The 57397-nt window shown below is 63.3% G+C and carries 55 protein-coding genes, 1 tRNA gene and 2 pseudogenes (2 of these 58 only partly in view); 14 read left to right on the top strand and 44 right to left on the bottom strand.

Annotated elements, in window-relative coordinates; genetic code table 11:
- The 11 genes and pseudogenes from asnB to EV191_RS03570 all read right to left on the bottom strand — a co-directional run.
- Positions 1-1332, bottom strand: the 5' portion of a protein-coding gene (gene asnB / locus EV191_RS03530) for an asparagine synthase (glutamine-hydrolyzing) (RefSeq protein WP_132875327.1). 495 nt of this gene lie to the left of the window's left edge; only the first 1332 of its 1827 coding nucleotides appear in the window; its start codon is at positions 1330-1332; its stop codon lies off the left edge, out of view.
- Positions 1333-1359: 27 nt separating this feature from the next.
- Complete coding sequence (locus EV191_RS03535; RefSeq protein WP_132875328.1) at positions 1360-2190, bottom strand: ABC transporter permease; 831 nt, start codon at positions 2188-2190, stop codon at positions 1360-1362.
- Positions 2187-3206, bottom strand: a complete 1020-nt coding sequence (locus EV191_RS03540; protein WP_132875329.1) for an ATP-binding cassette domain-containing protein — start codon at positions 3204-3206, stop codon at positions 2187-2189. The genes EV191_RS03535 and EV191_RS03540 overlap by 4 nt, the downstream gene beginning before the upstream one ends.
- A complete protein-coding gene (locus tag EV191_RS03545) occupies positions 3206-4417 on the bottom strand; it encodes a nucleotide disphospho-sugar-binding domain-containing protein (protein WP_132875330.1) in 1212 nt (403 codons plus the stop codon). Before EV191_RS03545 ends, EV191_RS03540 begins: the two co-directional genes overlap by 1 nt.
- A gap of 17 nt (positions 4418-4434) precedes the next feature.
- A complete protein-coding gene (locus EV191_RS03550; RefSeq protein WP_132875331.1) occupies positions 4435-6054 on the bottom strand; it encodes an FAD-dependent monooxygenase in 1620 nt (539 codons plus the stop codon).
- Positions 6055-6108: 54 nt separating this feature from the next.
- Positions 6109-6957 (bottom strand): hypothetical protein, encoded by an 849-nt coding sequence (locus EV191_RS03555; RefSeq protein WP_132875332.1) that lies wholly within the window; start codon positions 6955-6957, stop codon positions 6109-6111.
- Positions 6958-7001: 44 nt separating this feature from the next.
- A complete protein-coding gene (locus EV191_RS03560; protein WP_165912803.1) occupies positions 7002-7775 on the bottom strand; it encodes a methyltransferase in 774 nt (257 codons plus the stop codon).
- Positions 7776-7988: pseudogene (locus tag EV191_RS30940) on the bottom strand (methyltransferase family protein); the annotation flags it as partial. It abuts the gene before it with no gap.
- Positions 7989-8099: 111 nt separating this feature from the next.
- The gene (locus EV191_RS03565; protein WP_165912804.1) at positions 8100-8864 is read right to left on the bottom strand and encodes a methyltransferase; all 765 of its coding nucleotides are present in this window, start codon (positions 8862-8864) and stop codon (positions 8100-8102) included.
- Positions 8865-9077 (bottom strand): annotated as a pseudogene (locus EV191_RS30945) (methyltransferase family protein); the annotation flags it as partial.
- Positions 9078-9221: 144 nt separating this feature from the next.
- Positions 9222-10373 carry a glycosyltransferase gene (locus EV191_RS03570; RefSeq protein WP_132875335.1) on the bottom strand — a complete coding sequence of 384 codons (1152 nt, stop codon included), beginning with the start codon at positions 10371-10373 and terminating at the stop codon, positions 9222-9224.
- A gap of 264 nt (positions 10374-10637) precedes the next feature.
- Here EV191_RS03570 and EV191_RS03575 point away from each other — a divergent pair, with 264 nt between their 5' ends.
- Complete coding sequence (locus EV191_RS03575; protein ID WP_132876123.1) at positions 10638-11324, top strand: SDR family NAD(P)-dependent oxidoreductase; 687 nt, start codon at positions 10638-10640, stop codon at positions 11322-11324.
- 27 nt (positions 11325-11351) lie between these two features.
- Here EV191_RS03575 and EV191_RS03580 read toward each other — a convergent pair whose 3' ends face one another.
- Positions 11352-12959, bottom strand: a complete 1608-nt coding sequence (locus tag EV191_RS03580) for an FAD-dependent monooxygenase (RefSeq protein ID WP_132875336.1) — start codon at positions 12957-12959, stop codon at positions 11352-11354.
- Between the two features lie 246 nt (positions 12960-13205).
- Here EV191_RS03580 and EV191_RS03585 point away from each other — a divergent pair, with 246 nt between their 5' ends.
- On the top strand, positions 13206-14399 hold the full coding sequence (locus tag EV191_RS03585) for a DegT/DnrJ/EryC1/StrS family aminotransferase (RefSeq protein ID WP_132875337.1): 1194 nt from the start codon (positions 13206-13208) through the stop codon (positions 14397-14399).
- Positions 14392-15333 carry an aldo/keto reductase gene (locus EV191_RS03590; protein WP_132875338.1) on the top strand — a complete coding sequence of 314 codons (942 nt, stop codon included), beginning with the start codon at positions 14392-14394 and terminating at the stop codon, positions 15331-15333. The genes EV191_RS03585 and EV191_RS03590 overlap by 8 nt, the downstream gene beginning before the upstream one ends.
- Positions 15334-15340: 7 nt before the next feature.
- Here EV191_RS03590 and EV191_RS03595 read toward each other — a convergent pair whose 3' ends face one another.
- From EV191_RS03595 to EV191_RS03605, 3 genes are all read right to left on the bottom strand, one after another.
- Positions 15341-16921: a multicopper oxidase family protein gene (locus EV191_RS03595; RefSeq protein WP_132875339.1), complete on the bottom strand. Its 1581-nt coding sequence runs from the start codon at positions 16919-16921 to the stop codon at positions 15341-15343.
- Positions 16918-17415: a hypothetical protein gene (locus EV191_RS03600; protein WP_132875340.1), complete on the bottom strand. Its 498-nt coding sequence runs from the start codon at positions 17413-17415 to the stop codon at positions 16918-16920. The genes EV191_RS03595 and EV191_RS03600 overlap by 4 nt, the downstream gene beginning before the upstream one ends.
- 105 nt (positions 17416-17520) lie before the next feature.
- Complete coding sequence (locus EV191_RS03605) at positions 17521-19656, bottom strand: MMPL family transporter (RefSeq protein WP_165912805.1); 2136 nt, start codon at positions 19654-19656, stop codon at positions 17521-17523.
- A gap of 223 nt (positions 19657-19879) precedes the next feature.
- Between EV191_RS03605 and EV191_RS03610 the strand changes: the two genes are divergently transcribed.
- Entirely contained in the window at positions 19880-21100 is a 1221-nt protein-coding gene (locus tag EV191_RS03610; protein ID WP_165912806.1) for a sensor histidine kinase, read from the top strand.
- Between the two features lie 15 nt (positions 21101-21115).
- Positions 21116-21772: a response regulator gene (locus EV191_RS03615; RefSeq protein WP_132875343.1), complete on the top strand. Its 657-nt coding sequence runs from the start codon at positions 21116-21118 to the stop codon at positions 21770-21772.
- 27 nt (positions 21773-21799) lie between these two features.
- Here EV191_RS03615 and EV191_RS03620 read toward each other — a convergent pair whose 3' ends face one another.
- The 19 genes from EV191_RS03620 to EV191_RS03710 all read right to left on the bottom strand — a co-directional run bounded on the left by EV191_RS03620 (position 21800) and on the right by EV191_RS03710 (position 36246).
- The gene (locus EV191_RS03620) at positions 21800-23179 is read right to left on the bottom strand and encodes an acetyl-CoA carboxylase biotin carboxylase subunit (protein ID WP_243658730.1); all 1380 of its coding nucleotides are present in this window, start codon (positions 23177-23179) and stop codon (positions 21800-21802) included.
- Between the two features lie 5 nt (positions 23180-23184).
- Positions 23185-23721 carry an acetyl-CoA carboxylase biotin carboxyl carrier protein gene (locus EV191_RS03625; protein WP_243658731.1) on the bottom strand — a complete coding sequence of 179 codons (537 nt, stop codon included), beginning with the start codon at positions 23719-23721 and terminating at the stop codon, positions 23185-23187.
- A 21-nt stretch (positions 23722-23742) separates the two neighbouring features.
- Positions 23743-25416 carry an acetyl-CoA carboxylase carboxyl transferase subunit alpha gene (gene accA / locus EV191_RS03630; protein WP_132875344.1) on the bottom strand — a complete coding sequence of 558 codons (1674 nt, stop codon included), beginning with the start codon at positions 25414-25416 and terminating at the stop codon, positions 23743-23745.
- Positions 25417-25549: 133 nt separating this feature from the next.
- Positions 25550-25852, bottom strand: a complete 303-nt coding sequence (locus tag EV191_RS03635; RefSeq protein WP_132875345.1) for an antibiotic biosynthesis monooxygenase family protein — start codon at positions 25850-25852, stop codon at positions 25550-25552.
- A complete protein-coding gene (locus EV191_RS03640) occupies positions 25849-26202 on the bottom strand; it encodes an antibiotic biosynthesis monooxygenase family protein (RefSeq protein WP_132875346.1) in 354 nt (117 codons plus the stop codon). Before EV191_RS03640 ends, EV191_RS03635 begins: the two co-directional genes overlap by 4 nt.
- Positions 26202-26954, bottom strand: a complete 753-nt coding sequence (locus tag EV191_RS03645) for an SDR family NAD(P)-dependent oxidoreductase (RefSeq protein ID WP_132875347.1) — start codon at positions 26952-26954, stop codon at positions 26202-26204. The genes EV191_RS03640 and EV191_RS03645 overlap by 1 nt, the downstream gene beginning before the upstream one ends.
- 30 nt (positions 26955-26984) lie before the next feature.
- Positions 26985-27437, bottom strand: a complete 453-nt coding sequence (locus tag EV191_RS03650; RefSeq protein ID WP_243658732.1) for an anthrone oxygenase family protein — start codon at positions 27435-27437, stop codon at positions 26985-26987.
- 35 nt (positions 27438-27472) lie between these two features.
- Positions 27473-27934, bottom strand: a complete 462-nt coding sequence (locus EV191_RS03655) for an SRPBCC family protein (RefSeq protein ID WP_132875349.1) — start codon at positions 27932-27934, stop codon at positions 27473-27475.
- 2 nt (positions 27935-27936) lie between these two features.
- The gene (locus EV191_RS03660) at positions 27937-28197 is read right to left on the bottom strand and encodes an acyl carrier protein (protein WP_132875350.1); all 261 of its coding nucleotides are present in this window, start codon (positions 28195-28197) and stop codon (positions 27937-27939) included.
- A gap of 37 nt (positions 28198-28234) precedes the next feature.
- On the bottom strand, positions 28235-29476 hold the full coding sequence (locus EV191_RS03665) for a ketosynthase chain-length factor (RefSeq protein WP_279388403.1): 1242 nt from the start codon (positions 29474-29476) through the stop codon (positions 28235-28237).
- Between the two features lie 96 nt (positions 29477-29572).
- Positions 29573-30829 carry a beta-ketoacyl-[acyl-carrier-protein] synthase family protein gene (locus EV191_RS03670; RefSeq protein WP_132875351.1) on the bottom strand — a complete coding sequence of 419 codons (1257 nt, stop codon included), beginning with the start codon at positions 30827-30829 and terminating at the stop codon, positions 29573-29575.
- Complete coding sequence (locus tag EV191_RS03675) at positions 30826-31245, bottom strand: cupin domain-containing protein (RefSeq protein ID WP_132875352.1); 420 nt, start codon at positions 31243-31245, stop codon at positions 30826-30828. The genes EV191_RS03670 and EV191_RS03675 overlap by 4 nt, the downstream gene beginning before the upstream one ends.
- 5 nt (positions 31246-31250) lie before the next feature.
- Entirely contained in the window at positions 31251-31586 is a 336-nt protein-coding gene (locus EV191_RS03680) for a TcmI family type II polyketide cyclase (RefSeq protein WP_132875353.1), read from the bottom strand.
- A 20-nt stretch (positions 31587-31606) separates the two neighbouring features.
- Entirely contained in the window at positions 31607-32593 is a 987-nt protein-coding gene (locus EV191_RS03685; protein ID WP_341539592.1) for an NAD(P)-dependent oxidoreductase, read from the bottom strand.
- Positions 32594-32630: 37 nt separating this feature from the next.
- Positions 32631-33086: an anthrone oxygenase family protein gene (locus EV191_RS03690; RefSeq protein WP_132875355.1), complete on the bottom strand. Its 456-nt coding sequence runs from the start codon at positions 33084-33086 to the stop codon at positions 32631-32633.
- Positions 33087-33100: 14 nt separating this feature from the next.
- Positions 33101-33478: a SchA/CurD-like domain-containing protein gene (locus EV191_RS03695; protein WP_132875356.1), complete on the bottom strand. Its 378-nt coding sequence runs from the start codon at positions 33476-33478 to the stop codon at positions 33101-33103.
- Positions 33478-34215: an SDR family NAD(P)-dependent oxidoreductase gene (locus tag EV191_RS03700; protein ID WP_132875357.1), complete on the bottom strand. Its 738-nt coding sequence runs from the start codon at positions 34213-34215 to the stop codon at positions 33478-33480. The genes EV191_RS03695 and EV191_RS03700 overlap by 1 nt, the downstream gene beginning before the upstream one ends.
- 119 nt (positions 34216-34334) lie before the next feature.
- Entirely contained in the window at positions 34335-35828 is a 1494-nt protein-coding gene (locus EV191_RS03705; protein WP_132875358.1) for a peptide MFS transporter, read from the bottom strand.
- Positions 35829-35868: 40 nt separating this feature from the next.
- Positions 35869-36246 (bottom strand): SchA/CurD-like domain-containing protein, encoded by a 378-nt coding sequence (locus EV191_RS03710; RefSeq protein WP_132875359.1) that lies wholly within the window; start codon positions 36244-36246, stop codon positions 35869-35871.
- A gap of 287 nt (positions 36247-36533) precedes the next feature.
- On the opposite strand from EV191_RS03710, the gene EV191_RS03715 reads away from it, so the two are divergent.
- Positions 36534-37394 (top strand): LLM class flavin-dependent oxidoreductase, encoded by an 861-nt coding sequence (locus EV191_RS03715; RefSeq protein WP_132875360.1) that lies wholly within the window; start codon positions 36534-36536, stop codon positions 37392-37394.
- A gap of 331 nt (positions 37395-37725) precedes the next feature.
- Here EV191_RS03715 and EV191_RS03720 read toward each other — a convergent pair whose 3' ends face one another.
- Positions 37726-38733 carry a methyltransferase gene (locus EV191_RS03720; RefSeq protein ID WP_132875361.1) on the bottom strand — a complete coding sequence of 336 codons (1008 nt, stop codon included), beginning with the start codon at positions 38731-38733 and terminating at the stop codon, positions 37726-37728.
- 509 nt (positions 38734-39242) lie between these two features.
- Here EV191_RS03720 and EV191_RS03725 point away from each other — a divergent pair.
- The gene (locus EV191_RS03725) at positions 39243-41138 is read left to right on the top strand and encodes an AfsR/SARP family transcriptional regulator (RefSeq protein WP_165912808.1); all 1896 of its coding nucleotides are present in this window, start codon (positions 39243-39245) and stop codon (positions 41136-41138) included.
- 44 nt (positions 41139-41182) lie between these two features.
- Here the strand turns inward: EV191_RS03725 and EV191_RS03730 are convergent, their stop codons facing one another.
- Together EV191_RS03730 and EV191_RS03735 are read right to left on the bottom strand one after the other, a co-directional pair.
- Positions 41183-41998 (bottom strand): bifunctional allantoicase/(S)-ureidoglycine aminohydrolase, encoded by an 816-nt coding sequence (locus tag EV191_RS03730; RefSeq protein WP_132875363.1) that lies wholly within the window; start codon positions 41996-41998, stop codon positions 41183-41185.
- Positions 41999-42018: 20 nt separating this feature from the next.
- Positions 42019-43284, bottom strand: a complete 1266-nt coding sequence (locus tag EV191_RS03735) for a DUF6986 family protein (RefSeq protein ID WP_132875364.1) — start codon at positions 43282-43284, stop codon at positions 42019-42021.
- A gap of 57 nt (positions 43285-43341) precedes the next feature.
- On the opposite strand from EV191_RS03735, the gene EV191_RS03740 reads away from it, so the two are divergent.
- Entirely contained in the window at positions 43342-44124 is a 783-nt protein-coding gene (locus EV191_RS03740; protein ID WP_132875365.1) for an IclR family transcriptional regulator, read from the top strand.
- Here the strand turns inward: EV191_RS03740 and aceB are convergent.
- Positions 44093-45670 (bottom strand): malate synthase A, encoded by a 1578-nt coding sequence (aceB, locus tag EV191_RS03745; RefSeq protein ID WP_243658802.1) that lies wholly within the window; start codon positions 45668-45670, stop codon positions 44093-44095. The genes EV191_RS03740 and aceB overlap by 32 nt on opposite strands.
- A 254-nt stretch (positions 45671-45924) precedes the next feature.
- Between aceB and EV191_RS03750 the strand changes: the two genes are divergently transcribed.
- From EV191_RS03750 to EV191_RS03765, 4 genes are all read left to right on the top strand, one after another.
- On the top strand, positions 45925-47409 hold the full coding sequence (locus EV191_RS03750; protein WP_132875367.1) for an NCS1 family nucleobase:cation symporter-1: 1485 nt from the start codon (positions 45925-45927) through the stop codon (positions 47407-47409).
- A 63-nt stretch (positions 47410-47472) separates the two neighbouring features.
- A complete protein-coding gene (locus tag EV191_RS03755) occupies positions 47473-48207 on the top strand; it encodes an aspartate/glutamate racemase family protein (protein ID WP_132875368.1) in 735 nt (244 codons plus the stop codon).
- Between the two features lie 128 nt (positions 48208-48335).
- Complete coding sequence (allB, locus tag EV191_RS03760) at positions 48336-49655, top strand: allantoinase AllB (protein ID WP_424565433.1); 1320 nt, start codon at positions 48336-48338, stop codon at positions 49653-49655.
- A 144-nt stretch (positions 49656-49799) separates the two neighbouring features.
- Complete coding sequence (locus EV191_RS03765; protein WP_132875370.1) at positions 49800-50279, top strand: hypothetical protein; 480 nt, start codon at positions 49800-49802, stop codon at positions 50277-50279.
- Between the two features lie 11 nt (positions 50280-50290).
- On the opposite strand, the gene EV191_RS03770 is transcribed toward EV191_RS03765, so the two are convergent.
- Positions 50291-50968 (bottom strand): response regulator transcription factor, encoded by a 678-nt coding sequence (locus EV191_RS03770; protein WP_132875371.1) that lies wholly within the window; start codon positions 50966-50968, stop codon positions 50291-50293.
- Complete coding sequence (locus tag EV191_RS03775; RefSeq protein WP_132875372.1) at positions 50969-52153, bottom strand: sensor histidine kinase; 1185 nt, start codon at positions 52151-52153, stop codon at positions 50969-50971.
- 185 nt (positions 52154-52338) lie between these two features.
- Here EV191_RS03775 and EV191_RS03780 point away from each other — a divergent pair, with 185 nt between their 5' ends.
- A complete protein-coding gene (locus EV191_RS03780; RefSeq protein ID WP_243658734.1) occupies positions 52339-53823 on the top strand; it encodes an alpha/beta hydrolase in 1485 nt (494 codons plus the stop codon).
- Between the two features lie 25 nt (positions 53824-53848).
- On the opposite strand, the gene EV191_RS03785 is transcribed toward EV191_RS03780, so the two are convergent.
- From EV191_RS03785 to EV191_RS03800, 4 genes are all read right to left on the bottom strand, one after another.
- A complete protein-coding gene (locus EV191_RS03785; protein ID WP_132875373.1) occupies positions 53849-54463 on the bottom strand; it encodes a cysteine hydrolase family protein in 615 nt (204 codons plus the stop codon).
- Positions 54464-54484: 21 nt separating this feature from the next.
- Positions 54485-54979 (bottom strand): DinB family protein, encoded by a 495-nt coding sequence (locus tag EV191_RS03790; protein WP_132875374.1) that lies wholly within the window; start codon positions 54977-54979, stop codon positions 54485-54487.
- 184 nt (positions 54980-55163) lie between these two features.
- A complete protein-coding gene (locus tag EV191_RS03795) occupies positions 55164-55739 on the bottom strand; it encodes a dihydrofolate reductase family protein (RefSeq protein ID WP_132875375.1) in 576 nt (191 codons plus the stop codon).
- Between the two features lie 332 nt (positions 55740-56071).
- A tRNA-Thr gene (locus EV191_RS03800) sits at positions 56072-56148 on the bottom strand.
- A gap of 118 nt (positions 56149-56266) precedes the next feature.
- Here EV191_RS03800 and EV191_RS03805 point away from each other — a divergent pair.
- Positions 56267-57397, top strand: the 5' portion of a protein-coding gene (locus EV191_RS03805; RefSeq protein WP_132875376.1) for a hypothetical protein. The gene runs 489 nt beyond the window's last position; only the first 1131 of its 1620 coding nucleotides appear in the window; it begins with the start codon at positions 56267-56269; its stop codon lies beyond the right edge, outside the window.

A 57397-nucleotide genomic window follows, 5' to 3' on the forward strand; every position in this document is an offset into this window, starting at 1 on the left:
CCCGTCGGGGATCGGCGTCTCCTGCTCGGTCTGTCGGCGTAAATCCGCCCCGAAGGAAACCAGGTCGAGCTTCGCCAGCAGGGTACGGTCAAGCAAGCCTCCGCCGAGGTATGGATGACCGGCATGCTTGGCATGAAAATCCATCCAGGGCAACGCCACCGGGTCACGCACCGAACTGTAGACATTCCCGCCGAAAATCGCATCGGCGATCTCCCCAGACAGCGCCACCTTGGTGTACCTGGCACCCGCCTGGCAGAGCAGGTAGAGCGCCGTGTTCATATCCCCGAGCATCGAAGGAGCGTCCTTCGCCCGGATCGTTGCGGCCCTTGCGACCGGGTCGAGTAGGTCGTCCGTGGACACGAGGATTTCCTCATGGTCGGCGCCAACGTGTTCGGCCATCTCCCGCGCAAAGGGCGCGTCTCTGGTGGCACGAACCGCATCTGGCGCGAACTGCGCCGACTCATCCTGAAAGGTAACCGTATAGGTCTTCGGCGCCTCACCGGTCTCCGCCGCGAGGCCAACCACCGCACTCGAGTCGAGCCCACCGGAGAGTAGGAAACCAACCGGTTCACGAGCATTCATGCTGCGGCGGACACTCGCGCCCAGCAGGCCCCGGGTGGTCTCGACCGTGCTCGCCAGATCCTCGACGTGCACCTTCGCGGAGTACTGCCAGTAGCGCTGCTCGTTTCGGCTCGTTTCCCTGCACAGCAAGGTATGCGCCGGACGGACTTTCCGCAGTCCAGCGAAGAAACCTCGATCCGGACTACCGGCGTAGGCGAGCAGCTCGGAAAGACCTTCGGCGTCGAGAACCGCCTCAGCCTTCGGATGCGCGAGGATCGCCTTTGGCTCCGAACCGAACAACAACCCATCGGCAAGCGGATAGTAGTACAGCGGCTTCATACCGACGCGATCACGGATAAGCAGCAACTGCTGATCGCGCTCATCCCAGATCGCGAGGCCGAACGAACCGTCCAGCCGGTTAGCAGCGGCACGACCCCATTCCAGGTACGCCGCGAGTGCGACCTCGTCATCCAGCTCGGTCCGGAACTTGTAACCGCGGCCAGCAAGCTCTGCCCGACACTCGCGCGCATTGCCGAGCGCTCCGGTAAATCCGATCGCGGCGATCAGGTCCCCGCCGTGCTCAACGGAAACTGGCCGCCGCGCGCCTCCGGAAGCACCCAGTGAACGCTGCCCGATCCCGCAGTGCTCGGACAACCACACACCCTCGGCGTCCGGGCCCCGGCAAGCCAGCGTTCCGGTCATCGCCCGGAGCACCGGAGCACAGTCTCGGATGTCCCGACGAAAGTCGACCCACCCAGCGATTCCGGACATCGGATGCCTCCTTGGTTTGCCTGGTGCTCAACTGGTACGGCGACGGTAGGCGCGCATCGCGCCCCAGCTCGACACGATCAGCACGGCGAGAATCCACAGCAACGAAGCCGCGATCGGATAGCGCATCGGCAGTGCCGGATCGGCGCCAACGGGATTCGGGTTACCGAGTAGCTCCCTGATCGCGACGTTGAACGAGCTGACCGGGTTCCACGAAGCGATCGCGCGCATTCCCGTGGACATGCCAGTAAGTGGCACGAACGCGTTCGACAGCCAGACGAGCGGGAAGACCACACCAATCCCCGCCGAAACCGCACCCTGGGTATTGCCGACCAGCAGACCAACAAGCATGCCGCACCAACTCAGCACGAACGAGCAGAGCAGCAGGAGCAGGAACCCGCCGATCGCCGGAAGTGGCGATGAACTGATCCGCCAGCCGACCGCGAGTCCAATAAGGATCATCAGCCCGATGGTGAACGCGTTGCGGGCGACGTCCGAGACGGCCCTGCCGACCAGCGGCGCGGACGGCGCCATCGGCAGCGACCGGAACCGGTCAACCATGCCACGGCCAAGCTCGTCCGCGAGGCCCGCACCGGTTGTCATACCCGCGAACGCGATGGTCTGCAAGAAGATGCCGACCATAACGTACTGGGTGTAGTCCGCCCCGCCAGGCAACGGGATCGCTTCTCCGAACACGTAGGCGAACAGCACAACGAACAGCAATGGCTGCAGCATGGTGAAGAACAGTTGTGCCGGTAGTCGGCGGGCATGCAGCATGTACCGCCGTGCGAGCAGCACGTAATCGCGCACCATCCAGGCGAGGCGCGCGCCTACCGAGTTGGTCACCTCCGCCGTCGTCATACCTGCTCACCCCCACGCGAGTCAGTTCCCGCCGACGCCGCCAATGCCTCCCCGTCGCCGGACTCGTCCACCGTCGCATCGGTCCGGTGGCCGGTGAGTGCGAAGAAAACATCGTCCAAGGTGGCACGCCGCAGACCGAGTTCGTGTACCACGATGTCGTATTCCACGAGTTGCCGAGTGACCTCGGCGAGCAATGTCCGGCCATCACTGACCGGGACGACGACCGAACGAAGCTGCGGATCAACGGTTGCGGTAGTACCCGCGATCCGTTCAAGGAGCGCCTCGATCGCCGGCAGGCTGTCATTGTCCGCCGCGACCACCTGCAGCCGCTCCCCGATTACGTCTGCCTTCAGTTCGTCACTGGTCCCGGTCGCGATCGCCCTGCCACCGTCGATCACGACGATCTGGTCGGCCAACCGATCGGCCTCCTCAAGGTACTGGGTAGTCAGCAACACCGTCGTACCTTGCCCCACCAGCTCATCGATCGTCTCCCAGAGCGTGTACCGGCTGCGCGGGTCCAACCCGGTGGTTGGTTCGTCCAGTGCGATCAGCTTTGGCCGGGCGATCAGGCACACCGCCAGGTCGAGCCGACGGCGCATACCGCCCGAGTAGGTCCTGGTCAACCGGTTGACGAAGCCTCCGAGGTCAAACCGGTCGATCAGCTCGTCGGCGCGGCGTACCGCGGCACGCTTGCGGTAACGGTGCAGTTGCGCGAAAAGCTCGAGGTTCTCCCGACCAGTCAGGTGTGCGTCAACGGCCGCGTACTGTCCGGAAAGGCCAAGTAGCTGACGAACCTGACCACTCTGCCGGACGATGTCGTAGCCACCAACCGTTGCCGTGCCCGCATCGGGGGCGACGAGAGTGCCAAGTACGCGGACGGCCGTCGTCTTGCCCGCGCCATTCGGGCCGAGCAGGCCACTCACCGTTCCCTCTTCGACGTGTAGGTCCAGGCCAGTCAAGGCCGATACCCGCCCGAACCGCTTGACGAGTCCCGCCGCTTCGATGAACGCGGTCATTACTGACACACTTTCGAGCCGACGGTTTCCGTGGGCGAACCGGACGCGAGCCGTGTCAGCTCGGCGACGGCGTCAGCAGGAGGAGGAGTCTCCGCCATCTCCGCCGCGATCCGGCGTGCCGCCGCTCGGTAGGACGGGTCGTGTAGCAAGGCGTCCACCGCCGAGCCGAGTGAACTGGGGCCGGCCTCGGCAAGCGGTACAAAAGTTCCCGCTCCACTGGCAGCCATACTGCGCGCCGCGAACAGCTGATCCGGGATCTGCGGGATGATCATCTGTGGAACCCCGCAGCTCAACGCGGTCGCCACACTCCCGGCTCCCCCTTGGTGAACCAGCGCGGAACAGTTCGGCAGCACAAGGTTCAGCGGCGCGCCAACGGCCACCGCAACCTTGTCTGGCAGCTCGCCAAGCCGCTCTCGTTGCGCCGGTGTAACCAGCACGACCAGTTCGACATCGGGTACCGCGGAAAGCGCCTTCGCAATGTCCGGTAACGCAAACATCTCGTCGCCGATCTGCGAAACGATGGTCCCCCACGTGAGGCACACCCGCTTGCGCCCACCTTCCGGTGGTTCGGTCAACGTGGCCGGCGCGGCACTGGAACCGTTGTATGGCAAGAAACGCACCGGCCAGCGGGAGCAGTCCGACTCCAACTGCATACTTGGCGGGTAGGCGTCCATGGTGATCGCGCCCGCGCCGTCGATCTCCGGCAGGCCGTACCGGCCGAATAGATACTCCGGCAGCACCTGCTGCTCGGCGTCCCTGCCGTAGTAGAAGTAGTCGGTGCCCCAGATATGCCGGACGGCGGGCACGTCGATCGCGCTTGCCGCCAGCAGGCCCGCATAGGCGGTGGGCTCATAGATAACGAGATCCGGCCGCCAGCTGCGGGCAAGCTCGATCAACTCGTCAGCCATCGACCACGCGACTTCTGAGAACAGCCGATAGGGCATCGTGCGCAGCGCCTGCCGCTGCTCGTCGGTGGCATCCGGGTCCGCGTGCACCTTCACCAGCGGTGCCATCAGTCGCTGAAATATCTCCGTCAGGTCGGCTTCCTGGCCAACAGCCCTAGCTGGCAACCCGGATTCGAGCATCGTCGGTAGCAACTGGGGCTGGCTGGCCATGCACACTTCGTGTCCGGCGGCTCGTGTTGCCCAGGCAAGGGGAACCAGTGGAAAGTAATGGGATGCCCATCCCCACGCGGTGAACAGCACACGCATGTGTCATCCGTCCTTTCTCAACTGTTGGCCAATGTGGTCGGTTTCCCCATGCGCCGGGAAAGGATCCGCTCGAGTGCGGTCCGCAACTCGTTCTCTCGGTCGTCCGCCGCGGATTTCGAGCGCCACGCGATGATGCCGTCCGGCCGCAACAGCACGACACCGTCGTTGGTTACGCCGTATTGCTCGTTCCAGACACCGTGCACGTCAACCAGATCCGCGGACGCTTCCCGCGGTCCGACGGTCCAGGCCGCAAGGTCGATACCCAGCTCGGCGGCGACCGCCTCACCTGCCTTGACCCATTCCGTACCATCGGGACCGGTAAGCAGCACGAAGCCACGTCCGTAAAGGTCGAGCAGCGATTTCTGCGCACCCTTCGTTTCGACCACAACATGGGGACCTCGACTTCCCGGCAGACCGGTCGGCGTGTTCGGGTCGGCATAGCCCGCGGTGTCTCCGGGCTCCGTCAGCACCGCAGGCGATTGGTACTTGTACCCGAGCATCACCGTGTTCTCCGGTAGTCGCTCGGTATCCGCGGATTGACGCCGCTCGCGAGCTCGCAGCGCCGACTGGCGGACGGTCAGCGCGCCGGTCGGCTGCCGCTCAGCCGTATAGCTGTCCAACAGTCCGGTGCCAGCCTGCCCGTTCAGGACCATCGCCAGCTTCCACGCGAGATTCTGCGCATCCTGGGTTCCCGTGCTTGCACCGAACGCGCCCGACGGAGGCATCAGATGCGCCGAGTCTCCGGCGAGAAAGATCCGGCCGCGTTGATAGGTGTCGGCGATCCGGGCGCCAACCTCCCACTGATCGGTATAGGTGATCTCAACGGCGAGTGACTCATCACCGGCGACCGCTCGGATCACCTCAACCCACTGTTCTTCGGTGAACTCGACCTCGCCACCCACCTCGGCGTCGTGTCGGAAGCCGACCATCCACATATCGTCCTCGACCCAGGTGAGAACCGAGTTTCGCGTGCCAGGGCCGACCGTGATCGCGATCGAGATGTTCCGACCAGCGAGCACTTCGGACAGATCGGCGCGAAACAGCGCGCTTAGTGCCGTATTGCTCTCCGCTACCTCGGTGGCGCCGATCCCCAGCAGCTCCCTTATCTGACCGCGATGACCGTCCGCACCAACCAGATACCGCGCGCGCACTCGATACTCCGCGCCGCTCGCCCGGTCGAGCACGGTAGCCGAAACCCCATCATCATCCTGCGCACAGTCCAGCATCCGGTGGCCGTAGCGCACCTCCGCGCCACGTTCCCGCGCGAGTTCGCACAGCTTGGGTTCCAGTTTGTCCTGCCCGATGCTCAGCCAGGTGGTCGGGCTCAGCCGGTCGAGTTCGGTGAAGGACTCGAGTTCCATCCGGCGGATCTCCTCACCTGCCAGCGAGGTGAGTTGGACGATCAGCTCATCGCCGTGGATCTCCGGGGTGCCCTCGCGCAGGGTCTCCTCAACATCCCACGGCCGGAAAAGCTCCATGCTCCGCGGGTTCAGTCCGCGCGCCCTCGGGTGAGTTCCCGCGGCCGGGTGCGACTCGACGACAAGGGTGGGAATGCCGTACGAGGCAAGGAAGAACGCGGTCGTCAAACCGACCACACTGCCGCCTACGATCAGTACCGGTCGTACATCAGTCCGCATCAGCAGACTCCCCTCAACTAGTCGCGAAGTGTGGTGGGCACCGCCTGCGCGCGCTCAGGTCAAAGTCACGCAGCGGCGCGCGTGCTGTAATGCGTTACAGATACCGGTATGTGGATTCGTGGTGTAGGAGCACAATCCGTACCGGCCAGGGGAAAGGTCGAGCCGCAAGATGGCCTGCTCGCCGGGTGAAAGCGGGAGCATCCCGGCTCCCCCGCCCACAAAGACCTCCTTGTCCAGTGGTGGTCCACCCCGGTAGGAATGAATTGCTTTCGATATATCCTCTTCCGTTGCTCCGCTGGCCATCCGACCGAACACGGCCTCCTGCAAGTGATCAGTCGCATTACGGAACAGGAAGACTCCGGTCGACGGGAGCGGCTCCTCGACATCGAAATGAACCAGCTGCTGGTCATCCGCGATCAGCGTGACGATCGAGTCGACCGGGCTTGCCGACGAGCTTGGCGTACCGCCGCCCGCGACGACTTCGAGAACACGCACCGAGTCGGCAAAGTCCGGTTCGTGTACCCGGTCGTAGTCAAGGAAATAGTAAGTTCCTGGTTCAAGATCAAGGGTGAGTTCCGGTGCCGCGTGCTCGGCCGAGCAGTAGACTCCACCGAGAAAGCGCCCATCCCGCCGTACGATCCGCGCTGCCGCACTCTTGGTCTCCGGATCCCACGAGAAAGACCGCGCTAGCGCGGCAAGAAAGTCTGGTGTCGACACACCATTGTTGATGGCGATCACGGCGAGCTTGTGCCCCTCGGCATCGGGCGTCCGCACCCGAAACGTCACCGTACCCGCTGGCCGCTGTTGGGGGCCCGGAATGTCGAAGCCAGCAGTAGTGATCGTCATATCCAGCACCGTCTGCTCGGGTGCAGAATTCGCGGGATCGCCAACCGATTCGGTCATACCCACACCTCCTGTTGATCGATCGCAAGATCGGATCGCCGGCCTCAGCTCGCCTGGACAAGTTCGAACAGGGTGATCTGGAGCCAGGAGTCGGTGGCTGTTTCGATGCGTTTGACGTCGAACCCAGCCTTGCCGAACAGTTCCCGGAACTCACCTTCATCGCGCACCTTGCCATCAGTAAGTACGAGCAAGCCAAGGCTGGTCACATCCATGAAGTACGTCGGTTCTGCTGATCGGAGCCAATCGAGCACGACGACCGGGGTGTCAGGGCCCGCTGCCTGGCGGATGTTCGACAGGATCCGTACGCAATGCTCATCATCCCAGTCGCACAGGACACTCTTGAGCAGATACATATCCCCGCCGGTTGGGACGTTTTCCAGGAACGATCCGGGAACCAGCTCAACCCGATCAGTCAGACCACGATCAGCCACATAACCCCGAGCACGCTCAATCACCTCAGGCAGATCGAAAAGGACACCCGTAGCCTCCGGGTTCTTCTCCAACACCCGAGACACCAACACCCCATGACTACCACCAACATCCACAAACCGCTTCGGCCCCATCAGATCCATCCGATCCAACGCCACATCAGCGGCAAACTCCGACTGCTCACCCATCGTCTGGCCGAACATCCTGGAGATATCCTCGTGCTGCCGGTAGTACTCCCAGAGGTCACTACCAAGTACCGACTCGGTGTGGTTGTGCCCGCTACGCACCACGTTGTCCAGCTGTTCCCATGGACGGAACATTCCTGGGTCGGTATAGGTGAGCACGAAGTTGGCGAGGGAGCGTGGACCCGGACGCAACAACACCGTCATCGGCGTCTCCACAAAACACCCCGCCTCATCCACCCCCACCACACCAATCGTCACCGCAGAACGCAAAAACCGCGACAACGCATCAACATCAGCACCCAACCGAACAGCCAACTCAGCAAGCCCAACCGGACCACCAGCCAACAACTCCGGCAAACCCAAACGCGCAAACGCACCCACAATCTGCGCATCCATAAAACCCCGCGTCGCACGCATCAACCGACCCGAAGCCTCACCATAATCCGGCACAACACCCGAAGACCCAACCACCACAAACCACCCACCCTCAACAGAACCGATGAACTACCCGCTCTGCAACGAATCCAATTAGGCCAGCTCGAACAGGGTTACTTTCAGCCAGGAGTCGGTGGCTGTTTCGATGCGTTTGACGTCGAACCCAGCCTTGCCGAACAGTTCCCGGAACTCAGCTTCATCGCGCACCTTGCCATCGGAAAGCACGAGCAAGCCGAGGCTCGTGACATCAAGGAAGTAGTCCGGCGCTTCCGGCAGCAGCCAGTCCAGCACGATCACCGGAGTTCCGGGGCCCGCTGCCTGGCGGATGTTCGACAGGATCCGTACGCAATGCTCATCATCCCAGTCACACAGAACGGCGCGCATCATGTACACGTCCCCGCCGGTTGGGACGTTCTCCAGGAACGATCCGGGAACCAGCTCAACCCGATCAGTCAGACCACGATCAGCCACATAACCCCGAGCACGCTCAATCACCTCAGGCAGATCGAAAAGGACACCCGTAGCCTCCGGGTTCTTCTCCAACACCCGAGACACCAACACCCCATGACTACCACCAACATCCACAAACCGCTTCGGCCCCATCAGATCCATCCGATCCAACGCCACATCAGCGGCAAACTCCGACTGCTCACCCATCGTCTGTGCCATGGCACGCGCTTCGTCGTCATGCTGCCGGTAGTACTCCCAGAGGCCAGCACCAACCACGGATTCCATCTGGTTTCGCCCAGTAAGCACGACATTGTGTAGCTGTTCCCACGGCCGGTAGAGACCAGGACTGGTGAACGCCGTTGCAAAGTTGGCGAGGGAGCGTGGACCCGGACGCAACAACACCGTCATCGGCGTCTCCACAAAACACCCCGCCTCATCCACCCCCACCACACCAATCGTCACCGCAGAACGCAAAAACCGCGACAACGCATCAACATCAGCACCCAACCGAACAGCCAACTCAGCAAGCCCAACCGGACCACCAGCCAACAACTCCGGCAAACCCAAACGCGCAAACGCACCCACAATCTGCGCATCCATAAAACCCCGCGTCGCACGCATCAACCGACCCGAAGCCTCACCATAATCCGGCACAACACCCGAAGACCCAACCACCACAAACCACCCACCCTCAACAGAACCGATGACCGGCCAGCTGTCGAATCAGCAACACCTGAATGCTGTCGCCAACCGCTCGTGAACAACTCAACCGGCAATCAGCCAGCTGTCCATATCCGCGACCACTTGCGCGGGAGTTGGTTGCCGCCCGATCTCCGCCTGAATCCGCTGCGCGCTCTCCCTTATCGCGGCGTCCTCGAGCAACTTCCTTACCAGCTGACTGATGCTCTGCTGGTCCGCGGCCGCGGCATCAAGCACGGCCGCGGCGCCGACCTTCTCCACCGCCGCCGAATGTCCAATGTGATCGGGTAACTGCGGGATCAGCAGCAACGGCGTGCCGGCGGCCAGGCTGGTGAGTGTCGTCGCCGCACCACCGTGCGCGACTACGAGGTCACAATCGCCCACGATGGAATCCAATGGCGCATCCGTGATCACGGTCGCCTGCTCACCTACCGAGCCGAGATGCGCCAGCTGTGTCGAGTCCACTGCGATGATCACGTCTAGATCGAGGGTGGATAGTGCGCGCACCACCCGCGCGCCGAGCATGCGTGCAGGCTCGAGCCGGCCGATTGTCCTGCCCCAGGTGACACATACGCGTGGCCGGTCGCTCGGCGATCCGCATTCGCTACCACCATAGTTCCCGTAGCCGCCGAACGGGACGTGCCGGATGGGAACACGCGCGCGCACACTGTCGACCTGTGCGCTCGCGGGCATCGGATCGATGGTGACCGAGCCGAGCGTGTTCACCTCGCCGACTCCGTAGGGTTCGGCGAGCGGCGCCAGCAAGCCCGCGGCAAGGGTTCGTGCACGATACGCGAGGTCGGCCCCGAAGAGGTGCCGTACCGCCGGAATCCCTAGTGCTTGAGCCACTATCGGCCCAGCCCACTCGGTCGGTTCAAACACCAGTACGTCCGGTCGCCACGACCGCGCGAACCCGATGAGGTCATCGAGCATCGACCCCGCGTTCGCGCGAAACATCTCCAGAGCGCGTGGCACCTTTCCGGTACGCGACGGTACTTCCTGGCCGGAGAGTGGAACCAGGTAGTTCCGCACCATCTGGTCGGAGTCAACGTCATGGCCGACCTCGACCGACGAAAGGCCAGTCATTCTGACCATTGGCGTAAGGGCAGGCTGACTAGCCACTCGAACCTCGTGTCCCGCCGCGCGGCAGGCCCAGCCGAACGGGACCATGCTGTGCAGATGGGAGGGCCAAGCCCAGCTTGTGAACAGTATGCGCATACGGGCAGCCACCCTTTCGCGATCGTTCCGGCCAACTCGACGGCATCTGCTTGTGATCCGCCAGGACTATTCACGGCCATCCGCGTCGAAGCGGCCTCGAACCCGACTCGGCCAGCGCCGACGGCGGACCGGACCAGCGCACATCAGACAACCACGCATCACGCAACTCCGAGCCATCGTCTAGCCGCGCAAGCCAGCCTTGGCCGGTAGTACCGCTACCCAGCCATCGTGGATGGGCTACGCACAGGAGGATTGGTGAACGAGATGAACATTTCCGCGCGCACCGCGTTGGTCACCGGCGCGAACCGAGGACTCGGCCTGGCTACCGCCAACGAACTCGCCGCTCGCGGAATCCACGTTGTACTGACCGCGCGCGATACGCGAGCAGCTGAGGAGGCAGCCGGCACGGTCGGGGCGGGTACGGTGGGGATCGCACTCGATGTGACCGACGCATCGAGCATCGAGCACGCGTACCAGCTTGCCGGGCCGGTCGATATCCTGGTCAGCAACGCAGGTGTACTACTGGACGGTGGCTCCGATCCGCTCACCGTGTCGCCGCGGCTGGTCGCGGACACCTTCCGTACGAATCTCTATGGCTCGTGGCTTGTTGCCCAACGGTTCATCCCGCGGATGCTGACGCGGCGTTGGGGCCGCGTGGTGTTTGTCTCGAGTGGAACCGGATCGTTCAGCAATGGGTTGTTTACCTCGGCGCCGTCCTACTCGCTGTCCAAAACAGCCTTGAATGGCCTCACGACAATGCTGGCCAAGCACACATCGGGCACTGGAGTACTGGTCAATGCGGTTAATCCAGGGATGACCCGAACCAGGATGATGCCGCACGCGCCGCAGGACCCTGCGGTCGCGGCCGGCGAGATCGCCGACGTGGCGTGCCTGCCCGACGACGGCCCCACCGGGCAGTTCCTCCGCGGCGGCGAGCAGCTCGGTTGGTGATCGCCCAGCCGTGCGACACAGCGGCGGTCAACTGTGATCCGTCCGCCCTGCCGCGCGAGCAAGTACCCGCACAAGGGAATCGCCTGACCGTGGGCCGCCCACTGACCTCCAGGCGACGAACCCATCTGGCCGGACGAGCACCGCCCCCTCCGGTTTGATCGAGTTGGCCGTCGCCCAATCCCGATCTACATCAACCAGATCGCCATGCTGCCCGATGCGATATGTCCGCACCGGAACACCGAGCTCCTTCGCTGCCTGATGCGCGGCGTTGATCCAGTCCTCACCGGAAACGGTCAGCAGCACGTAGGTGTCCCAGAAGAGATCCACCGTGGACACCGACTCGGCACCGCGTCGCAACCAGACATGCGGTGCCCGGGTGCCTGGCTCGCCCGAAAGCTCCAGTTTCGGCGTGAGTACGCGAGAATCCTCGGGATCAATGATCCCTGAGGACAGATACCGGTAGCCAAGCGTGACAATGATGTCGTCCACCATCTCGGCACGGTCCTTGGCTTCCGCGTTGCCGTGCCTTATCCGGTTGCGAACCATTGCCTGCTCGGCCATCGCCGAACCAACTCGCCGCCGCTCGGTGTCGTACATGTCGAGCAGTGCATCGCCACCCCAGCCGTGGAGTACCGCAGCTAGTTTCCATGCCAGGTTATGCGCATCGTGTATCCCGGTGTTCGCGCCGAATCCGCCGGCCGGTGGATGTACGTGTGCGGCGTCACCAGCCAGAAACACCCTCCCGGTTCGGAAGGACTCGCTAACCCGCTGCGCTCCTTCCCACGGAACCTTCGCTACGATCCGCACATCCATATCCGGCGCCCCTGATGCGGCGCGCACGATCTCCACACACCGTTCATCGGTGAAATCCTCGGGGGTCTCACCACGCTCCGGATGGTAGATGGGCGCGGCCAGCCACGGGTCGCAACCATGCAGCCGAGAAAGCCCCATCATCGTCCCGCGGGCATTGGCGTAGCAGAGAATGAACTTACGTCCGTTGAGTAACTGCTCGAGCTCTGGTGCTCGGAAGTAGATGCTGAGCGCGTTGAAGACCGTGCCGCGCCCGTGTTGTGGTACACCGAGTTGTGTTCTGGTACGGCTATTCGCGCCGTCCGCGCCAACCAGCCAGGCTGACCGGACCGTCTCCTCGAGTCCGGTTTGCCTGTTCCGCAACGAGACCGTGACGCCATCGGCGTCCTGTTCGAAGGACGTCAGCTCCGTATGAAAACGGATATCACAGCCAGCTTCCCTTGCCTTGTTGCTGAGCACCTTCTCGTAGCGGTCCTGGCCGCAACCCATTACCCGCTCGGGGCTCACTGTGGGCCCGTCGAGCGATGGCGACTCGAGGGTCACCGCATCGTCGATCTCGGCGAACGACTGGACTTTGATGATGCCACCTTCGAAGTACGGGTGGGAGTCATCCATTTCCAGTTCCCGGATCTCCTTGCGGATTCCCGCGCCCCGGAAGAGTTCCATGGTACGTGCCTGCAAACCCGGCGCGCGGGGCAACGTCGACGTACCGTCCCTCTTCTCCACGAGGATCGTACGAATACCGTGCCTGCCGAGGAAAAGCGCGGTCGTGAGACCGACCGGGCCTCCACCAACTATCAGCACCGACGTCTGCTGCTCACGCATAGCTGATTCCTCTGGTCGATATGTACCGCTTGTCGTGGCCGTCGGCCACGGCAAGCGACTGCCGTGCACAGCACCCTGCCGGCTACTACTCGCGAAATCCTCGAACCCGGTCCGGCCGATCCGAGCTGTCGAGCTCGCTCGAACCCCGTTACGGAACCGCACCAATCCGCCTCGACTTGGTCACCAGCTTTATTGGGTTGAGTAGCCATACATCGATGACCAACCCGAGGAAGGTCCGAAGCTACGATGACGCGCTCTGGCAAGAAAACCGACCTTACCGACTTTCCACGCTGGCCAAGGTTCGACGACGAGGACATCCAGGCGGTTACGGATGTAGCCCGGTCGAACAGGCTCTCCCAGATCAGCAACTCCGCGGTGACCGACTTTGAGGCCGCGCTGGCCGCATATGTCGGAGTCGAGCACTGTATCGCGGTCAACTCGGGAACTGCGGCCATCCAGGCAGCACTAGCCGGGCTGCAGATTGGCAATGGCGATCAGGTCATCGCCCCAGCACATACGTTCATCGGCACCGCGAGCCCGATCCTGCATCAGGGGGCTGAACCGGTAATCGTCGATGTCGACCCGGTGTCCTACTGCATCGACCCTGCCGCAGCCGAAGCCGCGATCACCCCACACACCAAGGCGATTATCGCCGTTCACCTGAACGGCCAGCCCGCGGCCATGCGCGCGCTTGCCGAGGTCGGCGCGCGCCACGGCGTCCCGATAATCGAGGATGTTGCCCAGTCTCCCGGAGCCAGGTACGCGGGTAAACCCCTGGGCTCACACGGTGTCGTTGGCTGCTTCAGCTTCTGGGAAGACAAGATCATCACTACCGGCGGCGAAGGTGGCGCGGTAGTAACTGATGACGGCAATCTCGCCGCACGGATCAGGATGTTCCGCCAGCACGGCGAGAAGCAGCTCGAGGGAACGCGGCTGTATTGTAGCCATGAGCTTGGCTACAACTACCGGATGACGGCCATGCAGGCGGCACTTGGCCTAACCCAGCTGGCCAAGCTTGACTCGTTTGTGGATATACGTCGCCGCAACGCGAAACAGCTTACCGCCGCACTGGAATCGATCTCGGGCCTACAACTACCGAAGGAGCTTCCGGACTGCTATCACAGCTACTGGAAGTACGTCTGCCGAGTTGACACGGGTCGGCTTGGGATCACGATCGATGAGTTCACTAAGCAAGTGCAGGAACTCGGCGCACCAGCATTCCGGCGCTACCCGGTACCGCTGCACCGGCAGCCGGTATTCAGCAGGACCGGCATGCCCAGGTACCACTGCCCGGTCGCGGACGCCCTTTCGGCGGAAGCCTTCTCGCTCCCAATCCACCCAGCCGTCGGGTCGGCCGAGTTGGAACTGATGAGCAGCGCGATTCACACGGTGCTCGGATCCACCGAAGCTTCGAATGATGGGAGCTATGGCGATGTCTGATCCGATAATACCGACTACTCGGCTTGCGCCAGGCATTAAGCCTGCTTCTCGCCTTGCCCTTGGCATATCCAGCTTCGGTCAGGAAGAGCGCGGCTTTCCGGTATTCGACCGATTCTTCGAAGCTGGCGGCAACTTCTTCGACAGCGCCTGGGTCTACGGCATCAACTATGGCGAGGGGGTCTGCGAGAAAACGCTGGGTTCCTGGCTAGCAAGCAGGGGAGTCCACGATGACGTGGTGCTCCTTGGCAAGGGATGCCACCCACCGCACTGCACACCGGATAGCCTCGCCCCGCAGCTCACCCAGACCCTCGAGCGGCTACGCGCGGATCACATCGATATCCATATGCTCCACCGGGACGACCCACGGATTCCAGTCGGCGAGTTCGTGGATGCGTTGTGCGCACTTGTCACGGAGGGCTCGATCCGCGCCTACGGGTTCTCGAACTGGACGATCGAGCGGATCGAGGAAGCACGCGCCTACGCTCGGCGCAACAATCTGCCCACCCCTGCGGGTGTCAGTAACAACCTCAGCCTCGCAGAGATGATCAAGCCTATCTACGACGGCTGCATCAGCCTGTCTGATCGCGAATCACGAACCTGGCTGGCGCATGCGGACCTACCGGTAATCCCGTGGTCGAGCCAGGGCAGGGGCGTCTTCACCCTGCCATCCCCGGATACCCTTGCCGCCAGCCCGCTTACCGAATGCTGGTACAGCGAGGCCAATGTGGAACGGGCACGCAGGGCGTGGCGACTCGCAGCGGACCGCGATGTACTGCCGGTGAATATCGCCCTGGCCTACGTGCTGAACCTGCCCTACGCGACGTTTCCGATAATCGGTCCGCGTACCGTCGACGAGCTGGTTACCAGTCTCCCCGCCCTCGACCTGCGGCTCAGCCCGGACGAGCTACGGTGGCTCGCGGTCGAGGACGGCTGAGCACGCATCACACGACATCGAAGTTCGCCATCATGGCCATGTCTTCGTGTTCCAGGTTGTGGCAGTGCATCATGTACCGACCACGGAACCCGTCGAATCTGGCCAGCACATCAACCGTTTCGAACGGGCGCACGTCCACCGTGTCCTTCCATCCCGCGTCCATCGGGCCCGGTTGCCTACCGTTTCGGCTCACGACCTGGAAATGCGCCAGGTGCAGGTGCACGGGATGGTGGAAATCACTGGTGAACCGCCACCGCTCGACGCTACCGAGCCGAGGCTTTGCCTCCACATAGGTCGTGGTGAACGTGCGCCCGTTGATGGTCCACTTGTGCCCGCCACTTTCCAGATAGTTGCGGAAGTCAAACCTACGCGTGTTCTCCGCATCGGCCTCAGCAAGCTTCGTGAAGTTGGCGAGCTTATCGGGAACCCTGCTCTCGTCACGTTCCTGACGGACAACGTGGAACTGCATTACGTTGTGCATCGCACCCGACTCCAGCTCGTTCACCAGGGTGATCCGCGTGCCGACCGGATACTTGGCGAAGTCGACCACGACGTCGAACCGCTCCGCCGGGGTGACAGTCAACGTCTCATGGTTGATCGGCCGGCCAAGTAGCCCGACGTCACTGCCAACCTGAATGAACGAGGCGCCATCTCGTGGCCCGGGGTTGAGCGCCAACCGGTAGCGCCGCGCGTTCGACGCGTTCAGTATCCGGAACCGGTACTTCGTCGCGGAGACCTCAAGGGACGGCCACGGCTTACCGTTTACCAGCGTCACGTCGCCTTGAACGCCCTGCATGTATGCCCGCTCGACGCCCGGAACCCGTTGCAGGGTCGGGTCCAGCGCAGGATAGCGGAACTCGCCGCTCTCTTCGAACGCGCGATCACAGATCATCAGCGGGATGTCTCGTTCGTCCTTTGGCAGCGGTAGCGAGTCTTCCTCGTCGTCATGCACCAGCAGGAAACCGGCGAGTCCCCGATACACCTGGGGCGCCGAGAAATCCATCCGGTGATCGTGATACCAAAGCGTGGCCGCTGGCTGGCGCAGCGGATATTTATAGTCCTTGGCGCGATCGTGGTATGTCCACGTTTCTGGCGGAGCCATCTCCTCGTGCCCGGAGTGGTTGTGCGGTTCGTACCCGCTCGGAACGACCACATCGGTCGGATAGCCATCTGAATCCGGCGGCGTGAGCCCACCGTGTAGATGTGTCGAGGTAGGAACCGTTAGGTCGTTGGCCACCCGTACCACCGCACCGCGGCCGGAGCGAGTGTGCAGGGTTGGCCCTGGAAAGGTGCCTTCGTATCCCCATACCGTCGTCCGGGTTCCCGGAATGATCTCGACTTCGCGACTCGTCTCGACGACTTCGTAGCGATCGCCATCGGGTCCGGTACTGACCGGGTCAAGTACGCGCGGGATATGCAACGGCACCTTGAACGGTTCGGGCAGTCGCAGTCCGCTGGTCAGTGTCTTACCCGCGGCCTCGGGCAGCTGACCGCATCCCGTCGCGCCGAACGCGACGGCCGCGCCAACCCCGCCGGCGAGTCCGATAAACCGGCGTCTCGATATGGCCGATAGCTTGCGGCTGCTCACTTCTTCCTCGCTTTCGCCCGCTGCGGGGGAAGTTGATATCCGAAGGCCCACCAGGTCAACACGCTCGCCATGCCAAAGATCAGCACGCCAAGAATGATGTGGAACGACACGCTGCGCAGGTACCCAAGCGTCTTCTGGATCTCGACGATCGTCACCAACGCGAGGGTTATCCAGAATGGCCAGGAGGAGGCGCGTGCCGGTCGCCACAGCAGGATGGTGGCCAGCAGCACGACGAGCAGGACCGACGAGTTGATCTGCGCGTTGACGTCGTGCCACATCAGCAGATCGACCTCACCCGTGACGAACAGGCCGGCAAGCACGGCCTGCGCGAGGGTCGAAAGCAGAAAAAGCGCCGACGACCAACGCAGCAGCTCAACGATCCAGCGGCGGGTCTTCGTCCGCTCCGCCACCTTCGGGCTTTCCTCGTCTCCCTGCGCCAGATCACCCCACGTCGCCCCAGCTGGCGGGGTGTTACTACGTCCAGACCCTGTCATCTCGTGACCCCATTTCGTCTTCCAGCCAGGGATTTCGCCAACCTAGCCAGCACCGAGCCAGCGTGGCTCGAAATCCACCTGAGTCCACCGGCAGCTGCCACCGGACTACTTCTGCCGCATCCCCACAACGTCACGGTCAGCTTGCGTTGCCGCCGAATTTCCCCGCACCCCAGCCAATCCATTGCCGCGCCCAAGTCGCCACGGCCACCACACCCGCTCGCCGATGTCCACCGTCAGCGCGGGCACCAGCACAGAACGCACGATCAGCGTGTCGAGCAGCACGCCGAACGCAACGACGAAGCCAAGTTGCACCCAGGCGACCAGCGGCAGCGAGGTGAGCACCGCGAAGGTCGCGGCGAGCACCACACCAGCCGAGGTAATCACCCCGCCGGTGGCGGACAGTCCACGCAACACCCCCATCCGGGTTCCGTGATGCCACGACTCCTCACGGACCCTGCTCATCAAGAAGATGTTGTAGTCGACACCCAGTGCGACCAGGAAGACAAAAGCCTGTAGTGGCAAGGACGAGTCGGCGCCGGGGAAGCCGAAGATCTCGCTGAAGACGAGCGCGGATACCCCAAGGGCCGCACCATAGGACAGCACGACCGTGCCGACGAGCATCAATGGCGCGACGATCGAGCGCAACAACAGGACAAGGATCAGCAGCACCGCGAGCAATACGAGCGGAATGATCAGCGCCGCATCCTTGGAATTGTGCTCCGCTATGTCCAGATAAATCGCGCTGTGCCCACCGACCTTCGCATCGGCGCCCTCGATCGCGTGCATATCGTCCCGCAGTGCCGAGATGTAGCCTTGCTCTTCAGCACTGTCCGGAGTGGCGTCCAGTCGGATATCAAGCACCGCCTTGCCCTGGCTTTGCCCAGCGATATCCGCACGGAGCACACCCGCGCCGGCGTTGGCTACCCGCAACGCTTCCTCGGCTTTGTCCTGCTCGACGATGACATCGGTCGACCGGGTGAGCCCCGGCGGAAAATGGTCCTGCAGAACCTGCTGCCCATGGGTGGAACCGAGCGGCTCGACAAATGCGTCGTTCTCCCGCAGGTCGGTGTTCATCGACGTCAGGCCGATCGTCATGATGCCAAGCACCACACCGGTCGTGATCCAGATCCGGCGCGGTCGCCTGTCGACAGCGGCGCCGATCTTCGCCCAGACACCTCCCGATGTACGGGGTTTCGAGCCGTACGCCGGGATGAACGGCCAGAAAACCCGCCTACCGACGGCAAGTAGCACGACCGGCAGCAGGGTTGTCACGGTGACCACCGCGGTACCAATACCGACGATCCCCGCGATGCCCAGCGCCCGGTTAGACGTCAAATCAGCGAGCAACAACAGCAACATCGCCGCCGCTACCGTCCCCCCAGAGGCGGCGATCGTCGGCACCGCTCGGCGTAGCGCGGCGCGCATGGCGTCGTGCACGTCCGGATGTTGACGCAGCTCTTCCCGATAGCGCGAGATGAGTAACAACGCGTAATCGGTAGCGGCGCCGTAGAGCAACACGATCAGAATGAACACGCTGGCGCTGGTGATCGTCGCGCCGGTCGCGCTGGCGATCCAGTAGACGACCACCTGGGCGACTTCGGCCGCAATCGCCACTACGAGTAGTGGTACCAGCCAGAGGAAGGCACTGCGGTAGATCAACAACAGCAGGACAGCGACCGCGATCAGGGTTATCAGCAGTACCTGCATGTCCAGCCCGGCGAAACTCTCCTGCTGGTCGGCGAGCACGCCCGCCGGTCCCGCGACATATACCCGCAGGTCCTGATCCGGCTGTTGCACTACGTCCCGGATAAGCCCGACATCCTCGACAACCCGCTCGTCGACATCGCTGTCGTTGCTGCTGGAGAGCACGATCAGGTAGGTCAGTGCCTTGCCGTCCGCCGAAGGCACGATTCGCGGCGGCTGCCCATCCGTATAGTTGCTGAACCGTTGGGTGAGTTCGTTCGCTTGACGCTCGGCCAGCTGCCGGTCCTGAGTGGTCAGCCCGTCTTCGCGCAGGTAGACGACCGCGGCACGTTGGCCGGTGCTGAACGCCAGGTCTTCCTTGGTTTCCTCGACCTCAGTCGATTCCGCGCTGCTCGGTAGGTAACTCAGGAAGGCGTCATCGGTGATCGAGAAAAGCTTGCCGACCATAGGGCCCGCGAATACGGCGATGGCCAGCCAAGCAACCAGCAGAACCCATTTCAGGCGGCGCCCAGCGGGCGCTTCCAGCACCGAACGCACAACTGACTCCCGATTCGACTCTCGACCGCCTAACAGCCGTTGGTATCGCCAGAAATGCTTCCCGAACTCGTCGCCGCGCACGTCCCACGCCGGGCCGATCTTCGGGCTACCGCCAACGGCTCATCCACGTAGTCACCGCGCTGGCAAGCACCCCATGCGGAGTACTCGCTACGTACTCCGCATGGGGTATGACAACGTGGATTACGGCGTTTACCCTGGTCAGGTGGACCACTTGCGGCGGATACCGAGGCGCTGGCTGGACATCTCGCTCGCGCTCGGGGTGTTTGCCTTCATACTCGGCGGCGGCCTGCTGCGGGCCGCCGATTCCGCGTTCGAGCAGCCACTGGACGTGCTGGCCGTTGCGCTACTCGCCGTATCCTGCGCCGCCCTGTATTTCCGGAACCGGGCACCATTGATGGTCTGCTGCGTCACCGCCTGCTGCTCGATCGTCTACTACGGTGTGCCGTATCCCGGCATCGTCGCGTCGATACCTACACTGCTCGCGCTGTACGTACTGGCGGCCAAGGGGAGACGCTGGACCGCGATCGCGCTCGGCCTGCTCTTCTGTATCGCCATGTTGCTGGTCAGCAAGGTCGGCGTACTTTTTGGTCTGATCGATGGACCGGACCAGCTCAACACCGATCCCGCGCTCATCCTGGCTGGATGGACGGCCGCATTCTGCATCGCGGGGGAAACCACCCGGCAGCGCAGGGCGCAGCTGCACGCAGCCAACGAACGTGCCCGCGAAGCGGAACGGTCTCGGGACGAGGCGGCACAGCGGATGATCAACGAGGAGCGCATCCGCATCGCACGGGAACTGCATGACGCACTGACCCACGCGATCTCGATTATCAACGTGCAGGCTTCGGTAGGACTGCACTTGGCTAGCAAGCAGCCCGAGCGGATGGCCGAACACCTGACAGCCGTCAAGGACGCGAGCAAGGAAGCGATGCGTGAACTGCGCGCGACCCTCGAAGTCCTGCGCGACAACACCTCGAATCCGCTGAACGAGAGCGTTGCCAGCCTTGCCAGGTTGGACGAGCTACTACTGGGTGCCGAACGGGCCGGCCTCGCGGTACGTCTCGAGGTTATCGGCAAGGCTGACCAGCTGCCGGAGAAAGTGGACCAGGTCGCTTACCGAATCCTGCAGGAAAGCCTCACCAACGTTGCCAAACATGCCGCCCGGTCCAACACCCACGTCCGGATGCGATACACCCCTGACCAGCTTCAGCTTGAAGTGGACAACGAAAACGGGCGGCCAGAACGGACCGAACAAGGCTCCACAAACAGGCTGGGAATCCGCGGGATGCGAGAACGTGCTGACTCGGTGGGCGGTATTGTGTCTACAGAGGCTACCCCGAACGGAGGCTTTCGCGTACGTGCCAGCCTACCGATCTCCTCATCCGGCATTCCGGTATCCGCCGGCGCACCCGATCGCGTCTGAAACTGCTGAACAGCCGTGATCCGCGCGCTGCTCGCCGACGACCAGACCCTCATCAGGGCAGGTTTCCGCGCGCTGCTTGACGCCGAGGATGATATCGAGGTCGTCGGTGAGGCAGGCGATGGCGCGGAAGCCGTCCAGCTCGCTACCGAACTTGCCCCGGACGTCGTGCTGCTGGATATCTCGATGCCCTCGCTCACTGGCATCGAGGCGACCGAACGGATCACCGCCGACGCACGGCTGGCCGAGGTCAAAGTGGTGATCTTGACCAACTATGCGCTCGACGAGTACGTCTTCGCGGCCCTCCGTGCTGGCGCCTGCGGCTTTCTGGTCAAGGACACCGAGCCGGCCGAGTTATTGCATGCCGTTCGAGTCGCCGTCAGGGGTGACGCGCTGCTGTCCCCCGGCATCACGCGCCGGCTGATTGCCGAGATCGTGGCCAATGCGCCGCGACCGGCTTCCCCGGCAACTGATCACCTCACCGACCGGGAACGAGAGGTGCTGACGCTCGTCGGTACCGGACTATCCAATGACGAGATTGCCAAGAAACTGTTCATCACGCCGATGACCGCCAAGACACACGTCAGCCGAATTATGGTGAAAAGCGGGGCACGCGATCGAGCGCAGCTCGTGATCGCCGCCTACGAGTCCGGCCTGGTAACCCCCCGCGGATAGCCGCAGCCCTCTTCGCGACCGCATTCGTTAGGGACCTTGCGGTTCGAGAAAGGACGTGGTGTGCCGAGCTTCCTGAAATACCGGGTCAGCGATAATGGCCCGCAGTGCATCGCGAGTAGTCCGCACCCGCTCGCCACTGATCCGGAACTCTCTGAGTGCACGGTTCATCCGCGCCAGCGCCCGTTCCCGGTCGGGCGCCCAAGCGATAACCTTGGCAACCAAGGAGTCGTACTCGGCCGGAATCCGCCAGCCCGCGTACGCCGAGGTGTCGACCCGGATGCCAGGCCCACCAGGCGGTAGGAACTCAAGTAGCTCGCCCGGCCGTGGCACAAATCCGTTGTCCGGATCTTCCGCGTTCACTCGGCATTCTATGGCCGCGCCGTTCGACCGCACGTCCTGCTGGCGAAGTGACAACTCCCGTCCTGCGGCGATCAACACCTGCTCCCGGACGAGATCCACGCCGGTCAGCATCTCGGTCACCGGATGCTCAACCTGAATTCGCGAGTTCACCTCGATGAAGGCGATCTCCTCGCCCTGCACGAGGAACTCGAAGGTTCCCGCACCCGTGTAGCCGACCTCGCGCGCGCCGAGCACGGCCAGCTCTCGCAGCCGGTCAACGATCTCGGGCGATATCCGAGCGGCGGGACTCTCCTCGATGAGCTTCTGGTGCCTGCGCTGTACCGAACAGTCCCGCTCGCCGAGTGCCACCACATTGCCGTGCTGGTCCGCTAGGATCTGCACCTCGATATGCCTGGTGTTCTCTAGGTAACGTTCAATATAGACGCGCTCATCACCGAACACCGAACGCGCGACTGACCGGGTGGACCGAAACTTCGGCACCAGATCCGCCCAGTCCCGGACTACAGCCATCCCATTTCCACCACCACCTGCCGCGGCCTTGATGATCAGCGGCAAGCCGATCTTGTTCGCGGCATTTACCAGGTCTCCTACGTTACCCACCGGGTCGATAGTGCCGGGCAGCACGGGCAAGCCAGCGTCAGTCATGATCTTACGGGCGGTCGACTTGTCTCCGAGCTGGCGCATCGCCGAAGGCTCCGGTCCAATGAAGACCAATCCGTTGCGCGCACAGATCTCCGCGAAATCTGGATCTTCGGACAGAAACCCGTACCCGGGGTGCACGGCTTGCGCGCCGGTTGCTCGGGCCGCCTCGATGATCGGCGGTGCGTACAGGTAACTCTGTCGCGGCGCGGCCGGACCGATCCGCACCGCCTCGTCCGCCGCCAGCACCGCCGCCGACCGACTGTCAGCGGTGGAGTACACGACCACGGTTCGGATACCCATCTCCTGACAGCTTCGCACCACGCGTAACGCGATCTCACCACGGTTGGCCACCAGAACCGTGTCGAACACCGGACGCTGGCCACGTTCCGCTGGCTCAACCAGCACGCTGGTCACGATGACCCTTCCGGTCGAATCGCCTCGATAACGAAGAGCGGTTGTCCATACTCGACAGACTCGCCGTCCTTGACCAGAATCTCGACGATCCGTGCGCGTTCATCAGTGGTAACGGCGTTCATCAGTTTCATCGCTTCGACGATGCCGACCTGCTGACCGGCCTCAACGATCGTGCCAACCTCCACATAGGGCGGAGCCCCGGGTTCGCTCGCCCGGTAGAAGGTACCGACAAGTGGCGCGCACAATTTCTCCGATACCTCGACGTCCTGGTCGGTAGCTGGCGGGTCCGCGTAGGCCGGACGCCCAGCAGCTGGCCATTCGACCTCAACGCTGGCGCAACCGAACTTCACGCGTACTCGCTTGGGTGAGTGTGAACCGGCGCGCGCCATTTCCGCGACACTGCGGCACAGCGCGGTCAAGGCTCCGTCCGCGCCCAACCGCGCCATCTCCGCGTCGATGCTGTCGACACCGTTCGCGTTCTCGGTATCGAAAAGTTCCTCTCGCTGCACACTCGGCAGTTGCGACGGGCTCAACGCGATTCCTCCTTTGATCAGTCACGGCTCGGTACCAAAGCGCCGGAACCTCTGGCGGCGCTCGGCGACCAGCTCCTGGCCATCTTGTGTTCGCAACTCCCTTAGCGCGCACACAACCGCTCGGCGCACCAGTTCGCTGGCCTCAGCAGGATCCGCATGCGCGCCGGAGTTCGGTTCCGGAACTACCCCATCGACGATTCCAAGCTCGAGTGAGGATCGAGCATCGACACGCAGTGCTTCGGCCGCCGCCGTAGCCGCTTCGGAGGTCTTCCAGAGTATGGCCGCGCAGCCCTCCGGACTGATTACCGAGTACATCGCGTTCTCGCACATCAGCACCCGGTTCGCTACGCCGAGGGCGAGGGCACCTCCGCTACCGCCCTCGCCGGTAATCACGCTAACGACCGGACTGGGTAGACCGCCCATGATCCGCATACACTCAGCGACGGCACTTGATTGTCCGTGTTCCTCCGCGTCGAGCCCAGGGTACGCGCCCGGTGTATCTAGCAAGGTCACCAACGGCACCCGCAGTTTCGCCGCCAGCCGCATCAGCCTTGCCGCCTTGCGATACCCAGCTGGTGATGCCATACCGAAGTTTCGCCGGACTAGCTCGGCCGTGTCGTGCCCTTTCTGGTGACCAATCACCACCACCGGAAGCCCGTCCAGGATCGCGATCCCACCGACAACCGCAGGGCAATCGAACCCGGTACGGTCACCGTGCAGTTCAACGAAACCTTCCACCCAGTTTACTAGATGGTCCAATGTGGTCGGACGGTCAAGGTCTCTAGCTAACCGAACCACGTCAGCCGATGACTTCATGGCCAGTTGATCTGGGTGATAGCGGGTAGGGTCAGTTTCCGCCTCACCCCAACGCCGCGGCACTGGTGCGCTCGCGGTGGCAAGCACTCCCAGCACCGAGGCGAGTTCAGCGCGAGGGCGAACATCATCGACGAGGCCATGGCGGAGTAGGAACTCCGCGGTCTGGAAACCATCTGGCAGCTTGCGCCGGATGGTCTGCTCGATCACGCGCGGTCCAGCGAACCCCATCCTGGCCCCTGGTTCGGCTAGAATTACGTCGGAAAGCGTCGCGAAAGACGCCGCAACACCGCCGTAGGTCGGATCCGTGACCAGGGTGATAGTAAGCAAACCGGCTTCGTCCAGTGCCGCCATCGCATTACTGGTCTTCGCCATCTGCATCAAGGAAATCGCGCCCTCTTGCATCCGCGCTCCGCCCGACGCGGTGACTAGTAGCAGCGGTACGCGCTTGCGTAGGGCCGCTTCTGCGGCGCGCGTCACGGCTTCGCCCTCGGCCGCCCCCATGCTGCCGCCAAGAAAGCGAAAATCCATGGCCGCGACGACAACCGGATAGCCCCCTATCGTTCCAGACACGACCTCAACCGCCGCGCTGAGTGCCGTCGCGTGCCGCGCGTCAGTCAGCCGGTTCCGGTACGCGATCCGGTCACTGAACCGAAGTGGATCGTCGATGGTTTGCCCGGTATCGACCGCGGTGATCGATCCACTGTCCAGCAGTTGTTCGAATCGCTGTGTCAGCACGAGCTGTGTGTGCTGGCCGCACTCCGGACACACGCCGGCCAACCGGTCGAATCGCTTGCGGTAGATCAACACCCGGCATCCGGCGCAGCACAGCCAATCCTGCTCGCTCGCCAGCTCGTCGACCACCTCTACTGGTCTCGTCATGTCAACCCCAACTCTGCCATCGTCGGCAGGCGAACCACCGCCTAGCACTGGACTCGGATATCCAGCCATGGTCGCTCCAGTAGCCGCGAGGCTCTCGAGCACGCCCTTTCCCAGATTCCGCCATCCCGACACGTCAATAGGCCGCTCTTACTTGAAAGATGCCAAAAGCACGATCGAGATTCGGGTCGCGAAACGGACGCAGCGGTGAGGTCTGCCGCTTGTGCTCGCCACTCCGTTCCCATGCCTCGAACATCTCCTGGCTCTCCCAGTAGCTGACGACCACGAAGCTGGTTGGATCGTGGTTTGCTTGAAGCAACTCGTTGCCAAGCATTCCGGTTACTCCAGCCAGCTCGCTGCTTACCTCGTGATACGCCAACTCAATCTGCACCGGGTCGCTGGTGCTGTGATAGAGCAGTACCCGCACACCGCCCTTCATCGCGCGGACTCCCAGTCCTGATGTGTTGTCCCGACACTCGCGACACCGGGCAGGAACGTCACCACGTTCATCGTCGTCATCCAGCCGCCAGATCGGTAGGGGTGCAGCTTCTCCCGATGCCGCAGGTGCCGATCGCTGGTCTCGAACTCACGGAACCGCTCCTCGCTGACCCAGTCGCTGACGATGTAGTAGACGCCTTCGTCCTCGCTGTGGGAAAGCCACTGCCCAAGATTCGCCGGATGAGTCACCACCGAGTCACCGACTTCGCACCATACTCGCTCGAACTCCTTGTCCAGGCCGGGTTTTATCTCCATTCGCAACATCACGCGAAACACGTTTTCCTGTGCCATCAGGAGATACCTCCGTCGACGTGAATCGTGGCCCCGGTGACGTACCGGGAAAGATCACTTGCAAGCCATAACACGGCGCCCGCCACTTCCGCTGGTTTACCCAGTCTGCCGATCGCGGTCTTGTTGCTGTACATCTCGATCAGCTTCGCCCGGTTTTCAGCCGGCATGTCATCGAGCGCTTCGGTCTCGATCACGCCAAGCGCGAGCACGTTGAAGCGCAACCCTTGCTTACCGTGTTCCTTCGCCAGCGATCGGGTAAGGCCGCGCAATGCGGCCTTGGTCGCCGTATAGTGCGCCCGGAGCGGGATACCGACCTCCGAGGACTTCGAGCCGATACTGATCACCGAAGCGTTCGCCGTCAACAGAGGTAACGCATGCTGGATGACGAGATGCGTGCCGGTCAGGTTCACGTCGATAACCCGTTGCCACTCGTCAACCGAAAGCTCGGCGTAGGGAACGTGGCTAATCGTGCCGGCGTTGTTAACCACCAGGTCAAGATTGCCGAGCCGAGTACGGCATTCGTCAAGAAGTCCGGCCACCTCCGTTGCCGACCCCAGATCGGCGCGCAGGACATGGTGGTTACCCCCGATCTCCGCAAGTTCCTTGGCCAAGCTGACACCGGCAGCATCGTCCTGCCGGTAGCACGTCACAACATCGACGCCGGCATTGGCCAGCTCGAGCACCACGCCACGGCCAACACCACGAACGCCGCCCGTGACGAGTGCGTGTTTACCCTGCAAACCAAGATCCATCGTTCCTCCAGAATGAGTCGAGCAGTCGAATCAAAGAACCAGGCCAAGCGCGACGCAGTTCGCCAGCAGCGCCGCGGTTGTGAACGTCGCGCGCGCTCGGTTCCACACTCCCCAGTGCCGCCGGGGATCCCGCTCATCGAAGTCGTCTGGCAGCCTGGCTGGGTCGAGCGTGCGCACCCATCTGTTGACCGGAACGTTCTTGGTCAGCGAAATGATTACGGTCGCGGCGGCCAGCAGGCCGGCAACCGCAAACAGCGCACTGCTGACTGTGCCGAGGTTCGCGAACACGAGCGTCCCGTCTACCACCACGGTCACGACGAGACAGATGGGCATGAACGGGTCGTAGCGAGTTGAGAAAAACGCGTGCGCGTGCACGTAGTCTGTCGCCGACAGGGTGTCGAGCAGCGGCCAACCACCAAGCAGCGTTCCCATCAGCACTCCAGCCGCAAGACCGTTGCACAGCAATACAACTGGAATCAGCATCTCGTGCACCGCGGACCTCCCCGTACCGGAGTCGTTCAGCGGGCCGCGATCCGGGCGGCGGCTTCGATCTTGTCCTTGATCAGGTTCTGCTGGATAGGAGTGTTACGGTTTAGCCGATCCTGCATAGCCGAATCGTCGACAGGTGCCTGTGGCTTCATTTCGAAGTCCTGCACCCACCGCATCCGGATCTTGTCGCCCTCGGCCAGGTACTCCCAGTAAATCCACATGTACTTGAAGGGTCCGGTCTCGATCCGTTGCGACCGTACGGTTCTGGTCTCCGCATCCGGTGTTCGCGCGGAGGTCCAGCTCCATACTTTGCCATGCTCATCCGGATGCAGTGCGAGCCGGAAGATGATCGTTCCTGATCGCTGATCCAGGATCTTCGCGTCAGAGTACTCACTGAACAGTGTTGGCCATGACTCGATGTCATTGGTCATGTCCCAGACCAGGTCCATCGGAGCCGCTATCACGATCGCGTTATCGGTATGCCCAGCCATTGTCACACTCCCGCCCGCTGCAGCTGCTCATTGATAAAGGTCACCACGCTGCCCGGGGTAGTGAGCTGCGCGAGCTGCTCGCCCGGGATCGGCACTCCGTAGCTGCGCTCGACCTCACTGGCGACCTGCAAGAGCGCCAGCGAGTCATAGCCAAGTTCGACGAACTCGGTGTCGGCGATATCGCCATCGAGATCGACCTCCTCGTCGATTCCGGTGCTCTCGCGCAATGTCCTGCGCAGATCATCCAAAGTGAACTTCGGCATTACCCCTCCCATGGTTGACATGACTTGGTCTTGACACTCAGTTTCGGGACCTTCTCAACACCAGTGCCGCGTTGAATCCGCCGTATCCTCGAGAGAGAACCACCGCGGTACGCAGATCGAGTTCACGTGGCTGCCCAGTCACGAGATCGATAGGGCAGCCAGCCGCCAGCCGCCGTGGACCAACGGTGTGCGGAACAACGCCATGCCGCAACGAAAGCAGCGCTGTCGCCACGTCCAAGCTCGCACCGCCGCCGTACAGTCGCCCAGTCAGGGTCTTCGGTGCCGTTACCGGTACGGCGTTCTCCCCAAAGACGGCGCCGATCGCTTGTGCCTCCACGATGTCCAGCTCCGGGACGCCCATCGCATCGGCGAATACGACGTCCACATCAGCCGCGTCGACTCTCGCGTCGTCGAGCGCGCGCGCCAAGGTGGCTCGTAGGGCCGGCGCTCGTGCTGACTCTGGACGCGGGTCGAACCCCGTGGCGTGGCCGAGTATCACCCCATAAGCATCCTGCTGCGCACGTTCGCCGATACGTCCGGCATCCTCGAGTATCAGGATCGCGCCGCCCTCGCCCGGCAGGAAACCCGCAGCGTCCTGGTCGAACGGCAGATACGCGGTTTCCGGGTCATCCACAGTTGACAGAGACCCACTGGCGAGCTGAGCAGTGAGTCCGTACGGGCACAATGCGGCGTCCGTACCACCGCTGACGACCAACCTTGATTCGCCGGACCGCACAAGCCTACGTGCCTGACCAAGGGCAGCAAGCCCACCTGCCTGCTCAGCACACACCACCCCGCATGGACCACGCATTCCGTTCCGGATCGAAACCTGCCCGGTTGTCGCGGCGTAGAACCAGGCAATCGACTGGTAGGCGCTGACCCACGATGGGCCGTGCTGATACAGCCGAGTCATCTCATGCTGGCCAAACTCCGTCCCACCGGACGAACTCGACGTCACTACCGCCATCTCGTACTCAGGTAGGCTCGCTGGATTCACGGCCGCATCGGAAAGCGCGAGTTCCGTGGCGCGCAACGCCATATGCGTCCAGTGATCGGTCTGCGGGATGAGTCTGCCTGGAACTCGCCCCTTGGCTACAAAATCCCGTACCTGACCACTCAGCTTCACCGGGTAAGCGGCGGGATCAAACCGGCTGATCCGATCGATGCCGGTCTTGCCGCCGAGGATCGCCTGCCAGTGCGATTCCACACCGATACCGGTTGGCGCCACCACCCCGATCCCGGTACACAACGGGGTATTCCCGTCGATTGCTGCCATCATCCCGCTCTCCCAGTCTGCCGCTGGCACGACCAGATCAGCGTCACAAGCGGTGCTTGAAGTCGTCTCGAACACACCTCGGGAGCCGGCTCGAGCGATTCACTCGGGGCGACTGAGAATCGTAGCGGTCTGGAAACCACCGAAACCACTTCCAACACTCAACACGGTCCGAACGTGGTGCGACCGTGCGGTCACTGGCACGTAGTCAAGGTCGCACTCCGGATCCGCATTGCGTAGGTTCGCCGTCGGCGGGACTACTTGACGATCCAGCGCGAGTGCGCATGCCGCCAGCTCGAGCGATCCAATCGCGCCAAGGGAATGCCCGATCATAGACTTGATCGAACTCACCGGGACCCGGTACGCATGCTCCCCGAGACTCAACTTGAACGCGGCGGTCTCGTGCCGGTCGTTCTGTTTCGTCCCCGAGCCGTGCGCGTTGATGTAGTCAATATCGGCAGGATCGATCGTCGCACGGGACATAGCGACGCCGATCGCCTCCGCCATCTCGCGACCGTCCGGTTTGAGCCCGGTCATGTGATAGGCGTTGCTACGACTGGCGAAGCCGCGAAGCTCCGCATAGCAACGGGCGCCACGGGCACGTGCCGCGCTGGCTTCTTCGAGGACCATAACCGCCGCGCCTTCACCGAGCACGAAACCGTCTCGCTCGGCGTCAAACGGGCGCGAAGCGTGTGCCGCGTCGGCGTTGTTGGGCGACGTCGCCTTTATCGCGTCGAAGCAAGCGGAAGTAATCGGTGAGAGCGGCGCATCCGTGGCACCCGCGAGAACTACCTCCGCCGAGCCCTCTCTGACTAACTCCGCACCATGGTTGACCGCATCCAGCCCTGAGGTGCAGCCGGTGGAGATCAACACCACCGGCCCCTCGGCCTCGGCCTCCCACGCTACCTCGACCGCAAGCGTGCTTGGCACCATGTACCCGTAGAGATGCGGTACTCCGTACTCGTGATCGACGAGCCATTTCCGTCCGTTGTCGGACAGCACGGTGTACTCCGCTTCCAACCCCATCGTGCAGCCAACCGCGCTACCCAGACTCACGCCTACCCTGGCCGGGTCGAGGCCGCCCAGTTCGATCCCGCTGTCGCGCACCGCCTCCCTGGCACTGACTACGGCAAACTGTGCGGCGCGGTCCATACGGCGCTGTTCCCGTGCGGTGAGACCAGCGGCAGTCGGATCGAAATCAACCTCGGCCGCCACCCTCGACCGGAAATCACTCGCATCAAACAAGCTGATCGTTCTGGTCGCCGTGCGGCCGGCACTCAGCAGTTCCCAGTAGTTCTCCCGCCCAATGGCCCCCGGGGCCACCACCCCGATCCCGGTGATAACGACCGACCTGGTCATCTGACCGTGCCCACGTCGGGATGCTCGCTTGTCGCCGCGATCGGCTGCTCGGTATCGACGTGACCAAGGTCAGGGCGCGGGGCCAGCGGCGCTAGGTGGAACACCACCATGGCCTGCTGGTCCCCAACGTTCACAAGTCGATGCCGGACACCGATCGGAACCAGCAGCGCGTCTCCCGCGCCGACTCGCACGGGTTGACCATCCAGCGACATCTCCATGGTTCCGGTAATAACGTGTAGGAACTCCTCGGAGTACGGATGGTAGTGCTCGGTAACGAACTCACCTGGTGACAACCACAGCACTCCGCCGAACCCGGACGTCGAACCGACCGTCTTCGGGCTGAGGGTCACCCGCAGTTCACCGCCGCGCCGATGGTTCGGCACCGCGTCTGTGACGTTGAATCTCAGATGGTCCATTGTAGTCACCGGACTCGCCCCGATTCCGCTGTCCAGACGTAGAACGGCTCCGCCATCGCGTCTTTTGGCTCCTTCCAGTTCGGGTCGTACGGCGAGACGAACTCCGTCAACCGTTCACTGATATCGCCGTAAAGTGGGTGACTTCGAGCCCGGTAAAGGTTCGGGGATATATCGTCGTCCGCTTCCACTAGGTGGAAGTACAGGTCGTGGAATGTGAACAGTGTCCGCCGGGAGACGCCGATCATATGCGGAAGATCTGTTTCATCAGACTCACCGAAGACCTGGCCGATCTGGTCCGGGTTATCGGTCTTTAGCTTGGCGACGATCAACGTACGGTGCATGGTTCCCTCTCCCCTGTCACTCAGTTCGACCAGTCGGAAACACTTTCCTGTTGTCGCGGCGGCATGCCCCGGTCGTCGAGTTGCACACGAAGCATGCACGCCGCGTCGCTGTCTTGCTCACCCATATCCGCCGCATCACCAAACCGCGACGCAGCCCGGTCAACCAGCGGAAGTACGACGCCGTGGGTAGCCGCCTCGCTCAGGGCGTTCAGCAAGTCCTTTTCCATTAGCCTGACCCGAAACGCCGCCGGCTGATACTCCCCGGACCGCATGAACGAGGCTCGAAACGCCAACACCACACTGCCGAACCCGCTGTTAACGAGCGTGTCAATCAGCACGTCCTGGTCAATACCAGCAGCCCGTCCAAATGAGACTGCTTCGGCAAGCGCCACAGTCTGGGTGCCAAGTAGTAGATTGAAGCACAGCTTCAGCACGCTCGCTGATCCAGTTGTGCCTACGTGCACCACGTTGCCACCAAGCGCTTCCAGTATATCGCGCACCTGCGGTGCAGGCTCCGCAGTGCCAGCGCTGAACACTCGTAGAGTGCCGTTGCGCGCCATTTCCGGGTTTCCCACCACACCCGCTTCGACCCGAGTCATCCCGGCGAGCGCGAGCCGCCGCTCCGCGTTGCGCGCGTACTCGGGTGAGACCGCCGAGGTATCCACAATGGTGGTTCCCTTGCCCGCGGCAGGCACTAGCTCACCGAACAGAAGCTGCTCTACGGCGGCGTCATCGCTCAGGCTTAACACCACGACGTCCGCACCATCGACTACCTCGGCCGGCGTGCGGACGAGCCGCGCTCCCGCATCGACCAGTGGCCGCGCCTTGTCCGCCGTACGGTTGTACACCGTTACCTCATAGCCGCTTTCGAGTAAGCGATGTGCCATTCCGGCACCCATCGCGCCCAGTCCGACAAATGCCAGTCGACGCCCGCCCATCTCGTCTCCCGCCGTAACGAAACTCCAGAACGACGCAAGCCTGGTCCGCAAGGCTTGAATGTCGCTCAATCACCAATCACGGCCCGCCTCGTCACGCGCCTGAGGCTCACGCCATCGCCACCAGTGCCGCATTCACCACGAACGCCGTCAGCGCAAGGCCGGTACGCAGCAGGTGCCACCGGCGCCATAACGGCCGTGGATCCCACCAGTCGCGCGGCAGGTTGTCCGGGTTTACCTTTTTTACCTGCCGGTTCAACGGGACATTGCACAGATGCGACACGACAGAAACCCCAAAAAGCAGGACGGCAGCAGAACCTGCCAGTAGCCGCCCCTGCCAAGTGGATATAACCGCTGCCAACGCCATGTCCAGCGCCACCGACGTGAGGACAACGATCGGCATCGTCGGATCCCAGTTTCTCCCGATCAACTGGTGCGCGTAGACATACCGGTCGGCCGGCATCCGTTGCAGGGCAGGTAACACGCTCAAAGCGACCGCGAAGAGGACTCCGGCGGTTACACCACTGCCAAGCAGAGCCAGCACGCCAAGCGTGTCCACAATCATCAGCTGATCGCGCCCTACGTCTCTGGATGCGTTTCCACTGTCAGTTGCGAGATACATCGCATGGCGGCATTCCGAAAATAGTTGCTGAACCCGTCAACCGTGCTGGTGTCTCGACCTTCCGCGAGGTACGGGGCCAGCTCCTGCTCGATAAGGTGTACGCCTCGTTGCGCGGCCATATGTTTTCCGATGGCGGTGAAATCGCCTTCGAAATGGATAATCCTGACCAGCACGTCGTCTTTGATGAACACTGCCGTGCCGAGTAGCCTGCCCGCGTCCGTGCCGTCTTCGTTGCGCAGCTTCGGCGTGTTGACTCGCTGAAAACGACCGAAGATCTCGGCAATCTCGTCATCGTATCCAGGCTTCACTCGGTAGGTGATCGCTGCGTAGGGCATTAGACTCCACCGTCCACATTGAGGGTTACACCGGATATGTAGCTCGCCGCGTCACTGGCCAGAAAGAGCACGGCCGCGGCCACATCCTCGGGTTGGCAGATCCGGCCAAGCGCCGTCATACCTACGATGCGTTCGACGATCGCCGCTGGCATTCCCGCTCCCGGCTCGGTCTCCGTCAGACCCGGAGCGACCACGTTCACCCGGATACCACGGGGTCCCAGCTCTTTGCACAGTGCCCTGCACATCCCGATCAGCGCGGCTTTGGATGCCGTGTAGTGCACACCCAGGGCGCGTCCACGTAACGCCACGGACGAACCGATGTGCACTACGGACGACCTATCCGCGAGCTGGCTCAGCAACGTATGGGTAACCCGATAGGCCGCAGTGACGTTGTGGTCGATTACCCGGTCCCATTCGGTTGACACCAGATCTCCGAATGCCACCTGACCGTCCACGCCGACATTGTTGACGAGCACGTCGAGGTTCCCGAGCCGTTCATCGACTAGTTCGGCCAATCGTTGCACGTCTTGTTGTCTGGTGACGTCCACCTGCGTGACAAGGTGATCAGCGGAGATCTCCTCGAGTTCGCGGCGAACCTGCGCGGCGGCGTCGGTATCTGTCCGATGGCAGGCGATCACGGTGGCGCCGGCCCTCGCGAAGGCGAGCGCGGTGGTACGGCCGATACCTCGGGTGCCCCCGGTGACGAGCACCCGTTTGTTCTCGAGTCCTTGATTCACCGAATCTCCTTCCACCAGGATCTGCGCACTGGTCCCGCTTGCGAACGTGCTGAACTGCAGGTTCCTACGATCCTGTTCGGGAGTAGCGGAGCTCTCAAGTTCCGAGCAGGTATCGGCAATCACCGCGCAGGCACGGCGTATCCGGCCAGTGCCCGCGCGATGGCGTGACGCTTGTGCAGGATCAGGAAGCCGAACGCGCCGACGAGCAATCCACTGGACAAGTAGTACACGGGCGGCGGCAACACGGTGGCTAGCCGAACCACCTGACTGCCGAGCCCGCCACCAAGTGCGGCGAACAACCACAGCAACCCCAGCATCTGCGAGGTGAACGCCGGTGGCAGCACGTCCACGACCGCCGCGACGCCGACGGCCGCGACGATCAGCTCACCACAGGCGTGCGAAAGGTACACGATGAGCAGCCAGATCGGCGAAACCTTGTCACCACCCGAGGCCAACGCGCTGGCAACCGACATCACCAGGAAGCTACCGCCGGCGATCGACAACCCGAGGAACAGTTTGAAGGCGCTCGCCGAGACGGCACCTCGGCCGATTCTGGGTAACAGCACCGCGAACATCGGTGCAAGCACCAGAATGAACAGCGGTGTCACCGACTGCAACCAGCTCGCCGGTACAACGAATCCGAAGAACTCGCGATCCGTGTGGTCCCTGCCGAACAGGTTCAGCACTGAGCCACCTTGCCCAACCAGCATCCAGAAACCCGTCCAACCAAGAAAGATCCAGAGGAAAGTGGTGAGATTAGCTCGCTCTGCCTGGCCGAGCTCACGTTTACTACGCAGACTCAGGTAAGCGGCGACTGGCACGAGCATGGTCAGCAGGCCAACCACGGCCAACAGCGTGACCGGATTCAAAGCTCCGGTGAACGCGAGCACCAGCAGCAAGCCGACAAGCAGCACGGCGACCGGGGAGCCACGACGCGCGAGCTGCATAGAGTCTACTCGAGACAGCGGTCTTGGCACCGTTCTGCCAACCGGCCCGAACTGCCGCGCGGCGATCAACAGGGTGAGTAACCCGATGAGCATCGCGATAGCGGCGGAAAGGAACGCCAGTCGCCAGTCATAGCGCTCGCCAAGAAATCCCGCGATGAGTGGCGCGAACAACGCACTCAGTTGTACGGCAATGTAGAGTATGGAAATCCCGGATTCGCGCCGTTTGCGCTCGGTGATGACGAGGCTGAACATGGTCTGGTGGCTTGGTTTGTACAGACCCGCACCGACCGAGACAAGGAACATACCGGCGAGAGTTCCCGGCTCCCCCGAGAAGGTCATGATGAGATAGCCGCACAGGCTCAGCAAGCCGCCGAGCATCAGCGCCCTACGCGCACCGACAAGCCGATCAGCCACCCAACCACCAGGCAGTGAAAGCATGAAGGTAAGTGCCATCCACACACTGAACAGCGCGGCGGCATCGGCGGCTGACCAACCCAGCCCGCCCCGATCCACCGGAGCGGACGCGAATAGCGCGAGCACACCGATCATCACGTAGAAGCCGAATCGCTCCCATATATCGGTGAGGAACAGCACGACGAACGGCCCCCGGATGCGTTGCCGGTACTCCGCTTCGTCACGGAAGGTGGCTTCGACGATCCTTGACATGACTAGCTCCCGAGGTGAGCTCGAACCCAGCGAATGGCTGCTACCGATCTACTGGCAGATCGCGAACCGAGATCTGGCTGATCGTACGGAGAAGACTGCGCTGGAAGGTCGCCAGAAACCCTTCCGGCGTCGCGGTATCTCGCGGCTTTGTCAAGTAGGGGGCTAGTTTCTGCTCGACCTCATGCACACCGGGTTGCTCCGCCATATGCCGCGCGATCGCGAGCAGATCGCCCTCGTACTCGATAACCCGCACGAGAGTGTCATCGCGGATGAAGACCGCGGTTGAGAGTATCCGACTCGGAACGCCGGACCCGCCGTTGACATCGGCTGAAGCCACCCGACGAAAGTTCCGGAATATCTCGACGATTTCTTCTTCGAACCCCGGTTTGATGTCATAGGTGATCGCCGCAAACGACATTGTCCGCTCCATGGCATGGCTCGGGTACTGATGGTCACCGGTACTCACGTGGTAACGAAGTCTGCCCGAGGTTGCTTGCGGGACACTCGAAGCTCAGTCGTCGCCATGGCACGAGCGCAGCAGTCAAGATCTCGATTGTTCAATGTGGATAATCCGGTCGATCCTGGCTTTCCCAGTCCTTCTCGAACGACGGTCGACCGGCTGCTGCGAAGGTCCAGAACGGTTCTGTCGCGTCTCAGTGTGGTCAGCAGTCGGATCCGCTGAGCAATACCAACTAGGAGCGTGTGATGCGAGTCGGAGTCGGCCTACCCACCACGGTTCCAGACCTCACCGGACCTGTCCTCGTTGACTGGGCAAGCGAATCTGAGCGGCTCGGATTCTCCACCATAGGTGCATTGGACCGACTGGTTTACCGCAATCTCGAGCCGATGGCGGCGTTGGCCAGCGCCGCAGCGGTAACCAGCCGGATCGGCTTGGCGGCTACCGTCTTCATCGCGCCGTACCGGTTGGATACCGGCTTGTTCGCCAAGCAGGCGGCGACCGTGCAGGAAATCTCGCGGGGGCGACTGACCGTCGGTATGTCGGCAGGCCTGCGCCAGGACGATTTCGCCGCAACCGGGGCAACCTACCAAGATCGCGGCCGGCGCCTCGACACGATGATCGAGACCTGTCAAGCCATCTGGTCCGGCACCGCCCAGGGCACGCATACCGGCATCGGGCCAGTACCGGCACAGGGCCGTCCTGCACTGCTGGTCGGCGGCAACTCCGAAGCCGCGCTGCGTCGAGTCGCCAAGTACGCCGACGGCTGGGTGGCCGGATCGGGTTCACCACAGCAGTACGCGGACATGCTAAGCAAGCTGCGTGACTACTGGCAGGAGCACGGCCGGACTGGCACCGCCCGCGCTCAGGCCTTGGTCTTCTACGCGCTCGGACCCGACGCACCCACGACCGCCGAGCGCCACCTTAGTCATTACTACGCCTTCCTCGGCCGCTACGCCAAGGTGATGGTTGACAAGGCGGTAACTGATGCCAGCCAGCTGCGCGAAGTCATTGCCGGTTACCGCGAAGTTGGCTGCGCAGAGCTGCTGTTCTTCCCGTGTTCCGGCGATCTACGGCAGTTGGAACTACTGGCCAGAACGGCTCTTTGAACACCAAACCGCTGTCGACGGCATATTGATCTCCGATCCGCTTCGCTGGCCAGCTACCGGAACGTTGTGGCTCGAATAGGTGCGCGGACCGGCGAGGCCGACGAGGGGTCATCGTGGTCGCCGATCCGCGCCTAGGCGGCGCTGGGGTCGCCGCCCGATCTCGCCCGCGGCTCGCGGCCGAGATTTCGTGCGATCTATATAGTCCCGGATCCAGCTGGTGGAGGCATTCCGCGGGAAGCGACAAGTCCAACTACTCCGCGGCGGACGCATAACGGACATCCACCGGGACCGTACACCGCATGCGGTACTCGGCCACTACTCCCGAGTACGATCAAGGTCGCCGGCAAACGACTAGAGTGTCGTAGTCACCAAGCGACTGCTGGGTCGTGTTGGCGCAACCCGCTGCCGTCGCAAAGCTAACCAGCTCACTCACCGGATACTCGGCGCCCCCTTCGGTGACCAGCAACATGTCCAAGCTGATCACCAGATTCTCGACGTGATCCGGATCGTCATCGAGCATCCGGTCGTACACCAGCAGCGCGCCTCCTGGATTGACCGCCTCGAAGGCCTTGCGGACCAACTGCTCCCGCTCTCGAGCGTCCCAGTCGTGCAGCACATGGCCGAGCAGTACGATGTCGGCCGCAGGAAGCGTGCGTTCGAAGAAGCTGCCAGGGTGAAAGTCGACTGACTCGGCTAGCCCCATCGTCGCCATATGCTCGTCGAAGAACGGCTCCAGCTCCGGAAGATCAAGCACATGGCCCCGCAAGTTCGGGTACGCGGTCACCAGCCTGCCAACCATGTTGCCTCGGCAGCCGCCGACATCGAGTACCGAACCGTACGCCGAGAAGTCGAAATCCTTGATCAATTCCGGCGCAAGCTGCTGCGTAAGGGCATCCATCATACCGATAAATTGCCGTAGGATGGCGGGATTCCGCAGCACCTGCTGGAAATCTCCGGCCGCTTGGGGCTCGCCGCTACGAAGCGCTTCAGATAGTCTCCCCCACGCGGGGTACAGATTGTGATTCGACCTCAGCAGAAAACCGCCGATGTACGACTGTTTGCCACGCACCAGGTACGCATTAGCACCAGGAGAATTAGCGAACGTACCATTCTGCCGCACGATTAACCCAAGGGCAACCAGTAGATGCAGGAAGTCCGACAGGCCTCGCCCATTGAGGTTCAGGCGATCTTTCAGCTCGGCCTCGGTTGCTGGACCATCCGCAAGTGCGCCAAACAGATCCAGATCTACAGCCGTGAGCAAGGCTTTGGCATCGCAAAACATATTACCCAAACGGAGCAGACCGGCCGCTGTGTTTACGTCTGGACTGATAGTTGTCACTATTAATACTCCTACCTATCCGACCTTCATCCGTATTTATGCGCTTAATCCCGCGAATAACGGTTACCCGGCGCAGCGAACCGGATACCACTAGCTAACCAACCTTTCCGGTCACACAGATACGAGACCGGACATAGCGCCACGCGCCGCGTATACTCTTTACTCACGTGCATGCGAAGGGTGAGCACCCAGTTCCGCAGCTTATGCACAGAACCTAAAAGGATGGTCGACTGTTGCTGGGAGCGACCGTTGCCTCTGACGAGCAGCCGCATGACGCGACGTCGCCATAATTCAACATGTACAGAATGCGACGTGCCGGCGGATGTGACTCGATGGTTTCCGGCGAGTGGACCAAGTCAGGCATCCGTATCTATATTGGAGCTGTCGCCGTGCTCAAGTGAGGTTCGAGTCAGTTTTCAGCGACACATGGGGAAATGACCCTACGAAGATGTCTGGGGAATTCGGGGCTACAAACCCGAAAAGTCACGTTTCGTGCGAGAGGGGTCGTCATGAAGATCTCGATACTTGGACCACTCGAGGTGGCCCGAGGCGGCACAGTCGCTACGCCGTCTGCACCAAAGCTTCGTAGAGTACTCAGTCTACTCGCGTTACGCTCGAACAATGTTGTACGTAATGATCAACTCGTCGAAGAGCTCTGGGAACAAAGCCCACCGGTCAGTGTGACCACCACTTTGCAAACCTATATCTACCAGCTCCGCAAACTACTGGACCTGCGGGCGCCCAACGCGCGGGCGAACGGTGGGGCGCCGACCGTCAACACCTTGCATTCCTACCCCAATGGCTACATGCTCGCGGTCGCGCCTGAGGCACTGGACGCCTACCGGTTCGAGCATTCGGTGCGTCATGGTTATCAACTTAGCGAAACCAACGAAGTATCCGAAGCAGCAAGTGCGCTCAGGCAAGCCCTTTCCATCTGGCGAGGTCCGGCCCTTGTTGATGTCGAACCCGGTCCGTTGCTACAAGCCGAGCTGCTGCGGTTGGAAAAACTCCGCGAAAGCGCATTGGAGCTACGGCTCGACACCGAGCTGCGACTCGGTAAACATCAGGAACTCCTCGGCGAGCTAACCGGGCTCGCGGCCCAACAGCCGACGCAGGAGGCATTTCAGGCAAAGCTGATGCTCGCGTTGTACCGGTCCGGCCAACGAAACGAAGCACTCGACGTATACCAGCGAGCACGCAAAGCGCTAGCAACCGAGCTGGGCTTGGAGCCCACTCGAGAGATCCAGCGAATGCATCGTGCGATTCTGTGTTCGGACAGCAGCCTCGATCTGAAACCGGCACCAGAGAAGGTCGTAACCCGGTTTCGCCCCAGCAGACACGACCAGCTTGCGCCAGAAAGTCGCCCGCTAACCGGCCGCGACTGCGCGATCAACCTCGGGTTGGCGGCACTTTCCCCTACTCAGTCGGCGCCCGGAGCCGCTGTCGTCGTTGGACCGCCGGGCTCTGGGAAGTCAGCGTTCTGTGCGCATATCGCACGGCAACTTGTGAACGAGTACCCTGACGGCCAACTGTATGCGCACTTGCTTGATGCGGATGGGAATCGCCTCGAACCCAACGATGTGCTCGTTGACCTGCTCCGAAAAGCCGGGATCAGGCCCGACGAGCTGGCCGTATCGTTCGAAGAGCGCGTGGATCAGTACCGGGATCTGACGTCCCGCAGTAAGGCACTGATCGTGCTCGATGACGCGGTCGACGACCAGCAACTGTTCCCATTGTTGCCGTCCAGACAGAGCTGTGGCGTAATCATCGCGAGCAGACGCCGGGTCTCGCTCCCGTTTAGCCAGGAAACAATCGATCTTGCTCCGTTACCTGACGACGCGAGCCTTGCGCTACTCGCCGAAGCGATCGGGCAGGAGCGCGTCCGGTCGGATCTCGAGACGGCTCACGAGCTGGTTTCACTCTGCGACGGCCTCCCGCTTGTGCTGCACGCTACTGCTCGCCGATTATTTCTTCGTCCACATTGGACTATCGAGTTCGCGGTACGGTGGCTCCGACAGCAGTACGTGGACGCGGCGACAACCTCTGCGGATCCTCTCGGCCTCCGTAGAAGCGTGGAACGAACCTACAAACAGCTAGCCGAAAGCGTCCAGGCAACCTTCGGGGTGCCGTCACCCAGCTGCGGACGCCCGTACATTAGACCCGAGAACGTGTCAAAGGCGCTCGGTGTCGATGCCAGCACGGCCGAGAGCTTGCTCGAGGATCTGGCCGAGGCTCGACTTCTCGAAGTCGAGCCGGACAACACAAGTTGGGAAGGGTTTCGATACCGCTATCTTTCCTGCCTGTGGACGATTGGCCGGCAGATTCAGCTTGCCAAGCAGCAGTCACCCAACCCGAGTATCGCGAGACCGAGAAGCGGTTGCCTGAACGTCGAAGGCCGGGTCTAGCCTTCACGTGTGACCGCGTTCCGCAGGGATCGTGCAGTGGGGTTTCAGCGCCAGAGTGGGGCGTGCCGGTTGACGTCCTTGTAGAGCAGATATCGGAACTTGCCTGGACCACCGGCGTAGCAGGCTTGCGGGCAGAAGGCGCGCAGCCACATGAAATCGCCCTCGGTTACTTCGACCCAATCGGTATTGAGCAAGTACATCGCCTTGCCCTCCAACACGTACAGCCCGTGTTCCATCACATGCGTCTCGGGGAACGGAATGGCCCCGCCTGGCTCGAAGGTGACGATGTTGACGTGCATATCGTGCCGCAGATCGGTGGGATCGACGAACCGCTGGGTGCGCCACGCCCCGTTGGTATCCGGCATCTCGACCGCTGCGACGTCACGCTCATGCGTCACGAAGGACGGCGGCCGGCCGATTCCCGCGACCTCCTCGTAGGCCTTGCGAATCCAGTGGAAGGTCGCGGTGCCCGCGCCACGGTTGTGTAAGGTCACCTCGCTCCCCACTCCGAGATAGGCATACCCGCCGGGCTCCAGGATGTGTGTAGCGCCGTCAAGGCCGAGTTCCAGTTCGCCGTCCACAACGAACAGCACGCCTTCGGCCCGTTCATCGACCTCCGGCCGGTCGCTACCACCACCCGCGCCAACCTCCACGATGTACTGGCTGAACGTCTCGGCGAACCCGGTCAACGGCCTTGCGAGCACCCACAGTCTCGTGGCCGTCCAATTCGGCAGCAGGCTCGCAGTGATATCGCTCATCGTCCTGGCCGGCAGCACCGCGTACGACTCGGTGAACCTGGCCCGGTCGGTGGTCAGCGCGGTCTGCGCGGGCAACCCACCACGGGGTACGTAGTAGCCCACAACAATCCTCCGTATCCGATCTACTTCGGTCCATTAGCGACAATCCCGCGGAGCGCGGTATCCGGGAACGGCACCTCCTCCGGCCCAACCGCACCGCAGTCGATGCCCCTGAGCAGGAAGGCCGCCATGGCGCGCGCCGTGGCCGGCTCGTCCAGAATCGCGCCACCGCCATCGCCAAGGTAGGCGGCCAATCGACGTGCCAGCTCGGGAAGGCCGCGCCGGAAGTAGGCATAGGTCGCGGCGAACCGGCTCGGCAGCTGCGCGGGGTGCAGGTCCCAACCCTGGTAAAACCCGTTGTGCAGCGACCGGCTGACCAACCGCCCGTGCAACGCCCATGCGGCGTCCACCTCGTCAGCCGAACCGATCGGCAGCACATTCGTGGATCCGTCGGAGAGTCGAACGGCCGTGCCCGCGGCGGCCACCTGCATAACGGCTTTCGCGAAGTCCGCGGCCGGATGCGCCATGCTCTGGTCGCCTGCCGCGATCCCGAGTGCAGCCGAATAGTCGTAGGTGCCGTAGGGCATTCCGGTGATCCGACCATCCCCGGCAGCGATCATCTGCGGCAGTAGCGAGACGCCATCGGGCCCAAGGATCGCCTGTGGCGTCTCGACCTGGATCTCGAACTCCAACCGGTCCGGAAGTCCCAGCGCGGACTCCAGCTCGGTCAGCACCAGCACCATTGCCTCGACCTGCGCCACCGAGGTGACCTTCGGCAGGGTGAGCACCAGCCCGGCTGGCAACGGACCAAGCGCGGCCAACCCGGCCACAAACCGCTCCAGGGTACGCAAGCCACGGGCTTTCGTCGGCGGCTCAAGGCTTTTGAAGCGGATGCCCACGAAAGGCGGCAGCTGCGCATCCTGCCGCAGCGCGTCAATGGTTTCTACCGCGCCGTCCACCGCGGCATCTTCGGTCTCGTCGGCCACCGCGCCATAACCATCCTCGAAGTCGATCCGCAAATCCTCGATTGGTTCGCGTCGGAGTTTCGCCAGGACCAGCTCGCCGACCGCCGACCGCTCGTCGGCGTCGTCGATCAAGCCATGCACGGCAAGCAGGTGCTCGATGCCGCCGGCCCGGGCTACGGACCGCTCCGCCGCTGCCGCCCAGTCCCGCACGAGATCGCGGTCAACCTGGTGCGCTGGAACGTAAACCGAATGGACAGGCTGCCTGCTAGTCGGCGCACCGGGATAACGCCGCGCCTGCCGCTCAGCCGCTTCCTCGAGCATCCGGTCCACCCGTGTACGTACGGCTGGGCTCAGGACAGTAGTCGTCGGCTGCGGTAGTTCCATGTTGTGGAGTATATTTTCCGTCAGCCGAGAAAACACCTCCGAAATGAGGAGCAGTTGATGGTCGAGCGACCGGCGCAGCGCCCTGCCGCCGTGCAGTCGGTGGACCGAGGTGTCGACCTGCTCGAACTACTCGCCGACTCCGGAGGGCAGGCGACACTCAGTGAACTCGCCACCACGACCGGCCTGCCGCTACCGACTATCCACCGGTTGATGCGCACCCTGCTCGCGCGGGGCTATGTCCGTCAGCTCCCTTCCCGCCGGTATGCCCTTGGCCCGCGCCTGATCCGGCTCGGTGAGTGCGCTGGCCAACAGTTTGGCGCGGACTCGCGTCCCTTGCTCACCGAGCTGGCGAGCGAGCTCGGGGAAAGCGCCAACCTCGCGATGATCGACTTCGATATGGCTGTCTATGTCGCCCAGGCTTCCTCCGGGCACTCCGTCCGGATGTTCACCGAGGTGGGCCGGCGGGTACGGATGCACTGCACGGGTGTCGGCAAGGTGATTCTCGCCCAGCTGGATGACGACGCGGTCCGGGACATCGCCCGCAGGGCCGGGCTGCCAGCGGCGACGGACCGCAGCATCACCCGCGTCGATGACCTCATCAGCGAACTCCAGAAGATCCGCGAGCAGGGCTTTGCCGTCGATGACGGTGAACAGGAGATCGGCGTCCGCTGCTACGCGGTCGCGGTACCGGACGCGCCCGTCCACACCGCACTGTCCCTTTCCGGCCCTGACTCGCGGGTGACCGCGGAGTTCGGGGTCAGGGCGGTGCCGGCGTTGCAGGCGACCGCCGCCCGAATCTCCGCGACGCTCACGCCATCGACTGATATGCGGGCAGAGTAAGGAAGTCGACGTAGTCATCGGAGACCGCGACCTCCAGAAACAGCTGCCGCGCGCGGTCGTAGTCGCCAGGCTGGCCTGGCAGGGTCGCGACGATTTCCGCGACCAGTTGTTCCACGAGATCCCGGGTGACGGTACGCCCGGTGTCCGTTAGCACGACCTCGTTGTGCAGCCACTGCCAGACTTGCGAACGCGAGATCTCGGCTGTTGCCGCGTCTTCCATCAGGTCGTGGATCGCCACCGCGCCCAGCCCGCCGAGCCAGGCACGCAGGTACCGCAACGCCACATCGATGTTGCCACGCAGGCCAGCCTCGGTCACCGAACCAGGCGTAGCAGTCACATCGAGCAGATCCGCCGCGCTGACTCGCACATCATCACGGGTTCGATCGATCTGATGTGGACGGTCGTCAAGCATCTCGGAGAAAACTTCCGCGCAGAGTTCGACCATACCGGGATGCGCGACCCAGGAACCGTCGTAACCGGCCTCTGCTTCCCTGGTTTTGTCCGCGCGAACTTTGGCGAAAGCGGCCGCGTTGACCTCCTCGTTCTTGCTCGGGATGAACGCGGCCATCCCGCCGATGGCATGCGCGCCGCGCCGGTGGCAGGTATGCACAAGCAGCTCGGTGTAGGCACGCATGAACGGAACCGTCATGGTGATCGAGTTGCGGTCCGGAAGCAGGAACTCGCTGCCACGGGTGCGGAAGCACTTGATCACCGAGAACAGGTAGTCCCACCGCCCGGCGTTGAGGCCGGCGGAGTGCTCGCGCAACTCGTAGAGGATCTCTTCCATCTGAAAAGCGGCGGGGATGGTCTCGATCAGGCAGGTCGCCCTGATCGTCCCGCGCGGGAAGCCGAGGTGCTCGGAGGCGATGATGAACGCGTCGTTCCACAACCGCGCCTCGCGGTAGTGCTCCATTTTGGGCAGGTAGAAGTACGGGCCGGAGCCCTTGTCCAGCTGACGCAAGCCCGCGGTGCACACGTAGAGCGCGAAATCGACGAGCGCGCCTGACGTCGGCTCCCCGTCGACAAGGATGTGTTTCTCCGGCAGATGCCAACCGCGTGGCCGGACCACGATCGTGGCCAGTTCGGCATCCGGCCGCAGGGCATAGGACTTCCCGTTCGCCGCGGTGAAATCGATCGTCCGGTTGATCGCGTCAAGCAGGTTGAGTTGCCCACCAATGACGTTCGCCAGCTCCGGCGTGTTGGCATCCTCCTGGTCGGCGAGCCAGACCTTGGCGCCGGAGTTCAGCGCGTTGACCGTCATCTTCTGATCGGTTGGCCCGGTGATCTCCACGCGCCGGTCGAGCAGTCCAGGTGCCGGATCGGCCACCCGCCAGCTCGGATCGTCGCGGATATGCGCGGTCTCCGCCAGGAAGTCAAGCGTGCCGCCCTCGGCGAGCTCGGCTACCACCGCCGCCCGCGCGGCCAACGCCTCCGCGCGGCGCGGTCCCAGCTCCCGGTGCAGGCGCGCGATCAACTCGAGTGCCGGGTCAGTCAGTACCTCAGCGGACCGTTCAGGTAGGTCGCCGACGAGATCCACTCCATGCACACTGCCCACTGCCGCTCCAACTCCACCCCTGACGGGCCGCGCGAACCCGCAGACGATTCCGTATCGCGAAACTACTATTCCATTTAGCGTAGCAGCCTGCCCCGGACCCACGCGAGACATCGACCCTTGACACCTCCCACGCGCGAGGGACAGACTGCCGCTAGTTGGAATCCTACTTCCGCATTCCGGAAACAGGACCGAGATTCCGGAACTACCGAGATTCCGGAACAGGACCGAGCGAAGGAGCTCGCCCGATGGCCTCCGCCCATGCGGCCGATGCCGCGAAAGGTTCTGCCGGAATCGATCCCAGTCTGTACAACGCCGACCTCGCGCCGATCAAGCAAAAGGGCAGGACGTGGCGCGCCTACAACATATTCACGTTATGGGCGAGCGATGTGCACTCGCTCGGCAACTACACCTTCGCGATGGGCCTGTTCGCGCTCGGTCTCGGCGCCTGGCAGATCATGGCGGCGATCCTGTTCGGCGCGGCACTGCTTTTCGTGCTGCTCAACCTCGCTGGCTTCATGGGCGTCCGGACTGGTGTGCCGTTTCCGGTGATGAGCAGGATCAGCTTCGGTATCCGCGGCGCACAGATTCCCGCGTTGATCCGCGGCGGCGTCGCGATCGTCTGGTTCGGCATCCAGACCTATCTCGCCGCCGGAGTGGGCAGTGTGCTGGTGATCGCGGTGTTCCCCGGCGCTGCCACGCTGACCGACTATCAGCTACTCGGTCTGGACGCGCTCGGCTGGCTCTGCTTCACCGTGCTCTGGGCGCTGCAAGTGCTGATCGCCTATTACGGCATGGAAGTGATTCGCCGGTACGAAGCGTTTGCCGGTCCGATAATCCTGATCGCGTTCGTACTGCTGGCACTGTGGGTGCTCATCGACTCCGGCTTGCACATCACCTTCACACCACCAGACGCGCTTACCGGCGCCGCGATGTGGGCGCAGATCTTCGGCGGCGGGGCGCTCTGGGTGGCGATCTACGCGACGTTCGTCCTGAACTTCTGCGACTTCACCCGCAGCGCGGTCTCCAAACGCGCCGTGGTCAAGGGAAACCTGTGGGGTATTCCGCTGAACATGGCGTTCTTCGCGACGATCGTCATCATCCTCACCGGTGGCCGGCTGAGCATCGACGGCCAGGTGGTGACGACGGCCGAGGATGTCGTCACGCATATCCCGAACACGGCACTGCTTGTCCTGATGTGCCTTGGCCTGCTGACGTTGACGGTCGCGGTCAACCTGATCGCCAACTTCGTCGCACCGTCCTACGCACTGACGAATCTGGCACCGAAGAAACTCAACTTTCGCCGCGCCGCACTGCTTTCCGGGATCATCGGCTTCGTGATCCTGCCGTGGAACCTGTACAACTCGCCGATCGTCATCACCTACTTCCTCGGTGGGCTCGGCACCGTTCTCGGGCCGGTGTTCGGCATCGTGATGGCGGACTACTGGTTGGTGCGCCGGCAACGGATCAATGTCCCCGAGCTCTACACGACCAAACCGGACGGCGATTACTACTACCGGGCCGGCGTGAACCCGAGGGCAATCGTCGCCATGGTCCCGGCCGCGGCGATCGCGCTGGTCTTCGCGTTCACCCCGGGACTGCACGCGATCGGCCAGTTCTCCTGGTTCATCGCCGCCGCGATCGGGGCGATCGTGTACTACTTTGTCGCGGACCGTTCACGCCCGTTCACCGATGTCAACGGCGAGCCGATCGCGGTCGCGGTCAAGCACTGACCAAGCCGGCACAATATCGCTAGCATGCCCGCGAGCTAGCATCCCGGCGAACAAAGGAACCTGATGCGAATCCTGGTCGTCAACGTGAACACGACCCAAGCCATGACCGAAGGGATCGTGTGCCAGGCGCGGCAGGTGGCCGCGGAGCACACCGAGATCATCGGCCGCACCCCGACGTTCGGCGCGGAGAGCGTGGAGGGGAACCTGGAAAGCTACCTGGCCGCGGTCGCGGTGCTGGATGCCGTCAAGTCCTATCAGGAACCGTTCGACGCGGTGATCCAGGCTGGCTACGGTGAACACGGCCGCGAGGGACTGCAGGAACTCCTCGACGTCCCGGTAGTCGACATCACCGAGGCCGCCGCGGCAACGGCGATGTACCTTGGCCATCGCTATTCGGTTGTCACCACTTTGGACCGAACCGTGCCACTGATCGAGGACCGGTTGCTACTCGCCGGGCTGGATCGGCGATGCGCTTCGGTGCGGTCGAGCGGTATGGCGGTACTCGAGTTGGAGACCGAGCCGGAGCGCGCCGTAGCCGCGATCGTCGAGCAGGCCCAGGCCGCCGTACACGAGGACAGGGCCGAGGTGATCGTGCTCGGTTGTGGCGGGATGGCCGAACTGGAAGCACGAGTACGGGAACGTACCGGGGTGCCGGTAGTGGACGGTGTCGCGGCGGCGGTCACCGTCGCCGAGTCGCTGGTACGGCTGGGCCTGACCACGTCCAAGGTCCGCACTTACGCGCCGCCTCGGCCGAAGAAGCTGACCGGATGGCCGCTAACGAACTCCGGGGAGGAATGATGAGCGAGGAGCTGGCAAAGGTGAACCAGCTGGAATCGTTTCGCGATGAGCTGGACCGCCTGCGTGCCGCACAGCAGGAACCGGCGGACACCGTACAAAACCAGCCACACACCGCGGATTACGACCTGGTGGTACGCGGTCGCCGGATCATGACCACGGCGGGTCTCGCCGAACGGGAACTCGGTATCAGCGGCGGCAAGATCGTCGCCATCGAACCACTCGGGTCCAATCTCGATGGCGCGGAGACCATCGTGCTCGCCGAGGACGAGACGTTGATACCCGGGTTGGTCGACGGTCATGTGCACGTCAACGAGCCTGGCCGGACCGAATGGGAGGGCTTCGCCACCGCGACGAAGGCCGCGGCGGCCGGCGGCATCACGACGATTCTGGACATGCCGTTGAACTCCATCCCTTCGACCGTGACTGACCCGGCGCTGGAGTTCAAACAACTGGTGGCGCGGCCGCAGGCGTTCGTGGACGTCGGGTTCTGGGGTGGCGCCGTCCCCGGCAACCTGGACGACCTGCGGGAGCTACACGATTCCGGGGTCTTCGGCTTCAAGTGTTTCCTGTTGCACTCCGGGGTGGACGAGTTTCCACCGCTGAACGCGGATCAGCTGGAGACCTATCTTGAACGGCTGCGCGGATTCGATGCGCTGATGATCGTGCACGCGGAAGATTCTCGGGCGATCGACCGGGCGCCGTCGCCGGAAGGTGACGGCTACGCCAAGTTTCTCGCTTCCCGACCACGTGGCGCGGAGAACCTGGCGATAGCGGAAGTACTCGAGCGGACCCGGTGGACCGGTGCGCGCACGCATATCCTTCATCTGTCCTCTTCGGATGCTCTGCCGATGCTGCGCAGCGCGAAAACCGACGGGCTCAACCTCACCGTGGAGACCTGCCCGCACTACCTGACGCTGGCCGCGGAGTCCATTCCACCCGGCGCTACCGCATTCAAATGCTGCCCGCCGATCCGCGAAGCGAGTAACCGGGAAGCCCTGTGGGAAGGGCTGTTGGACGGCACCATCGACTACATCGCCTCCGACCATTCGCCGTCAACGCTTGACCTCAAGGATCTCGGCAACGGCGATTTCGCGGTCGCGTGGGGCGGAATCGCCTCCGTTCAACTGGGCATTTCGGTGGTGTGGACCGAAGCCCGGCGACGCGGTATCGAGCTGGCACAGGTAGTCGACTGGATGGCAAGCAGGCCAGCCGATCGTCTCCGGCTGCGTGACAAGGGGAGGTTGGCACTCGGTTACGACGCCGATATGGCTGTCTTCGCCGCGGACGATGCCTTCGTCGTGGACGCGGGGCGACTGCACCATCGCAACCCGTTGACACCGTACGACCAGCGTGCGTTATCTGGCGTGGTGCGTCGCACCTTCCTGCGAGGCAGCGAGGTGGACTACCAAACGCCAGGAGGCAGGCTGATCCGGCGCGGACTAGCCTGAACGTAGTCAATAAATCCGACTTTGCGGACAAAATGCTCGAGTAGTGGCATTCTGTGACCTGTTCGCGCCATCTCCCTGCGGCGAGCTTCGCCGGACCGGTGGTTCCTGCCGCTGTTGGATGTGGCTGTATCAGGAAGGATCTCCATGTCTCGGCTATACCGGCGCATGTTCGCGCGCCTCGGCATCACGGTTGGCCTTGTGCTTGCCTCGATTACGTTCGTGGCCACGCCCGCTTCGGCACACACCATCGGCGAGGCCGTGGTGTCCCCACAGGGCTGCAACTGGTCGAACGGTGGTTATACCCAACTCAGACGCACCGATCTGTGGGACAACCAGAACAACATGCCCCTCGGCGAAGTCTACGTGTTGTGGAGCGGCACCTATCAGGAAAACTGCATCGTCACGCTACGGGTTGGCAGGGCGGACGGTGTGGCCAGCTACACCGAAGCCGTGCTGGAACGCCAGGGCATGAGCACCATTCGGGATGAGGGGAACTACTCCCATTTCGCCGCGGCCAAGGGCAAGGCCGCCGGGACCTGCATCAGGTGGACGGGCTCCATCGCGGCGATCTACGGCGGCCGGATCCACGGCACCACCGTCACCGAATGGCAGCACTGCGGCTAGCGGCTCCGTGCTCACCGCTCGGCGTCGCGAACCAGCAGCGCGATCTGAACCCGGTTCTCAACCTCCAGCTTGCTGAACAGGTTTCCGGTGTGCGCCTTGACGGTGGCGACGCTGATGTTCAGCCGTTCCGCGATCTCCGCGTTACCCAGCCCGTCCGCGATGGACCTGGCCGTGTCGAGTTCCCGTTCGGTCAATGTGGACAGCTGGTTTCGTGCGGACTCACCGGAAGGGCTCTGTTGTGTAGCGGAATGCGCTCCGGTGGCCGCGGCGATCACTCGCGCCGTGGCCGCCGGGGACAGCGCCGGGTTGCCGGCCGCGACCGTCCGCACCGCGTCGATGATTCGCGCGGGCGGGGTGTCCTTGAGCACGAAGCCGAGCGCGCCGGAACGCAGTGCGTTGAGCACCAGCTCATCGGAATCGAACGTGGTCAGCACGAGCACCCTGGGCGGCGCCGGCAGTTCGAGAAGTTCTCGTGTCGCGCTGAGCCCGTCCTTCCCCGGCATCCGCACGTCCATCAGCACCACGTCCGGCCGATGCTCCTGCACTACCGCGATCGCGGCGTCCCCTTCGGCCGCCTCGGCGACCACGCTGAGGTCGGATTCGCCGTCGATGACGAGCCTTAGCGCCATCCGCACCAGCTGGTCGTCGTCCACTATGGCGACCCGTATCGGCACCCGTTCGCTGTCCACTCATTCGCTCTTTTCGTGGTTGTGGTCCGGCCAGGGTAGTTGGGCGGTGAGCAGATATCCGTGCTCGGCTGTCGCCTGATGGTCGAGTTCGCCGCCGGCGAGGGCTACCCGCTCAGCGAGGCCGTGCAAACCGAACCCCGAGGTCGGCGGCTGACTGGTTGGCGCACTGGGTGGCGAGTTGCGCACGCCGACGTGCAGCTTGTCGCCGGCTCTGCCATCCACGGTGATGCGCACACGGGAACCGGGGGCGTGCTTGGCGGCATTCGTCAGTCCTTCTTGGACGATTCGGTAGCAGGTCCGCCCGAGCGCGCTGGATGGTCGGCCCTGCACCGTATCGGTGAGCTCGATGTCCATCCCAGACGCGCTGGCGTCGGCTACCAATTCGGGGATCTGGTCGATGCAGGGTTGCGGCGCTTCCGGTCGATCAGCGTTCGAGCGAAGCACACCGAGAACGTCGCGCAGCTCCTCGAGCGCCTGATGGGCGCCTTCGGCGATGCCACGGACAAGGACACGGTTTTCCTCGGCAGTGAGGTCGCCACGGTGATCGAGCACGCCGGCCTGCATCGCGACCAGGGAGATCCGGTGCGCGAGCACATCGTGCATCTCGCGGGCGATCCGGTTGCGCTCCACGGCCTTCGCCTGCGCCGCTCGAGCGGCCTGTTCGCGTTCCGCGCTTTCCGCCCGGTCGCGTAAGGACCGCAGTTCTACCCGTCGTGCCCCGATGGCAGCACCAATGGCTACCGCAGTACCCGCCGCCAGCACGGGCCCCGCGAGTTGTAGCCACATCGGACTGGCGTCTTCCCTGATCGGATAGAGCCCAAGCGACACTTGCGATGCCGCCACATACACCAGCACGACGATCGCGATCTCCAACGGACGACGGCGCGTGGCGATCGAGCACAACACGAGAAACGCGGCGCCGGCGGCGAGTATCGACACGCTGGAAACGATCGCGATCGTGACGCCGACGGTAAGCGCGAACCGTCGGCGCCACGGCAGCAAGATCAGCGAGCCGATCGCAAGCAGCGGATCACCAGTGACGAACCAGCTGCAGCCGTCCACCGCGCAGCCGGGCGGTAACAGCGCGGCGGTGGAAAGCCAGAGGAAGACGCCCAGCGCTACGGCCGCCGCCAGCCGCCATGCCTGCTGCCAACCGCCGAGCCGCGGCGCGGCGCCCGTAGTCATCTGGTCATTATCGCGGCCCGCGGTTCGTGCCGCAGCCGACCTGGGTACCGGTCCGTACTGGACCAGGGTCGAAGGACCGCCTCGACTTTCGTCGGGGGTGGTTCGAGTCGCCGGACCGATGTGCGGACGCGACCGAATGGCCAGAGTGTTTCTCATACCGAAACAACTGCGTTAGGAGCACTTCGATGAACCGAAAACGCGGTACTGGGCGAGGTGTGATTCTGCTGGCCGTGCTCGGCCTTACCGGCGCGTTGATCGGGGCCCCGGCCATGGCCAGCGAGGCCGCGCCACGGCTGCAGTGGGAGCGGTGCCCCGAGGGGACCGAGGATCCCGCGGCCGGGCCGCCCCAGCTGCAATGTGCCACGGTGCCGGTTCCGTTGGATTACCGCGATCCGGATGGTGAGCAGATCGAGCTCATGATCTCCCGGCTGGCCAGCAAAAGCCCGGACGAGCGGCGCGGGGTGTTGTTGCTCAACCCCGGTGGTCCCGGCGGGACCGGTTTGGACCAGCCCACCTTCCTCGCCTCGCAGGGCCTACCGGCCAGCGTGCTGGACAGCTATGACGTGATCGGGATGGATACCCGTGGCGTTGGCCACTCGGCGCCGGTGAGCTGTGGTTTCACCAATGATCAAGAGTACTTCGGGAACATCCCACCCTATGCCGTGGATGATGCGGCGGTCGCCAAGCAGGCGACGGTGGCAAGGGAGGTCGCCGAGCAGTGCGCGGCGAACGACAAGGATGGCCGGTTGGGTCAGCTGTCCACGGCGAACATGGCGAGGGATCTGGACCGGATCCGGGCCGCGCTCGGCGAGGAGAAGGCTAGCTTTCTCGGCTACTCCTACGGGACCGCGCTGGGTGCCGCCTACGCCTCGATGTTTCCCGAACGCGCGGACCGGATCGTGCTGGACAGCAATATTGGCGACACCTTCCTCGATCATGCTGGGATGCGCAGGTATGGCCAGGGCATGGAGCAGACGTTCCCGGACTTCGCGAGATGGGCGGCGAAGCGACACGAAAGCTACGGCCTTGGCCGCACGGCAGCGCAAGTGCGCAGGACCTACTTCGAGATCGCCGAGCGGGTCGACAAGGAACCGGTGGACGGCATCAACGGCACGCTGTTCCGGTTGGCCACCTTCGCGTCGCTGTACAACAAGGCTTCGTACGGCCAGGCCGCGCAGACCTGGCAGTCCCTACGTGAAGGGTCGCCCACGGGCGGCCGGTCCGCCGCTTCGACTCCGGCACCGAACGACAACGCCTGGTCGGTCTTTCTTGCGGTGACCTGTAACGACGTCGAATGGCCTGAGGACGTCCAGACCTATCAGCGCTCCGTGGCGGCGGACCGGGAGCGGTACCCGCTCTATGGTGCGGCAGCCGCGAACATCGTGCCCTGCGCGTACTGGCAGAAGCCGGCCGAACCGCCGGTGCGGATTGACGACGATGGCCCGGCCAACGTTCTTGTCGTGCAGAACCAGCGCGATCCGGTCACATCCTTGCGCGGCGGGGAGTTGCTGAACGAGAGGTTCGGCGAACGGTCCCGGCTGGTGAGTGTCGACGCGAGTGGGCACGGGGCATATGTGCTCGGCGACAACTCCTGCGCGTTGAACCGCACGACCAGTTATCTGGTCGACGGCGTGCTGCCCGCGCGGGATGTGACCTGCGCGGCGGGGTGAACCCACGCGCGGGCCAACGGAAACGTCATGCGGCGGGGGAACTAGCTCGGATCGCCGCGAGCGCTTCCTCCGCCGTGCGGTTGCCCGCCGTCGTAAGGTCAAGGCTGTTCAGTGCGGCCAGATGAAAGTCATCGCTGGCAGCGGTCACGCAATCGGTAACGACATGCACGGTGAAGCCGAGATCCGTGCCGTGCCGCGCGGTTTGCTCGACGGTGAGGTTGGTTGCCACACCGGTGAGGTAGAGCGTGTCGATACCTTGTTCGGTAAGCCTTGCGGCGAGGTCGTTTCCGGCGAGCCCGGATAGTTTCTGGTTGTCCACCGTCGTGGCACCGGCGGCCATCTCCGGGATCAGCGCGGTACCCGGGGCCGCTGGCCGGAAGGAGAGTTGGGCGTCCGCAACCGCCTGCATGAAAGCGGTGTTGCGCACCAGCTCGCCTTCCCCTTCGGGGACGGTGAATCGCGTGAAGAAGACGGATGCGCCAGCGGCAGCGGCTGATTCATGGAAATCAGTCGCGCGTGCGACCACACCGCTGCGGGCTACTGGCTCGGCGAGCATCCCGCCAAAGAACCCGTCGGGTTTGATTACGTTGATCTGCCAGTGCAGGGCCAGCACGGCAGCGCGCGGTGAGTTGATCGACATGCCATATACCCTGCCGCACAACTAGATCGGCGGCAACGGCTGGTCGAGCTGTTCGCGGAGGATATCGCCGTGTCCGGCGTGCCGGGCGAACTCTTCGATCATCGCGAGCAAGGTCCAGCGCATGCTTACGGTTCCTTCGCGGGGGTTGTGCTTGGTGTCGTCGAGGTCGTAGCGAGCGGCGATATCCCGTGATCGTTGGCTTGCGCGCTGGAACTCGGCGATCACGTCGGCCAGCGATTCGTCGTCCGCTACGGCGAAGGTTCCCTCGTCCCGCTTCGAGTATCCGTCGCATTCGGACTCATCGAGCCCGGCCCAGAACCGCTGGAACCAGATACGTTCGGCCGCAGCGGCATGCTTGAGCAGCGAGATCGGGGTGGTCAGGGACGCGACGAGCCGGCGGCGAGCGTCGGTTTCGGTGAGACCACGCACGGTGTCGATCAAGGCCGCGCGATTGCGGTCCAGGGTGTCTTCCAGGATCGCGCGCTCGGCGCCGATAGTGATCCTGTCGGTACGCATGGCGTTCACTCCATCCTTGGCTACAGCGGTGCTGATCAAAGCCGCACAGACGCGGCAGGAAAGCAGGCACGGCGAGCCGCGTACCACTGATCCACGGCAGCTTTCGGTGCGCCACCCTGCCCCAGACAACGATCCGTGACGCCACAGTGCGGGGCCAGCGGCGCGATCCGTGCTTGCTCGCGAGTTAGCGAACCACCTCGTAAACCAGCTTCTGAATACCGTTGGTGTACGCCTCGCTTTCCAGAAGTTTCAGGTTCTGCTTGTCCTTATCGGTCTCGCTGAACAGCCGCTTACCCGCACCTAGCAGGACCGGAAAAACCAGGAGGTGGTACCGGTCGATCAAACCGGCATCGGATAGGTTGCGATTCAGCGTGGCGCTGCCGTGGATGCTGATCGGCCCGCCGGGAGTCTCTTTGAGTGCCGCGACCTCGTCCAGGGAGCGAAGAATATTGATCTCACCCCAATTGGACACCAGGTCTTGCTGCTGAAGCGTGGTCGAGACGACATACTTCGGCATCGCGTTGTATCGGGCGAAGTCCGTAGTCGCCTGCGGCCATACCGATGAGAAGGACTGATAACTAGCCCGGCCAAGCAGCATCGCCGTGGCTTCATCCTGTTCGCGCTCTTTAAGTTCGTAAGCTGCCGCATCGAAGTCGATATCGTTGAAAGTCCAGCCAGAATTCCGGTAGCCGGGCTCTCCGCCGGGGGCCTCGACGACGCCGTCGAGTGCCACGAACGCGGTGGAAATCAGGGTACGCATGGTTACTCCTCAGTGCTCTGCCGATATGCCGTCACCAGTACGTCGTACGGCACCGACTGAATTCGACACTCTGGCAAATCGTGCTAACCAAGCCGGTGACACCCGAATACGACTAGACGCGACTCTCGGATCGTGCGTCGGAACGAGGTAGGAAGCGTGTTCGATCGCGCTCGCGGAACCAGCACCGAACACCCGCCGCCGCACAAGCCGGACAGCGCCCCCAGCAACCCTGACCACAAGGTTGCTCCAGATTTGCTCCTCCGGAAAGATCAACAGAGAAGCGGCAGATTATCCCGCTGGACCGTTACCGCAGGTCAGCGGGATAATGCTAGTGGAGCCGCCTGGGGGAGTCGAACCCCCGACCTACGCATTACGAGTGCGTCGCTCTGACCGACTGAGCTAAGGCGGCAATGACCTCGCTCAGTGTAGCGGTACCCATCAGCGTCACTCGCTGCCCCTCCACTCGTTAGAGGCGTATGATGTCCGGCCGGGCCGGACGCAGCGGGTCAAGCCTCGTAGGAGGGCAAATGTCCAGGCGTAGACGCTTCAGGGCTGGTGTGGCATTACCGCTCGCGGCAGCGGTGCTCGCCCTTTCGGCGGGCGCGGCCACCGCACAACCGTCCACCACCCCGGTGCCGCCGCCGAAGAACCCCGACGATCCGTCGCCCTCGCAGCCGGCCGAGCCGCAACCACTCGGGCGCGCGGTCGCCGACGCTGGCACCGGCCTCGCGGTACTACGCCTGCTACCGAACAGCGCCCCGACCAAGACGATCCTGCCTGACTTCGACGACCAGCTGCCCAAACAGGCAGCGGCCGAACTCGGCTTCGGCATGTCCTCCGCGCAGGCCAACTCCGAGGCCTACCTCAGCTACGAACGCTCGGTCGCGATCGCTTCCCCGATGGGCATGGCACTACAGGGCTCCAGCCCGAACACGCCCGGCACGCTGGCGCAGACCGCCCTGCCGGACAACCCCGAGCCAACCACCGGCGGCCTCAACCTGCCGTCCACCCCGCTGGATGCCGTGATCAAGGCCGGACTGCTCAACGGCAAAGTGCACGCGCGCTGGAGCGAACAACTCGGCCCGTGCGTGGACACCATCGCCGACGCGAACACCGAGATCGCCAGCCTCTCGCTGCTCAACGCCATCCCCACGCTGCCCAGCTTCGGCGGCGGCGAGAACACCCCCAACCTGGACCAGGTGCTCACCGAGGACGCCAAGAAGCAGGCACCCGAGTTCGTCGACGGACTGGACGCCCTCGACGGCCCCCTCGACCAGCTTGGCGGCCTGCTGCCCGGCGAGGGCGGCGCGGAGGGCAAACCCGGATCCCTGCTCAGCCTGCCGAACACGCTCAGCTCCCGCTCCGTGGTGAAACTCGTGGACCTGCCGAACAGCAAGAACAAGGCAGTCCAGTCCACCTCCACCCTTCAGGTCGCCGCGCTGAAGCTGCTCGCCGGCACGCCAATGGAACTGAGCATCAACGTGGTCAGCCAGCCAACCCTGCGAGTAACCTCGACCGGCTCGAAAGACACCTCGAAGGTCGAGTACACCGCGCCCATTCTGGAAGTCACGCAGGGCGGCGAAAGCCTCGGCAAGCTGGACGCGGCCAACCCGAAGCTGGACATCCCGGTCGGCGTACCGATCGGCGGTGGCCTCGAG

The sequence above is a fragment of the Tamaricihabitans halophyticus genome, from assembly GCF_004340875.1.
Lineage (GTDB): Bacteria > Actinomycetota > Actinomycetes > Mycobacteriales > Pseudonocardiaceae > Tamaricihabitans > Tamaricihabitans halophyticus.

Excerpts from the sequence above, each read along its gene's own strand:
- EV191_RS03645 (WP_132875347.1), bottom strand. The coding sequence starts at position 26,954 with ATGGATCTTGGTTTGCAGGGTAAACACGCACTCGTCACGGGCGGCGTT.
- EV191_RS03710 (WP_132875359.1), bottom strand. The coding sequence starts at position 36,246 with ATGTCGTTTGCGGCGATCACCTATGACATCAAACCGGGGTTCGAAGAA.
- EV191_RS03575 (WP_132876123.1), top strand. The coding sequence starts at position 10,638 with ATGAACATTTCCGCGCGCACCGCGTTGGTCACCGGCGCGAACCGAGGA.
- accA (WP_132875344.1), bottom strand. The coding sequence starts at position 25,416 with ATGACGAGACCAGTAGAGGTGGTCGACGAGCTGGCGAGCGAGCAGGAT.
- EV191_RS03635 (WP_132875345.1), bottom strand. The coding sequence starts at position 25,852 with ATGAAGGGCGGTGTGCGGGTACTGCTCTATCACAGCACCAGCGACCCG.
- EV191_RS03600 (WP_132875340.1), bottom strand. The coding sequence starts at position 17,415 with ATGACAGGGTCTGGACGTAGTAACACCCCGCCAGCTGGGGCGACGTGG.
- EV191_RS03755 (WP_132875368.1), top strand. The coding sequence starts at position 47,473 with ATGCGAATCCTGGTCGTCAACGTGAACACGACCCAAGCCATGACCGAA.
- EV191_RS03740 (WP_132875365.1), top strand. The coding sequence starts at position 43,342 with ATGGTCGAGCGACCGGCGCAGCGCCCTGCCGCCGTGCAGTCGGTGGAC.
- EV191_RS03565 (WP_165912804.1), bottom strand. The coding sequence starts at position 8,864 with ATGACGGTGTTGTTGCGTCCGGGTCCACGCTCCCTCGCCAACTTTGCA.
- EV191_RS03680 (WP_132875353.1), bottom strand. The coding sequence starts at position 31,586 with ATGCACCGTACGTTGATCGTCGCCAAGCTAAAGACCGATAACCCGGAC.
- EV191_RS03650 (WP_243658732.1), bottom strand. The coding sequence starts at position 27,437 with ATGCTGATTCCAGTTGTATTGCTGTGCAACGGTCTTGCGGCTGGAGTG.
- EV191_RS03535 (WP_132875328.1), bottom strand. The coding sequence starts at position 2,190 with ATGACGACGGCGGAGGTGACCAACTCGGTAGGCGCGCGCCTCGCCTGG.
- EV191_RS03725 (WP_165912808.1), top strand. The coding sequence starts at position 39,243 with ATGAAGATCTCGATACTTGGACCACTCGAGGTGGCCCGAGGCGGCACA.
- EV191_RS03665 (WP_279388403.1), bottom strand. The coding sequence starts at position 29,476 with ATGATGGCAGCAATCGACGGGAATACCCCGTTGTGTACCGGGATCGGG.
- EV191_RS03660 (WP_132875350.1), bottom strand. The coding sequence starts at position 28,197 with ATGCCGAAGTTCACTTTGGATGATCTGCGCAGGACATTGCGCGAGAGC.
- EV191_RS03790 (WP_132875374.1), bottom strand. The coding sequence starts at position 54,979 with ATGCGTACCGACAGGATCACTATCGGCGCCGAGCGCGCGATCCTGGAA.
- EV191_RS03780 (WP_243658734.1), top strand. The coding sequence starts at position 52,339 with ATGAACCGAAAACGCGGTACTGGGCGAGGTGTGATTCTGCTGGCCGTG.
- EV191_RS03690 (WP_132875355.1), bottom strand. The coding sequence starts at position 33,086 with ATGATTGTGGACACGCTTGGCGTGCTGGCTCTGCTTGGCAGTGGTGTA.
- EV191_RS03735 (WP_132875364.1), bottom strand. The coding sequence starts at position 43,284 with ATGGAACTACCGCAGCCGACGACTACTGTCCTGAGCCCAGCCGTACGT.
- EV191_RS03540 (WP_132875329.1), bottom strand. The coding sequence starts at position 3,206 with ATGACCGCGTTCATCGAAGCGGCGGGACTCGTCAAGCGGTTCGGGCGG.
- EV191_RS03795 (WP_132875375.1), bottom strand. The coding sequence starts at position 55,739 with ATGCGTACCCTGATTTCCACCGCGTTCGTGGCACTCGACGGCGTCGTC.
- EV191_RS03765 (WP_132875370.1), top strand. The coding sequence starts at position 49,800 with ATGTCTCGGCTATACCGGCGCATGTTCGCGCGCCTCGGCATCACGGTT.
- EV191_RS03640 (WP_132875346.1), bottom strand. The coding sequence starts at position 26,202 with ATGGCACAGGAAAACGTGTTTCGCGTGATGTTGCGAATGGAGATAAAA.
- EV191_RS03550 (WP_132875331.1), bottom strand. The coding sequence starts at position 6,054 with ATGCGGACTGATGTACGACCGGTACTGATCGTAGGCGGCAGTGTGGTC.
- EV191_RS03695 (WP_132875356.1), bottom strand. The coding sequence starts at position 33,478 with ATGCCCTACGCAGCGATCACCTACCGAGTGAAGCCTGGATACGATGAC.
- EV191_RS03585 (WP_132875337.1), top strand. The coding sequence starts at position 13,206 with ATGACGCGCTCTGGCAAGAAAACCGACCTTACCGACTTTCCACGCTGG.
- EV191_RS03775 (WP_132875372.1), bottom strand. The coding sequence starts at position 52,153 with ATGACTACGGGCGCCGCGCCGCGGCTCGGCGGTTGGCAGCAGGCATGG.
- EV191_RS03785 (WP_132875373.1), bottom strand. The coding sequence starts at position 54,463 with ATGTCGATCAACTCACCGCGCGCTGCCGTGCTGGCCCTGCACTGGCAG.
- EV191_RS03555 (WP_132875332.1), bottom strand. The coding sequence starts at position 6,957 with ATGACCGAATCGGTTGGCGATCCCGCGAATTCTGCACCCGAGCAGACG.
- EV191_RS03545 (WP_132875330.1), bottom strand. The coding sequence starts at position 4,417 with ATGCGTGTGCTGTTCACCGCGTGGGGATGGGCATCCCATTACTTTCCA.
- EV191_RS03580 (WP_132875336.1), bottom strand. The coding sequence starts at position 12,959 with ATGCGTGAGCAGCAGACGTCGGTGCTGATAGTTGGTGGAGGCCCGGTC.
- EV191_RS03670 (WP_132875351.1), bottom strand. The coding sequence starts at position 30,829 with ATGACCAGGTCGGTCGTTATCACCGGGATCGGGGTGGTGGCCCCGGGG.
- EV191_RS03655 (WP_132875349.1), bottom strand. The coding sequence starts at position 27,934 with ATGGCTGGGCATACCGATAACGCGATCGTGATAGCGGCTCCGATGGAC.
- EV191_RS03750 (WP_132875367.1), top strand. The coding sequence starts at position 45,925 with ATGGCCTCCGCCCATGCGGCCGATGCCGCGAAAGGTTCTGCCGGAATC.
- EV191_RS03590 (WP_132875338.1), top strand. The coding sequence starts at position 14,392 with ATGTCTGATCCGATAATACCGACTACTCGGCTTGCGCCAGGCATTAAG.
- EV191_RS03705 (WP_132875358.1), bottom strand. The coding sequence starts at position 35,828 with ATGTCAAGGATCGTCGAAGCCACCTTCCGTGACGAAGCGGAGTACCGG.
- EV191_RS03675 (WP_132875352.1), bottom strand. The coding sequence starts at position 31,245 with ATGGACCATCTGAGATTCAACGTCACAGACGCGGTGCCGAACCATCGG.
- EV191_RS03715 (WP_132875360.1), top strand. The coding sequence starts at position 36,534 with ATGCGAGTCGGAGTCGGCCTACCCACCACGGTTCCAGACCTCACCGGA.
- EV191_RS03570 (WP_132875335.1), bottom strand. The coding sequence starts at position 10,373 with ATGCGCATACTGTTCACAAGCTGGGCTTGGCCCTCCCATCTGCACAGC.
- EV191_RS03560 (WP_165912803.1), bottom strand. The coding sequence starts at position 7,775 with ATGACGGTGTTGTTGCGTCCGGGTCCACGCTCCCTCGCCAACTTCGTG.